Source organism: Caballeronia sp. Lep1P3 (genome assembly GCF_022879595.1).
Classification (GTDB): domain Bacteria; phylum Pseudomonadota; class Gammaproteobacteria; order Burkholderiales; family Burkholderiaceae; genus Caballeronia.
The window spans coordinates 738,382-793,602 of the sequence record NZ_CP084266.1 but is presented as its reverse complement, the minus strand read 5'-3'; the positions used below and the strand labels follow the sequence as shown (position 1 = coordinate 793,602).

Sequence of the window (55,221 nt, the reverse complement as noted above, 5' to 3'; positions counted from 1 at the left end):
ACGGGCGTGCCGCAATTCATGCTCGACGGACCGACCGTGACAGGCCGCCGCACGGCAGCGGTATCGATGCTTGCAATTCGCACGCTCGCTTCGATGCCGCCGCGAGAAGTGCTCGTCATCGGCACCGGCAAGCAGGCTGCATCGCATGTGGAGGCGTTGGCGAGCGTGTATCCGGATGCGCGCGTTTTCGTGCTCGGCTCGCGTGAAGGCAGCGCAAGCGCATTCTGTGCGAAGCACGCCGGTCTCTCGCCTAACATCGCGCCGCTTCATAGCGCATCCATTCCCGAATCGGTCGATGTCGTGATCGCCGCGACGACGAGCAAAACGCCTGTTTATACGCTGCCGGCAAGCGCCGCGCGGCTCGTGATCGGCGTGGGCGCATTCACGGCTGAGGCCGCCGAAATCGCCGCTTCGACTATTCACGCAAGCGAGCTTTATGTCGACGATGCCGCAGGCGCGCGTCACGAAGCAGGCGACTTCATTCTCGCGGGCGTCGACTGGAACGCGGTTCGGCCGCTTGCGGAAGCGCTCGCATCGAGCGAGCGCCCTGGGCGGCCGGTCGTGTTCAAGTCGGTCGGATGCGCGGCGTGGGATCTCGCTGCGTGTCGCGTGGCGAAGGCTTTGTTGTCGGACAAAAAGACAGCTTGATGACAGCGTGGAACGGTCTTTGCTGCATGCTTGTTCAATGACGTTTGCGCGTCGGCGCTCGAGCATTTCAGCGAATGAAGAGACCAATGAATAGTCGAAACGACACTGACCGGGCTGCGTGGGCCCATGTACGCGGCAAGGCCTACGACGGCGGCGCCGGCGACAGGGCGCATGTCGCCCAAGGACGCACTGCACCGCCTGCGGCCTACTTCATCTCCGTTCTGGAACTGGCGACGGGAGAGAAGCTAGGCAACGACGAGCGCGCGCGCGCCGTCGCGATGCTCGAGAGCGAGTTCGGCGCGGGAAGGCCGCGCACGCTCAAGGAAGCGGTGCGAATCTGCGCGGCGGCCATCGATTCTTCAACGTTGCAGCGCATGGCGCGCGGAGCGAAGGCTTAATCGTCTCCTTAAAAAAGTCCTTCGATGAGCGCGTTTTTTCATACGCGTGTAAAAGAAGCGCGCTATTTCACCGTTTGAATCACTTCGAAGCCTTCGAATTCGGGGTGGCCAAGATAAAGCCGACGCGTCTCGCCGCCTGCATTGCGATGCGCGGCGCGAAACGCGTCCGAACGCGTCCAGTCCTCGAACGCCGCCTGATTCGCCCAGACTGTGTGGCTCGAATAGAGGACGTAGTCGTCCTTGACTGGCCCCTTTAGCAAGTGAAACTCGACAAAGCCGGGCACATCCTTGAGATGCGTGTCGCGGCTCGTCCACAAGCGTTCGAATTCCGCTTCCGCACCGGGCACGATTCTGAAACGATTCATGGCGATATACATGTCGCTATTTTCCTTTTGGGCAAGCGCTAAAAAGCCTAGCCGCGCCCGAGTTCGACGATCGTCTCAAAGCCGCCAAAGAACATGCGCCGGGCGTCGAAAGGCGGCTCTTCCTTTTCCATCATGGCCTTCAGACGCGGGTCGTTCATGACCTTTGCGTTGACCGTGTCGCGAGCTTCGCGCGATTCATAACGTATCCACGAAAACGCGACCGTCTCGCCTTCCTGCAATTGCACGCTTTGCGGAAACGATGTGAGCTGGCCGGGCTTGACGTCATCCGCGATGGTTTCCACGAACTGCAGCGCGCCATGTTCCAGCCAGATTTTTCCCGCTTCCTCGGCCATCGCGCGATAGGCATCGATCCTGTCTAAGCGCACCGGTACCACGAAACCGTCCACATAGTGCGTCATGAGCGTCTCCTTTAAGAAAGCTGCAATCGTTCGAGTGCGCGGCGGCCTATGAAGTTTCTTGCACGCGCCAGCCTTCGCGCACTGCGTCATAGTCGAGCGTAATCGATGATAACGGTGCGAAATCCACCGAGCGAATAGACGCGAGTGGTTCGCCGCGCACATGCGCGAGCGCGACCTTGAGCACGATCGCATGCGTCACCACGATGCAACATTCGCACGAAGCCTCGCGCGCAAGACGCGCAAGCGCTTGAGTGACACGTTGCGCCAGCATCGCGATGCTCTCGCCGCCATGCGGCCTTGCATCGACGTTCGAGAGCCACGCAGCGACGCCTTGCGGGTCCGATTCGGCCATGTCGCGTATCGAGTGCCCGCGCCAGCGCCCGTAGTCGATGTCGCCGAAAGCCGGATCGATGTCGAATGAATGCGTGATCCATGAGGCCGTTGCGCGCGCCGCAGCCGCGGGACTGGCAATGACACGTTCATCGCACCGTGCACGAAGATGCGCGAGCGTAGCGCGTTCGTCGCGTGCAACGGCATCGTCGGGAGAAGGAAAGCGCGCGGCTCTCATCGCATGCGTGGCGGCGTGGCACAGCAGAATGAATTTCAAAGCAAACTCGCATAGAGCGATTTCGTTGCTGTACTTTGCCGGCATTCATCATAGAATGGCAAGCTTGCAATGCGAGGAAGCCGGTGCAAACCCGGCACGGTCGCGCCACTGTAAGCGGTTCGTCGTCAATGACACGGCCCGCGAGTCAGACCCCGCTGCAAGCTCTTCGTCTATCGGGACGCGCTTTTCCCCTGGAGAAATTCAATGAACGCTTCTTCTCACGCGCCGGTCTATTCCGCTGCTTCCGCTTCGCCTTCGCTCGATGCGCCGGTTCCCATTCCGGTGCGCGAAGTCTTGCCCTGGGCCGTGTTTATCGGCCTCATTCTGCTGATCGCGATCTATTTCGTCGGCGCGGAACAAGGCGCCACGTCGATCTTCTCGGGTATGTACGTGCACGAGTTCGTCCACGATGGCCGGCATCTGCTCGGCTTTCCCTGCCACTGAGGACGCGCCATGATTCGCAGTTTGCTCATACGCGGCATGATCGCGGGACTCGTCGCGGGCCTGCTCGGATTCGGCTTTGCAAGGACGTTTGGTGAGCCGGCCGTTGCGCGCGCCATTGCGTTCGAGGAAAAGCACGAACACGCGCATGATGATGATAAAAGCGCGGCCAATGCGCACGATCATGATGGCGACGAAGAACTCGTGAGCCGCGATACGCAGGCAGGACTCGGTCTTTTCACCGGCGTCGCGGTATTCGGCACCGCGCTTGGCGGCATCTTCTCACTCGTCTTTGCGTTCGCCTATGGGCGGCTTGGCGCATTGCATGCACGCGGCACATCGGCCTTGCTCGCGACGTTGGGCTTCGTGAGCGTCGCCATCGTGCCCCTCATCAAATATCCGCCTAATCCGCCCGCCATCGGGAACCCCGAGACCATCGGGCCGCGCACCGCATTGTTCTTTGGCATGTTGGCGATTTCGGTCGCGGCGGCGGTCTTCGCCGTATGGCTGCAAAGGCGGTTGCATGCGCGTCACGGCAACTGGAACGCGACGATCATCGCGGGCGCTTCATATGTTGCATTGATAGCGGTTGCGCAGATCGCGTTGCCGCGCGTCGATGAAGTGCCCGCCGATTTCTCCGCGTCTTTGCTGTGGCAATTTCGCGTCGTGGCAGTCGGCATTCAGGTGATCGTATGGACGACGCTCGGGCTTCTGTTCGGCGCACTGGCAGCGCGTGAAGTCGAGCGGCCCGCGCTAGCGCAACGTCGCGGCTTGTCTGCCGGGTAATGCATCGAGCAGCGCGAGCTTCGCGGCATCGTCCATCTGTCGGAACTGCTTGATCTCTTCGCGGCTTCGGAAGCATCCCGCGCACAGGCCGTGCGCGGGATCGAGCTTGCATACGCCGGTGCACGGCGAGCCGATAGGTTGCTGCGCTTTTGCGCGTTCGATGGTGAAGGCGAGGTCGATGATCGTCATAGCGGTTCGCCGCGAAAGAGGGCTGCGGCTGCCGCCGGATTCGACGGCCAGTAAGCGTGCATATAAGTGGCTGTGATCTTGCCTTGCCGATAAAGCGCTTCGCCTTCGGTATGCGTGGTCGCGTGCCTGGCGATGAGCATCGGCTGCATCGTCGTTTCCAGCGTGGAATAGTGGAACGTGTGACCCATGAGCGGGCCGTGCGATGAATCGAGCCGCTGCATCGCGAGACGCGCGAGACGCCGCTGCATCGATGCGTTGCCGGGCAGCATCCCAAGCATGCCATGGCGCACGCCTTCCACATCGATGAGCGAATCGAGGAGATAGAGCATGCCTCCGCATTCCGCCACGACAACGCGTTCGTTCGCGACATGCATGGCAATCGATGCCCGCGTGCGCGCGTTCGATGCGAGCGTCGCCGCGTGCAGTTCCGGATAACCGCCGGGAAGATAGAGCGCGTCGGCGTCGGCGGGAACGGGTTCATCGGCAAGCGGCGAGAAGGTGCTGATGCGTGCGCCCAGCGTTCTCAGCAAATCGACGTTGGCGGGATAGATGAACGAGAACGCGGCATCGCGCGCGATAGCGATATGCAGCCCATTGAGCAGACGCGGCGGCGCTTCGAGCGTCGCGTCTTCGAAGCGAACAGGCGGCGGAAGTTCTGCAAGCGCGGTCTGGGCGATGGCATCGGCCGCGCGATCGAGACGCGCATCGAGCCCCGCGATCTCCTGTGCCTGTGTGATGCCGAGATGCCGCTCCGGCAGCGTCATATCGTCTGCATTCGAAAGATGTCCGCAATAGCGAATGCCTTCGGGAATGGCTTGCGCGAGCATGTCGGCATGACGCGGCGAGGCAACGCGATTAGCGAGCACGCCATGAAACGGAACATCCGCGCGATAACGCGCAAGCCCGAATGCCACTGCGCCGAAGGTTTGCGCCATGCCATGCGCGCCGATCACGGCGAGCACGGGCACGTTGAACGCGGCGGCAAGATCCGCGCTGCTGGGCGTGCCATCGAAAAGGCCCATGACGCCTTCGATCAGGATCCGGTCCGCATCGCGCGCGGCCTTTGCAAGCAACGCGCGGCATGCATCGAGGCCCACCATCGAAAGATGCAGCGAATAGACGGGCGATCCGCATGCGCGTTCGAGAATCATCGGGTCGAGAAAATCCGGCCCGGTCTTGAAGACGCGCACGCGCCGGCCCTGCCGCGTGTGATGGCGAGCGAGCGCGGCCGTTACCGTCGTCTTGCCTTGATGCGACGCGCTCGCGCCGATGAAAAGTGCGGGACAGTCAGGCATCGTGTCAGAACTCGACGCCGCGTTGCGCCTTCACGCCTTGCTCGCGATAGGGATGTTTCACGAGCCGCATCTCGGTGACGAGGTCGGCCAACTCGACGAGCGCATCCGGCGCATGACGGCCCGTAACGACCACATGCAGCATCGCGGGGCGCGCCTTCAGCACATCGAGCACTTCGTCTAGCGGCAGATAGTCGTATTTGAGGACCGTGTTGAGTTCATCAAGCACGACCATCTGATACGCGCCGCTTTCTATCATGCGACGCGCTTCGCTCCAGCCCTTGCGCGCGGTCGCCATGTCGGCTTCGCGGTTCTGCGTATTCCACGTATAGCCGTCGCCCATCGTGACGAAATCGCACTTCGCCATCGCGCTCAGGACATCGCGTTCGGACGTATGCAGCGCGCCCTTGATGAACTGCACGACGCCGAGCTTCATGCCGTGGCCGAGCACGCGCACGGCCATGCCGAACGCGGCTGTGGTCTTGCCCTTGCCGTTGCCCGTATTGACGATCAGCAAGCCCTTCTCGTGATCGGCGGCGGCCTGCTTCTTCTCGTGGCCTTCCTTGCGACGCTGCGTCATGCGCAGATGCGATTCGGTATCGGTTTTCATGGGCTTTTCGTGTCGTTCATGCTTCGTTCACTGCAATGGCGACCGTGACGCCGCCCGCGATCGTCTTGCGCACGGCTAACCGCCCGCCATCGCTTGCGAGCAGCGCGCAAGGCTCGCATACGCCATCGAGCAGAGTGGGGGCGATGTCGTCGGCGCCATAGAAACTCAAGGGCAGGCGATGACGCTCGCAAAACGCGCGCAAGCCCGCTTCATCCTGCTTGATGTCGATGCTCGCGACGCACGCGATATCCGCGAACGCAAGCCCTGAAGATCGAAGCGCGATGTGCACGGCCGTTTCTATCGCTTCGGCGCTCACGCCGCGTTTGCAGCCGATGCCGACTGCAAGTCCAGGCGGCCGCGCGCGATGAGACTCCATTGATTTGCACTGAACGAGAAGCTTGGCGCCGTGCATGCGTCCCTCGCGGATGCGCGGCGTTCGGCGAAACGCATGCGGTGTTGCATGCTTTGCGTTTCGTCCCCTGCGCTGGCCGGTATCCGGGCTTGCGACTTCATCGCGCGGCCTTCCCGCCTGATGACCGGCAGTGGCGTGAAGCACGATGCGCGGCATCGCAACGATGCGTGCCGCCAGTCGCGTACCGTTGCGGGGACAGCACAGGCTGGCGCGCGTTCTTCGCGAACTGAAGAGGCGGCTTCCTGTTTCCCGTTTAACTGCGCGTTGCGTGTGAACGCGCGAGCACCAGACGCGGGCAAAAGATAACACATGCACCTTATATCGGTATCGGCTTTCTTGACGCTCGTTCACGCGCAGCCTAGACTTCCACGCAGTTTTGGTGCTCGCGCGCGATGTCTTTCGCGCGCAGTCAAACGGGAAGCAGGAAGCGTCTCGCGTGTTCATGCGAACGGACGAACGCCAACCTGCGCTGCCCCCGCAACGGTAAGCGACTAGCGGCATTCACGCATCGAATGCCGCGCATTACGCACCGCGCCACTGTCGGTCATACGGCAGGAAGGCCGCGCAATGATGTCGCCAGCCCGGATACCGGCCAAACTACGCAGGGCCCGATGCCGCGGGGAGGCGGCACGGACCACGATCCACTAAGTCGTGCGCAATTCCAGTCCGGTCGTTCGCTTGCGATTCACTCATCGCGCGATGCACGGCGCACGCATACATGAGCCACGGAGCTACGATGCAAACCCGCAAGATTCCCGTCACGGTGGTGACAGGCTTTCTCGGCAGCGGCAAGACAACCCTCATGCGTCATATCCTCGCGAACGCGCAAGGCTTGCGTCTCGCTGTAATCGTCAACGAGTTCGGCGAGCTCGGCATCGATGGCGAAATCCTCAAGGGCTGCGGCATCGGCTGCGACGACGAAGCGGCATCGTCGGACCGCAATCTGTATGAGCTTGCAAACGGGTGCCTGTGCTGCACGGTGCAGGAGGCGTTCTATCCGGTGATGGAGCAGTTGCTCGAACGGCGCGAGCGCATCGATCACGTCCTCATCGAAACGTCGGGCCTTGCCTTGCCCAAGCCGCTCGTGCAGGCGTTCAACTGGCCGTCCATCAAGAATGCGTTCACCGTCGATGCGGTCATCACCGTGGTCGATGGTCCCGCCGCCGCGAGCGGACAGTTCGCCGCGAACCCGCAAGCCGTCGATGCGCAGCGCAGGGCCGATCCGAATCTGGATCACGAATCGCCGCTGCACGAGTTATTCGAGGATCAGCTTGCCTCGGCAGACCTCGTCATCGTCAACAAGATGGACCTGATGAATGAAGACGCGTGGCGATCGGTCGAAGCGCTCGTGCGTCCGGAGATTCCGCCCGAAGTGAAGATCGTCCCCGCGCAAATGGGCAAGCTCGACGTCCATGCGTTGCTCGGCCTGCAATCGGCGTCGGAAGAGACCATTCATTTGCGGCAGGATCATCACGGTTCCGCGGACGATGAAGGCCACGCGGATCATCATCACGACGAGTTCGATTCGGTCGTCGTTGCAGCGCATATCGAATCGCGCGAGCAAGCGATTGCCGCATTGCATACGCTCGTCGAGCACCACACGATCTATCGCGTGAAAGGGTTCGCCGCGCTGCCGGGCGCGGCCATGCGCCTCGTCGTGCAGGGCGTGGGACGGCGCTTCGACAGCTATTTCGACAGGCGTTGGCGCCAAGGCGAGGCAGAAAGCCGCTTCGTGCTGATCGGCGAGGGACTCGATACGCAAACGCTGCAGGCCGCATTCGACGCAGCGCTTGCCAACGCGCTCGCGCAGGCTTAAGCGCAATGCATCTGCTACGCACCACACCGGGCCGTTTCGTCGATGACGCTGCGGGCGTCATACGAATCGATCAGACGCGCGCGCCGATTGTCATACTCAGTTCCGCCGACACCACGCTCGCGCTGCTTGCAAGCGTGTTTCCGCGCCTGGAAGCGGGCTTCCCGGAAGTGCGGCTCGTGAACCAGTCCTTTCTGCGTCAGCCAGCGTCCGTCGACTTCTATATCGACGATGTGCTGCGTCATGCGAAGGTCGTGATCGTCGATCATCTTGGCGGCGAATCGTATTGGCCTTACGGCATCGAACGTCTTGTATCGCTTGCAAGAAGCGAGAATCAATTGCTCGCCATGTTCTCGGGCGATCTCACCGAAGACCCGAATCTCATCAGCAAGAGCACGGTTGATGCCGCGTTTTGCCGCGCACTGTCGCGCTATTTGCGCGAAGGCGGCGCGCGCAATGCGGAAGAGTTCTTGCGCGCGATCGGTCATCGCGCATTCGGCTTCGGACGCGAGCCGCAACCGCCAGGCCCGCTTCCTGCCGTCGCGATCTATCACCCCGAGCGCGAGATCGCAGTCATCGACGACTGGCGCGCGCGTTGGACCGAGGGTGCGCCCGTCGTCGCGGTCCTGTTTTATCGCGCGCATTTGCAGTCCGGTAATACGGCGGTGTTCGACGCGATCATCGAATCACTCGAAAAAGAAGGCCTGAATCCACTGCCCGTCGCGATTTCGTCGCTGAAGGACAGCGTGAGCCGCGAAGTGGTCGAGCGACTGTGCGCCCAGCATCGCGCGTCGCTCGTGCTGAACACGACGGCGTTCGCTGCGGGCGTGATCGGCGAAAGCGAGGCATTCGAAGTCGCGGGCGACGCGCCCGTGCTGCAAGTCATTCTGAGCGGCGGTAATCGCGATGACTGGGAGAAGGACAATCACGGCCTCAATTCGCGCGATGTCGCGATGCATGTCGCGTTGCCCGAAGTCGATGGCCGCATCATCACGCGCGCAGTGAGTTTCAAAGGCCTCGCGTATCGCTGTGTGCATACGCAGGTGGACGTCGTGCGCTATCAGGCCGATGCCGAGCGCGTGAGCTTCGTCGCTCAACTGAGCCGGCGCTGGTGCGCGCTGCGGCATACGCCCAACGCGGACAAGCGCATCGCGCTCGTGCTCGCGAACTATCCGGCAAGCGAAGGGCGCATTGGCAATGGCGTGGGACTCGACACGCCCGCATCGGCGGTCGGCATCTTGTCGATGCTCGCGAGCGAGGGCTATCGGACAGGCGATATTCCGCCGCATGGCGATGCGCTCATCGCCGCGCTCACGCAGGGCGTGACGAACGATCCCGTGGTGCGCGATCTGCGGCCTGCGCTTCAGAGCCTGTCGCTCGACGAATATCTCGACGCGTATCGAACGCTGCCTGCGGACGCGCGCGCCGCGCTCGAAAAAACATGGGGCGCGCCCGAGCAAGACCCAACGGTGAGACGCGGCCGGTTCATGATCGCGGGCTTGCGTTGTGGTCAGGTGTTCGTCGGCATTCAGCCGTCGCGTTCGCGCGAGCGCAACGACTACGCGAGCTATCACGACGCCGAACTCGTGCCGCCGCATTCGTATCTCGCGTTCTACATCTGGCTGCGCAAGCGCTTCAATGCCGATGCGCTCGTGCATGTCGGCAAGCACGGCAACCTCGAATGGCTGCCGGGAAAGAGCGTCGCGCTATCGGCCTCATGCTGGCCCGATCTCATTCTCGGTCCGATGCCGCATCTCTATCCGTTCATCGTCAACGATCCGGGCGAGGGCAGTCAGGCGAAGCGGCGGGCACAGGCGGTCATCATCGATCATCTGATGCCGCCGCTCACGCGCGCGGAGAACTACGGGCCATTGCAGGATCTGGAGCGTCAGGTTGACGAGTACTACGAAGCATTGATGGTCGATCATCGCCGCGCGAAGCTGCTGCGCAAGTCGATCCTCGCGAGCATCGTCGAAAACAGGCTGCACGAAGAACTCGGCTTCGCCGCGCCGCGCGATGCGGCTGGCGAAGACGCGTTGCTCACGCGCGCCGATGCATATCTCTGCGAGCTCAAGGAAGCGCAGATACGCGACGGGCTTCACATATTCGGCGTATCGCCGCAAGGCGCGCAGCGCCGCGATACGCTGCTCGCGCTCGGACGCTTTCCGACAGGCGACGGGCAGGGTGCGAACGCGAGTCTCATCGCGGCGCTTGCGCGTGATCTGGAACTCGGCGATGCCTTCGATCCGCTCGATGCCGACTGGTCCGCAACATGGAACGGCCCGCGCCCGCAAGTACTGGAAGCCGCCATCGACGGGCCGTGGCGTCATCATGGCGACACGCGCGAGCGGCTCGAAGCGCTTGCAGCGCAGATCATAGCGGGCAATGCGGATACGCCCGGCCCGCGTACTGCGCTCGTGCTGCAGCGCTTGCGTAACGATGTTCTTGCGCGCCTCGACGCATGCGGCCCGCAAGAGTCGATGCAGTTGAAGCGCGGACTCGAAGGTCGCTTCGTGCCGCCTGGACCGAGCGGTTCGCCATCGCGCGGCAGGCCCGATGTGTTGCCCACGGGCCGCAATTTCTATTCGGTCGATACGCGCGCCTTGCCGACGCAAGCGGCGTGGTCGCTCGGGCTCAAGTCCGCGAACATGCTCGTGGAACGGCATGTGCAGGATCATGGCGATTATCCGCGCGCAATCGGCCTGTCCGTATGGGGCACGGCGACGATGCGTACCGGCGGCGACGATATCGCGCAGGCGTTCGCGCTCATCGGCGTGCGGCCCAAGTGGGCGGCGGGCAGTCATCGCGTGACGGACTTCGAAATTCTGCCGGTCTCCATCTTCAACCGGCCTCGCATCGATGTGACCTTGCGTGTATCCGGCTTCTTTCGCGATGCGTTCGCGAACCTCATGCATCTCTTCGATGCCGCCGTGCAAGCCGTCGCGGATCTCGACGACGAACCGGAGGACGTGAACCCGATACGCGCGCGCATCTTGCGCGAGCGCGATGAACTGATGGGCCGTGGCGTCGATGCGAAAGAGGCGCGACGTCGCGCGGGCTGGCGTGTTTTTAGCAGCAAGCCCGGTGCATACGGCGCGGGCTTGCAGGAACTCATCGATCAGAAGCAGTGGCACACCGATGCCGACTTGTCCGAGGCGTATCAAAGCACGGGCGGTTATGCGTATTCGCAGAACGGCGATGGCATGGAAGCGCGCGCGAGCTTCGGCGCGCGCCTTTCCACGCTCGATGTCGTGCTGCAGAACCAGGACAATCGTGAGCACGACCTGCTCGATTCGAACGACTATCACCAGTTTCAGGGTGGCATGGTTTCGGCGGTGCGTTACCTTTCGGGGCTTCAGCCGCAGGCGTACAACGCGGATCACAGCAATCCCGCTTCGCCGCGCGTGCGCACGCTCAACGAAGAAATCGCGCGCGTGGTGCGTTCGCGCGTCGTCAATCCGAAATGGATCGACGGCATCAAGCGGCATGGCTACAAGGGCGCATCCGAACTGGCTGCAACGGTGGACTATCTCTTTGGCTACGACGCCACTGCGCGCGTCGTATCCGATCATCAATACGCGCTCGTGACCGATGCTTACGTGAACGACGCCGGCACGCGCGACTTCATCGCGCAACACAATCCTCATGCGCTTCAGTCTATCTGCGAGCGCCTGCTCGAAGCGATGGAGCGAGGCTTGTGGCAAGAGCCGGGCGTTTATCGCGAGGCCGTCACGCGGCATCTGTTCGATGTCGAACAGCAACTCGAAGGCCGACAGACTTGAACGAAACCTCTTTATTTCCAGCGTTTCCTTTCACCGCCCTCGTCGGGCAGGCGCCGCTGCAACAAGCGCTGCTGCTCGCGGCCGTCGATCCGTCGCTCGGTGGCGTGCTCGTCAGCGGGCCGCGCGGCACCGCGAAATCCACGGCGGCGCGCGCGCTTGCCGAACTGCTGCCCGAAGGTACGCTCGTCACTTTGCCGCTTGGCGCAAGCGAAGAGCAGTTGATCGGCACACTCGACATTCAAAGCGCGCTGCGCGACGGCGGCGTGAAGTTCTCGCCGGGCCTGCTCGCGAAAGCGCATCGCGGCGTGCTGTATGTCGACGAAGTGAACTTGCTGCCGAACCCGCTCGTCGATCAATTGCTCGATGTCGCTTCGAGCGGCGTGAACATCATCGAGCGCGACGGCATTTCGCATCGCCATGACGCGCGTTTCGTGCTCATCGGCACGATGAATCCGGAAGAGGGCGAACTGCGTCCGCAATTGCTCGATCGCTTCGGGCTTGCCGTCGAGTTGAGCAATTGCTTCGACGCGAGCGTGCGTCAGCGCATCGTCAAGGCGCGTCTTGCGTTCGATACGGACCCCGAAGTATTTCGAGAGGGTCACGCGGATAACCAGGCCGCGCTCGCGGAACGCATCGACGCCGCGCGCGCTGCACTCGACTCGTTCGATTTCGATGACGACGTGCATGCGCGCGTCAGCGAACTATGCATCGCCGCACAGGTCGATGGCTTGCGCGCCGATCTCGTGATGCTGCGCGCGGCGCGTGCGCTTGCCGCGCTCGAAGGCGCGGAGCATGTCGAGACGAAGCATGTCGAATGTGTCGCGGATGCGGTGTTGCGGCATCGGCGGCGCGAGCAGCAGGCGCCTTCGCGCGAAGCGCCGCGTCATGAAGCAAGGCATGAAGCAGGGGCAGGCGACTCGCAGAACGGCGATTGGGGTTATCTGCCGCCCGAGCCGGCCGGCGCCGCGAAGCTCAAGCGCGTGCGTCCGCTCGCCACAAAAAAAGCCTGAGCCATCGAGGGCTCGACGCCGATGCGCCCGCGCATCGTCTTCGATGGCAGGAAGCGCGGTCGAAGGGGCGCGTCGCTGCGCGTCACGGCGCGCCGTCGCCGTCCATCGACTGGATCGCGACGTTGCGCGTCAAACGCAACACGCCGTTTGCCGCGCATCATGTGCGCTTCCGGCGCGGCGAAGGCGAAGCGCCCGCGCTGCACTGCTTCGTGCTCGATTGTTCCGGTTCCATGCTTGGCGGCGAGCGTCTCGCGCGCGCGAAGGGCTTGCTGATTGCGCTCTTCGATCAGGCGTATCGCGAGCGCGCCGAGGTTGCGCTCGTGTGCTTCGGCGGCGGGCGTGCGGAAGTACGTCGTCAGCCGGGCGCGGCCCACTGGTTCAACGAACGCTGGATTGCGCCGATAGGCGGCGGAGGCGGAACGCCGCTCGCGATGGGCTTGTCGAGCGCGTCGACGGTGCTTGCACGCGCGGCGCGTCGCAGGCCCGCGCAGCGTCGCTGGCTATGGGTGCTGACCGACGGGCGAACCAACGAGCGGCCCGCGGTGCCTGCGAGCGCGGATCGTGTCGTCGTCGTGGACTTCGAAGAGGGCATCGTGCGCACAGGCGGCGCACTGGCGCTTGCATCGCAATGGCGTGCGCTACATGTGCCCGCTCAGTCGCTCGAGTACCAGCGCGGCGTATAGACCCATTCGTCGTTGCCGATCACGCGTGTCGTCGACGAACCGACGATCACCATCGTGCGCATATCGACGAGCCCGCCATTCAATTCGCCGAGCCTGACGATGCGCATGGTCTCGCCGGCGCGGCCTACGTCGCGGCCCAGCACGACGGGCGTGTGCGCATGGCGATGTGCCCGCACGATGTCGATGGCGCGATCGAATTGCCAGGGCCGCGCCTTCGATAGCGGGTTATAGAACGCCATCACGAGATCGGCCTGGCTCGCATGCTCGATGCGCTTTTCGATCACGTTCCACGGCTTCAGGTTATCCGACAGGGACAACACGCAGAAATCATGGCCGAGCGGTGCGCCCGCGCGCGCAGCCGTCGCGAGCGATGCCGATACGCCCGGCACGATCGCGAGCTTCACCGCATTCCATTCGGCATGCGCGTCGCGTCCTTTGTCGAGCGCTTCGAGCACGGCGGCGGCCATCGCGAAGACGCCCGGATCGCCGGACGAAACGACGACGACTCTGCGACCGCCGCTCGCGAGTTCGAACGCGTGGCGCGCGCGTTGCAGTTCCTCGCGGTTGTCCGTCATGTGGACGCGCTGATCGGCACGAAAGGGTCCGGCCATGCGCAAATATGTTTCGTAGCCCAAAACATCTTCAGCGGCGGCGAGGGCCGCCTTTGCCGCGGGTGTCATGAGTTCCGCGCTGCCGGGTCCGAGTCCGATCACCGTCAGCGTGCCGCGTGCCTGTCCGATGGACTGCGCATCGACGGGCGCATCGGCGATGGTGAGTGCAATGCCGTCGCCATGAAGCACATCATGCTCAGGCGATGCATCGCCGAAGCGTAGCGGTACGTTCAACGCTTTGGCGGCATCCGCGAGCGAATCGCACTGCATGTCGCGCGCAGGCGCAACGAGCGCCGCGAGCGCAAGCGGTGAGAGCCGATGCGCGCGTAACGCAAGATGCACCCGCTCCGTAGTCGAACCGCTTGCGTCCTCGATCCACGCGACGACGCAGCGTGGATGAATCACGAGACTGTGTTCATCGCGCGCGTCATGCGGCGTCACGCGCACGGCGAGACGTGCATCGTTCCCGCGCGGCAAATCGGCTTGGTCGAGCCACGGCGCATGGCCTTCTATGCGCGTTGCTTCGCCTGCCAGCAAGTCGGACACGAAGCGCTTGCCGCGTTCGATGTCCGCGACCGCATAGCCCGGCGGCGGCGCGAGCAGGCATGTGCCGAAACGCAATTCGCCGCTCGTCGTGATGGCGGGCGTAGTATCGAGCGCCGCGCCGATCTCGCGAGCGAGCACGTTCACGCCGCTCATGCCGCCGAGAAGCGGCACGACCGCGCTGCCGTCCTGCGCGACGGCAAGCACGGGAGGCTCCGCGCGTTTGTCGGCAAGACACGGCGCGAGCGCACGGATGACGATACCCGCCGAACACAGCGCGACGACAGGCGTGTTCGCCACGTAAAGCGCGCGTATGTGCGCGCCGAAGTCGTCGTAGGGGACGTCCGCATGGACGCGGCTCGCGAGTCCATGCACGAGCGACCCCGCGTAACGCGCCTGAATGCGTCGCGCGGTGTGCATGGAGCCTTCGCCGAGCGCGACGATGGCCATTGCAGAAACATCGCTCATGCCCGCCATCTTTCCCCCGGCACGACGAGTAGCGAGAAATAGGGCGAAGCCATCGGATCCACTTCATCGAGCGGCACGATGCGTTGATTCGCCATCGTCGCGCGCTCGACATACAACGCGCGCTTGTCGAGGCCGAGTTCGACGAGCACGCGCCGCACCTTCTCGAAGTTGCGCCCGAGTTTCATGACGACCGCCGCATCGCTTGCTTCGAGTTTGTGGCGGAGTTCTTCTTCGGGAAGCACGCCCGACAGCACGCTCAGGCTCTGATTGCGATAGACGAGCGGCGTGCCGAGCACGGATACGCCGCCGAGCATGGAACATACGCCCGGAACCACGAGCGCATCGAAGCGGCCCGCGAGACGATCGTGCAGATACATGTACGAGCCGTAGAAGAACGGATCGCCTTCGCAAATCACGGCGACATCGCGTCCGGCTTCGAGATGATGCGCGATGGCGAGCGCGGCTTCATCGTAGAACCCGCTGATGATCGTCTCGTAGCAAAGCGGCGGTTCGAGCGCTTCGGTCGTGACGGGATAGACGAGCGGCAGGCGCGTTTGCGCGTCCTCCAGATGCGACTCGATGATGCCGAACGCATTGCCTTTCTTGCCCTTCGCGACGAAGTACGCGACGACGGGCACTGCCTTGAGAAGCCGCAGCGCCTTCACGGTGATGAGTTCGGGGTCGCCCGGACCGACGCCGAGACCGTAGAGCCGGCCGCTCATCATTCGGTCTCCGAAGCAAGTGCGTTCACCGCGGCGGCGGCCATTGCGCTGCCGCCACGCCGGCCTAGCAGCGCGACATAAGGCACGCCGCGGCTATCCGCGGCAAGCATCGCTTTGGATTCCGCCGCGCCGATGAACCCGACAGGAAAGCCGAGAATCAGCGCGGGCCGGGGCGCGCCGGCATCGAGCATGTCGAGCAGATGAAAGAGCGCGGTAGGCGCGTTGCCGATCGCGACGATCGCGCCTTCGAGATGCGGCCGCCACAGTTCGAGCGCGGCGGCCGAGCGCGTGTTGCCCATCGCGCGGGCACGTTCGGGCACGGACGGATCGGCGAGCGTGCAGATCACGCGGTTGTCGGCGGGCAGGCGCGCGCGCGTGATGCCTTCCGCGACCATGCGGGCATCGCACAGTATCGGCGCGCCGGCCGCGAGCGCGTTGCGGCCGACATCGCCTGCGCCGGCAGAGAAGCGCAGATCGTCGACGATATCGACCATGCCGCATGCATGGATCAGTCGTACGGCGAGCTTTTCGAGGTCGCCTGGAATGGCGCGCAAGTCGGCTTCGGTGCGGATCGTCGCGAACGATTCACGATAGATCTGCGCGCCGTCGCGTAGGTAGTCAAGCATCGGCATGGCTCCGGGCGAGCCATTCGGCCGCCTCTTCGATGGATAAATTGCGTGCGGCGATGCGCGCGTCCACATGCAGGTCATAGCGCGCATGCGACACCGCCATCATCGTGACGGGGACCGGATGCGCCGCCGCGCACGAGCGTTCGCACCCGCTCAGGTGCACGTCGACGGGAGCGCGCAGCAGCGTGGCGAGGCGGTGTGCATCGGCTTTGGTATCGGCATGGCTTCTTGCGCAGCCAGTCGAGCCGCTGCACGCGATCATGCGCGCAAGCGGCGCGTTCGCATCGGTGACGAGACCGAGCGCATCGAGACGCTCGATCACATACCGCGTGCGGCTTTCCGCGACATCCGGCAGCAGCACGCCTTGCCACGGCGTCATCACGAGACGGCCTTGCGCGTGCGCGGAGGCGAGATCGGCGAGGGCGTCGAGCGTGGCGGCGTCGAGGCGTCCCAATGGCGGTTGCGCGCCCACATACCATGCGGCGCGGTCGGGCATCGGATGCGCGCCGAAGCGCAACGAGGCATCGGCGGGGGCGCGTCGCCAGTCGCTGCGGACTGCGTCGAATGATAAGGAATCCACAATAAGAGGCAAGCCGATGCGCGCGATCAGCGCCCGCATCCTGTGCTCTTCATTCGATGCGCGAGCAAGAAACGCATGCAGCGCGGACAGCACGAACGCGACCACATCATCGCGCGCGACGCTGCCGAGCGCCGGCGCATCGCCGATGCGATGCGGCACCGTTCCTCCCAGACCGAACGCATAGCGCGATCCGTCGTCCGTTGCGCTCAGCCACACGTCGTGAGGATGATCGAGCATCGCGAGCCGTTCGCCGCCGTCGAGCTGCAGCGCGAATTTGGGCGACAGCGCGTGCAACGCGGGATCCCGCTGCATCGCGCCGACGATGGCGTCGCAAAGCGCGCGCGTAGCGTCGCTTGCGAGCGGACTCAGCATCACGTTGCGCAGATCGTCGCCGCCTTGCGCTTGCGGGCCGAGCCCGGCGTCGAGCGCGATGCCGACGAGCCGCGCGTGCGCGTCGTCGTGGATGCCGCGCAATTGCAGGTTCGCGCGATTCGTAATGTCGATGATGCCGCTGCCGCAGCACATGGCCGCGTGCGCAAGCGCATGCGCCGCGTCCGCGCGAAGCTCGCCGCCCGCGAGACGCAGGCGCGCGAGCCCGCCGTCGCGCGCCTGCACGACGCGCATGAGGCCGGGACAAGCCGATGGCCGCGATGTCGGAAAAGAAGCGTTCAAAAGCGTGACCGGTGCGTTTCGCGCGTGCGCCGACCGGTACACCCCGCCCGGTCGGCGTCGCGCGAATAATGCATTGAGACGTGGAGTCGGCAGGTCTCTTGGCTGGCAGGTCGCCGCCCGCGCCGGCCTTCCCGGTATAAACCAGTCGCAGTGGAGCGCGGACTCGCTGCGTACAATTGCGGGGGCAGCCACAGTTTCGCTGTGTTCCCTGTTAGGCCCTGAGGATCGCTCCCTTCGGGCACCGACGGACCGGGTTATTATGCCCGCTTTTATCGACCATCAGACCGCTTCGCGCATGGGGTTTTCGCATCCGGCGCGCGGCGAAACGCAAGGAGGGCACCGCGCATGTCGACCTGGCTGACCGTGGTAGGCATCGGCGAGGACGGCTGGCATGGCTTGAGCCGCGAGGCGCGGCGCGCGCTCATGCGGGCCGCGTCCATTCACGGCGGCGAGCGTCATCTCGCGTTCCTGCCTGCACGCATCGCTGCACGGCGCATCGCGTGGCCAAGCCCGTTTTCGCTCGATGCCGTGCTTGCCGAGCGCACGAGCGGCGCGCAGGCGTGCGTGCTCGCGAGCGGCGACCCGATGTTCTTCGGCGTCGGCGCGACGCTCGCACGCGAGCTTTCTCCCGACGAGATGCGCGTGATTCCGGCGGCATCGTCGCTGTCGCTCGCGGCGGCGCGGCTGCACTGGGCGTTACAGGATGCGCGATGCGTGTCGCTCGTCGGACGTCCGGTCGCCTCGCTGCTCGCGCATGCCTTTCGCGGCGAGCGTCTTCTCGTGCTGAGCGCGGACGGCGCGACGCCCGCCGCCATCGCCGCGCTTTTGACGGCGCACGGCTTCGGCGCGAGCCGCATGACCGTGTTCGAACATCTGGGCGGCGCGAACGAGCGACGCATCGACGAACGCGCCGATGACTGGCGCGAGCCGCTCGTGGCCGCGCTTAATCTCGTCGCCATCGAATGCCGCACGCATGCGGGGCACGCGGGTCCGCCGCTCACGCCGGGCTTGCCCGACGACATGTACCGGCACGACGGCCAGCTCACCAAGCGCGATGTGCGCGCCATCACGCTCGCGCGCCTTGCGCCGCAGCCCGGCGAACTGCTTTGGGACGTGGGCGCGGGGTGCGGCTCGATCGGCATCGAATGGATGCGCGCGCATCCGTCTTGCCGCGCGATTGCGATCGAAGCGAACGAAACGCGGCAGCGTCTCATCGAACATAATCGCGATGCGCTCGGCGTGCCCGCGCTCAGGCTCGTGAAGGGCGAAGCGCCGGGCGCGCTCGACGGCCTTGCCGCGCCCGATGCCGTGTTCGTCGGCGGCGGCGTGACGGCGGCGGGCGTGCTCGACGCATGCTGGACGCGGCTGCGTCAGGGCGGCCGGCTGATCGCCAATGCCGTCACGCTGCAGGGCGAGGCCGTGCTCGTCGACTGGCACGCACGGCACGGCGGCGAACTGACGCGCATCGCCCTCGCGCATGCGGAGCCGCTCGGCAGCTTCGATACGTGGCGGCAAGCGTTGCCGATCACGCTGCTCGTATCGAGGAAGGGCTGATCGCCCGAATGCTGCGCGCCATGCGTGACGAGACTCCCGAACAATCCGCGCCGCTCAGAAGCGGCTACACCACCGGAAGCTGCGCGACCGCGACGAGCCTCGCCGCCGCGCGCCTGCTGCTGACCGGCGAGGCGAGCGAGCGCGCCGAGATCGCGCTGCCGAAGGGCCAGCGCGTCACGATGAAGCTCGAGTATTGCCGCGTCGTTTCAAGCGCGGGCGACGAAGCCGAAGCCGGCGTCATCAAGGATGCCGGCGACGATCCCGACGTCACGCACGGCGCGCTCGTTTTCGCGCGCGTGCGTTTGTCCGCCGCTGTTGGCGTGCGCTTTCATGCTGGGCCGGGCGTCGGCACGGTCACACGCGCGGGCCTCGCGCTCGCCATCGGCGAGCCGGCCATCAACCCCGTCCCGCGCCAGATGATGACCGCGCATCTCGATGCGCTCGCGGCCAGCGCCGGCTACGCGGGCGGCTTCGACGTGAGTATCGGCGTCGTCAACGGCGCGGCGCTTGCGCAGAAGACGATGAACCCGCGCCTCGGCATCGTCGGCGGCTTGTCGATTCTGGGGACGACGGGCATCGTCAGGCCGTTTTCGTGCTCGGCGTATATCGCGTCGATTCATCAGGGCATCGATGTCGCGCGCGCGAACGGTGTGCGCCATATCGCGGCGTGCACCGGCAATCAGAGCGAAGACGCGATGCGCGCGCGTTACGGGCTGCCGGACATGGCGCTGATCGAAATGGGCGATTTCGCCGGCGCCGTGCTCAAGCATCTGCGGCGCGCGCCCGTCGAAAAGCTGAGTCTGTGCGGCGGGTTCGGCAAGCTCAGCAAGCTCGCGGCGGGGCATATGGATCTGCATAGCCGCACGTCGAGCATCGATTTGCCGCTGCTTGCGCAATGGGCGGCGGAGTCGGGCGCGACGAGCGCGCTTCAGTCGGCGATACGCGCGTCCAACACGAGTCAGGAAGCGCTCAAGCTCGCGCGCGCCGAAGGCATCGCGCTCGGCGATGTCGTCTGCGAACGCGCGCGCCACGTCGCGCTCGACGTCGTGCCGCGCGGCGTCGAAGTCGAAACCTTTGCCATCGACCGGCAAGGCGTGATCGTCGGGAGCGCGGCGTGATGGTCGCCATGAAGCGCGCGCTGCTTCTCGGCGGAACCGGCGATGCGCTCTTCATCGCGCGACGCCTGAAAGCGCCGCACGTCTACAGCATTGCGGGACTCGGCCGCGTGCCGGACGATCTCGCCTGCGCGGTGCGCGTCGGCGGATTCGGCGGCGTGGCGGGGCTTGTCGCTTATTTGCGTGAGCAGGAGATCGCGCTCGTCGTCGATGCGACGCATCCTTATGCCGCGCAAATGAGCCGCCATGCGCGCGATGCCTGCACGCTCGCCGATGTGCCGCTCTGGGCCGTGCGGCGCCGCGCCTGGAATCCGCAGCCGGGCGACGACTGGCGCGAGGCGGCGGATTGGCGCGGCATCGTCGAATGCATTGCGCCGTTTCGCCGGCCGATGTTCACGCTGGGGCGCGAGCCGCTGTCGCATCTGCACGAGATTCCCGCGTTGCAGCACTGGACGATCCGCTGTCTCGACGCGCACGAAGGCAACGCGCGGGCGAGCATCGTCGATGCGCGCGGACCGTTCGACATCGCAGGCGAGCGCGCGTTGTTCGACGCGGCGCGCATCGATGTCGTCGTGAGCAAGAACAGCGGCGGCCGCGCAACGGAGGCGAAGCTCGCGGTCGCGCGCGAACGCGGCTTGCCCGTGGTGATGCTCGCGCGCCCGCCGTTGCCCGCCGCCGACCGCGAATTCAACGACCCCGCGAGCGCGCTCGACGCGTTGCTCGCTTTGAACGAGAGCCGTACTGCAACTTAAATGACTGTCTACTTCATCGGCGCGGGGCCGGGAGACCCCGAACTCATCACCGTCAAAGGGCAAAGGCTGATCCGCTCGTGCCCTGTGATTCTCTATGCCGGATCGCTCGTGCCGGAAGGCGTGCTCGCGGGGCATTGCGCGACGCAGGTCGTCAATACGGCGGAGCTGGACCTCGATGCCATCGTCGAACTGTTGCGCGAAGCGCATGCGAGAGGCGACGACGTGGCGCGCGTGCATTCGGGCGATCCCTCGCTTTACGGCGCGATAGGCGAGCAAATCCGGCGCATCGAGACGCTAGGGATTCCTTACGAAGTGGTGCCGGGCGTGACGGCGGCGGCGGCATCGGCGGCGGCGCTCGGGCGCGAACTCACGCTGCCCGGCGTCTCGCAGACCGTGATACTCACGCGCTATGCCGCGAAGACGTCGATGCCGCCCGGCGAAGCGCTCGCGGACCTCGCACGCCATCGGGCGACGCTCGCGATTCATCTCGGCGTGCGTCATATCGAGCGGATCGTCGCGGATTTGCTGCCGCACTACGGCGCCGACTGTCCGGTTGCAGTGGTGTTTCGCGCAAGCTGGCCGGACGAAGCGCGCGTCGAAGGCACGCTGGCCGACATCGCGCAGAAAGTGCGCGCGGCGGGGCTCACGCGCACCGCATTGATTCTCGTTGGCCGCGTGCTCGACGCCGAAGGTTTCGCCGATTCGACGCTCTACGCGAAGGACTAGCCGTTCATGCGCGATCTCGACGCCGTCTTCGATGCGCTCGCCAAATCCGCCTTCCGGCGGCGCTTCGCGCTCGGCGCGCGGGAAGCGCGCTATATGCGCGAGCGCGGCGTGGAGACGGTGATCGCGCAGGCGCACGAACTGATCGCGCGGCGGCTCGCGCCGCAGGCGCCGCTCAACGACGGCAAGCAGACGCCGTTTCGCGGGCATCCGGTGTTCATCGCGCAGCACGCGACGGCGACGTGCTGCCGGAGTTGTCTCGCGAAGTGGCACGGCATCGCGGCAGGCAGGGCGCTCGATGGAGCAGAGCGGCAGCATGTCGTCGATGCCATCGAACGGTGGCTGCGCGCGCAGCCTTTGCCGCCCGCCGGCGCACAGAACGACCCGCACGACGATCCGCAGCAAAAGCTCCCATTTTGACGCTCAGTGCGGGTTTCGTTGCGCGCTTTGCTGCACGCGGCGCTTGCTGTTCGCGCGCCGCGCCAGCATGTTGAGGCCTTCGACGAGCGCGGAGAAGGCCATTGCCGCATAAATGTAGCCTTTGGGTACGTGAGAGCCGAAGCCTTCCGCGATCAGCGTCATGCCGATCACGAGCAGGAAGCCGAGCGCGAGCATCACGATAGTCGGATTGCGCTCGATGAAGCGCGAGAGCGGCCCCGCCGCGAACAGCATCACCGTGACCGCCGCGATCACCGCGACGAACATGATCGGGATGTGCTCGGTCATGCCGACGGCCGTCACGATGCTGTCGATGGAAAACACCAGATCGAGCAGCAGAATCTGGCCGATGGCCGAGAGCGGCGTGAGATTCCCGCCGCGCGCCGGGCCGCCGTGGTCTTCGGCGCCGTGCGTGACGTGATGGCGAATCTCGGTCGTCGCCTTCCACACGAGAAAGACGCCGCCCGCGACGAGAATCAGGTCGCGCCACGAAAAGCCGTGTCCGAACGCCTCGAAGATCGGCGTGGTGAGCCTCACGATCAGCGCGACCGTGCCGAGCAGCGCGAGCCGCATCACGAGCGCGAGCCCGATGCCGATGCGCTGCGTGCGCGCGCGACGCTCGGCCGGCAGCTTGTTGGTGAGGATGGAAATGAAGATGAGATTGTCGATGCCGAGCACGACTTCCATCACGACGAGCGTCGCGAGGGCGGCCCAGGCAGCGGGATCGGTGACGAGGGCGGCGATGTAGTTCATGCGGCGACGGGTTTCGGGTGATTGAGCGTGGACGCGATATTAGCGTCGATCGCGGCCGAATGAAAGCATAATGAAATGTTTCGAGGCGGGCGCCGCCGGAGAGTCGCCACGGTTGATCTCGACGCGGTAATTTCGGCGGCGGAATCGCGCAAATGCGCGAATTAAAACGAAAATCTTCCCTTTTTCCGATGATGCGCCGCCGCATTTACGGGTAAACTCTCATGCTTCGATGCCGTATGAAAAGCGGCCCCTGTCAATCCCTGCGCAGCGCAGGACAACACCGTTAGGCCGTATGTCCGGAAAATCGCAACGCCTCGTCGAGCTGGACTTTTTTCGGGGGCTGGTTCTGCTCATCATCGTCGTCGATCATATCGGCGGCAGCATGGTGTCGCGCTTCACGCTGCACGCGTTCGCGCTCAACGACGCCGCCGAAGTCTTCGTATTTCTCGGCGGCTTCGCGACCGCGACGGCTTACGCGTCGCTCGCCGAACGCCGCTCGGAAAACGCCGCGCGTCTGCGCTTCGTCAAGCGCGCGTTCGAGATCTATCGCGCGTTTCTCGTCACCGCCGCGCTGATGCTCGTCACGACTTTCGTGCTGCGGCCGCTCTTCGGCCACGCGCCGAATCTCGTGCTGCACGATCTCGACAGCCTCGTGACCGCGCCGGCGGCATCCATCGCGCAAATCCTGACGTTCGAGCGCCAGCCGTATCTGGCCGCCGTCCTGCCTATGTACGCGCTTTTCGCGCTCGCCGTGCCGCTCGCGCTGCCGCTCGCGCGCAGCAAGCCGTGGCTGCTTCTGGCGGCGAGTCTCGCGCTGTGGGCGCTCGCGCCGCAGATCGGCGAATACATGCCTTCGGTCGATGACAATCTTTGGGACTTCAATCCGGCCGCCTGGCAACTGATGTTCATGCTCGGCGTGCTCGCGCGCTGCCAGCCGGTATATCAGCGCGTCGCGTCGCACCGTTTCGGCTGGACCGTGAGCGCAATGGCGCTCGCGCTGATCGTCGGCATGGCGTATTACAAGCTGCTCGTGCTGCCGCCCGTGCTCGACAGCGCGTTCAAGCGCGACCTCGCGGGCGCGCGCGTCGTCAATTTCCTTGCGATTGCGTGGGTGGCGGCGAATCTCGCGCGCTACGGCGTGGTTAAGGCCGTCGCGCAACGGTTGCCGTGGGTCGGCGCGGTAGGGCGCGACGGCATGGTCAGCTTCATCGCGGGCGCGGTCATTTCGCTCGTCGTCGATTCGATCTTGTTCACGTTGACCGACGGCCTCATCAACGTGCCGGCGGGACTCGCCGCCGATGCGATCGCGATATCCGCGCTGCTTGCGGTGCCGCGCCTGCGACAGCCCGTCGCCGCGTGGCTCAGTGCGCGCCAGCGCGTACCGGCGGCTGTTCCTGCCACCGACACTGGCGCACGCTGACCGCCTCGGCCTGAACGCACCGCTTTTTAGCGGTGCTTTTTTTCGCAGGGAAGCAACTAACCGTCGATCGCGCCGACGACCGCGAACGAAGCACGGCATCGACGCGGCACGAACTTTGCAATCAGGGCCGCATCGATAACCAACAAAAGGCTCGCCATGCTCAAACTCGCCATTCTCTTCGCGATTATTTCCGTCATCGCCGGCTTCTTCGGCTTTGGACGCGTGTCGTCAGGCGCGGCAGGCATCGCGAAGATCTGCTTCTTTATCTTCCTCGTCCTGTTCGTCATCTTCCTCGTCGTCGCGATTTCGGCTGGGTCGCTCGTGCTCTGACGCCGCGGGTCGATCGCCGCGTTTAGGCGCTTCCTTCGATCGCACCCGCGTCCGATGCGCCCGATGCCCCCGATGGCAGCGCGCCGCTCTGATCCTTGAGGCCGACGCCCGTCAGCTTCAGGCGCCGCGCTTCGTTCAGCAGCCAATGCAGTTTGAACGCGGCGGCATCGTAGCCGAGTCCCTCGGGCCGCACGTTCGAGATGCAGTTGCGCTCCGCGTCGCTGCGGCCCGCGCGCGGCGCATAGGTGACATAGAGGCCGAGGCTGTCCGGTGAACTGAGACCCGGCCGCTCGCCGATCATCACGACGACGATCCGCGCCCGTAAAAGCTCACCGATGCAGTCGCCGAGCGCGACGCGCGCCTGCGTGGCGACGACGACTGGGCCGATCGTCCAGCCGTCGAGCATCGCGCGCAGTTCTGCGAGCAGCGGCGCGACGTGTCGCTGAGGCGCGAACGCCGATAACCCGTCGGCGGCGACGAAGACGACCTCGGGCGCATCGTTCGACGCCGCCACGTGCGCGGCAAGTCGCGCGGCGCTGGCATCGTCGAGCGCGCGGCCGAGATCGGGGCGGCGCAGATAGTGATCGCGATCCGGCGCGGCGCTTGCCGCCTGGAGTGTGTCGAAGCCAGCGGCATGGATGGCATCGATGAGCGCCGCCGTATCGAGCGGCTGGTGCACCGCGTCGCGCGCTTGCGCATGCGCGAGCTGGAACGCGAGCAACGGCGCGGTCGGCAGGCTGCTTCCGGTGCGTCCGAGCGCGATGCGCGCGTTCGTGAAGCGCCTGAGCGCATCCCAGGGATTGGCGTGCGTCATTCGTCGATCCAGTCGAGCAGCGGTTGGCCGGGCGCGCTGGCGTCGCTCGCAGGGGAAAGCAGCGCGCCATGAGTGTCCGTGACGCGCATCCTCGCAAGCCACGCCTCGAATTCGGGCGCGCGCCTGAGATTCAGCACGCGGCGGATATAAAGCGCATCGTGAAACGACGTGCTCTGATAGTTGAGCATCACGTCGTCGGCGCCGGGCACGCCCATGATGAAGTTCACGTTCGCGACGCCGAGCAGTGTCAGAAGCGTGTCCATGTCGTCCTGATCCGCCTGCGCGTGATTGGTGTAGCAGATGTCGCAGCCCATCGGCACGCCGAGCAGCTTGCCGCAAAAGTGATCTTCGAGGCCCGCGCGGATGATCTGCCGGCCATCGTAGAGATATTCCGGACCGATGAAACCGACCACCGTGTTCGTCAGAAGCGGCTCGAAGCGGCGCGCGACCGCGTAGGCGCGCGCCTCGCAAGTCTGCTGATCGACGCCATGATGCGCGTTCGCCGAGAGCGCGCTGCCTTGTCCCGTCTCGAAGTACATCACGTTGTCGCCGACGTTGCCGCGTGCGAGCGCGCGCGCCGCGTCGTGCGCTTCCTGCAACAGCGCAAGCGACACGCCGAAGCTCGCATTCGCGCGCTCGGTGCCCGCGATCGACTGGAAAACGAGGTCCACCGGCGCGCCGTGCTCGATTGCGGCGAGCGTATTCGTGACGTGCGCGAGGACGCACGACTGCATCGGCACGTCGTAGCGCTGGCGGAAGTCGTCGAGCATCGTGAGGAGCGCGGCGATGGCGGCGGGCGAATCCGAAGCCGGATTGATGCCGATCACCGCGTCGCCGCAGCCGTACAGGAGACCGTCGAGGATGGATGCGGCGATGCCCTTGGGATCGTCGGTCGGGTGATTGGGCTGAAGACGCACCGACAGGCGCCCCGGCAAGCCGATGGTCGTGCGAAAGCGCGTGACGACGGGGCGCTTTCGCGCGGCGAGAATCAGGTCCTGATTGCGCATCAGCTTGGAAACGGCGGCGACCATTTCCGGCGTGAGGCCGAAAGTCACGCTTTCGACAGCGGCGGTGTCGGTGGCGTCGGAGAGCAGCCATTCGCGGAACTCGCCGACCGTCAGATGCGCGATCGGCGCGAAGGCTTGCAAATCGTGCGTATCGACGATCAGGCGCGTGACTTCGTCGCTTTCGTAGGGAATGAGCGTTTCGTTCAGGAACGCGCGCAGCGGCACTTGCGCAAGCGCCATCTTCGCCGCGACGCGTTCTTCCTCCGTTGCCGCCGCGACGCCCGCGAGTTCATCGCCGGAGCGCGGCGGACTCGCGCGCGCGAGCAGCGTCTTCAAGTCGTCGAAGCGGTAGCGGCGTGCGCCGATCGTTTCGTGATAGCTCATCGCGTTTCCTCGCGGCCCGATGCCGTCACTTTAAACGCATTGCGAGCGGGCAATGGGCAGTCGAAATCCGCGCTCGGAAGCCAAATCGCCGCCATGAGATAATCCCGGCCTTCGCCGCCGGCTTCAAATGTCCCACATCGTCGTCCATCGCCCGTGAAAAACCTGCTCGTTCCCATCGATCGTCTCGCCGATTTCGATGAAATCGTCGACGTCCGCACTCCGCTGGAATTCGCCGAGGACCATATTCCCGGCGCCATCAACGCACCCGTGCTCGAAAACGAAGAGCGCGTGATCGTCGGCACGATGTACAAGCAGGTCTCGCCGTTCGAGGCCACGCGCGTGGGCGCGGCGATGGTCGCGCGCAATATCGCGCGTCATCTGGATACGCTTTTCGCGGACCGTCCGCGCAACTGGCGTCCGCTCATCTATTGCTGGCGCGGCGGCAAGCGCTCCGGCTCCATGACGACGTGGCTCAACATGATCGGCTGGCAGGCGCGGCAGCTCGACGGCGGCTACAAGAGCTACCGGCGCGACGTGGTCGGCAAGCTGACGGAACTGCCGGGGCGCTTTCGCTATGTCGTGCTGATCGGGCACACGGGCAGCGGCAAGACGCGGCTCTTGCAGGCGCTCGCACAGGCGGGCGCGCAAGCGCTCGATCTGGAAGGGCTCGCGGCGCATCGCGGGTCGCTGCTCGGCGCGCTGCCGGGGCAGGCGCAGCCGTCGCAGAAAGCGTTCGATTCCGCGCTCATCGCGACCTTGCGCGGCTTCGACCCCGCGAAGCCGGTTTTCATCGAGGCGGAAGGGCGGCGCATCGGCGCGGTCACGCTGCCCGACGCGATGCTCGACAGCTTGCACGCCGCCGCGTGCGTGGAAGTGGAAGCGCGCCGCGAAGACCGCATCGCGTTTCTGCTGCAGGACTACGCGCATCTCTTCGACGATCCCGCGTTTTTCAAGGCGCAGTTGTCGAAGCTCGTCGCGTTGCATAGCCACGAGCGCGTTGGGCATTGGCACCATTTGATCGACGAAGGCGCGCGCGCGGAGCTTTTCGCCGAACTCATCGACCGGCACTACGATCCGGCTTATGGCCGCAGCAGCCGCGCGCTGTACACGCAGTTGCCCCACGCGGCGCATATGCTGTTTCGCCCGAACGACGCCGACAGCCTCGATCAGGCCAAGGCGCTGCTCGCGCAGTTGTCCGAGACGTCCCCCGCGCTCGGCTGATTTTTATCTCAAACAACAAACGATTATGACCACGCTTCGACAACCTCGCGTCGCGCTCGGCTGGATGGTGTTCCTGCTCATCGCCGTCGCGGGCCTCTTCTACGTCAAATGGTTCCCGTACTACAACCGCGCGTTTGTCGCGGCGAGCCAGCATTCGATCGGCAAGTCGATTTTGATGGGCGCCGCCGCGCGCGCGCCCGAGCCGTCCTGGCAAGCCGCGCTCGACTACGCGATGGCCTACGGCAAGGCGATCTGGCAGGCAATGGTCCTTGGCCTTCTGCTCGGCTCGGCGGTGCAGGCGCTCATTCCGCCGCGCTGGGTCGCGCGCTCCCTCGGCGAGCATGGGTTCGGAAGCGTGGTGAACGGCGGGTTGATGTCGCTGCCCGGCATGATGTGCACGTGCTGCGCCGCGCCGGTCGTCGCGGGCTTGCGTGCGCGTCAGGCGGCGCCGGGCGCGGCCATCGCGTTCTGGCTCGGCAATACGGTGCTCAATCCCGCCGCGCTGGTGTTCATGGGCTTCGTGCTCGGCTGGCAATGGACCGGCCTGCGTCTCGTGCTGGGCGCGCTGATGGTCTTCGGGCTCGGCTACGTGGTGAATCGCATGGTGACGCCCGCGCAGGCGGCGGCATCGCGCGAGGCGCTCGCGAAACTCATCGACGAGGACGAGCCGGGCACCGCGTTCTCGCGCTGGATCAAGATTCTCGGCCGCATGACGCTGCGCCTCGTGCCGGAGTACATCGTGCTCGTGCTGCTGCTCGGCGCGGCGCGCGCGTGGCTCTTTCCGCACATCGGGCCGGATATCGACAATGGCGTGCTGTGGATTATCGCGTTCGCGGTGGCCGGCATGCTTTTCGTGATTCCGACGGCCGGCGAAGTGCCGATCATCCAGGCGATGCTTTCGCTCGGCATGGCGGCCGGTCCGGCGGGCGCGCTTCTGATGACGCTGCCGCCCGTCAGCGTGCCGTCGCTCGCGATGCTCGCACGGTCGTTCCCGGCGAAGGTGCTGACGTTCGTCGCGCTGGCGGTCGTGGTGTTCGGGATACTCGGCGGCGCGATTGCGGCCGCGTTCTTCTGACGTCGTCGAAAAGCGCGGCGCGCTGCGGTCAATGAATCGCAGTGCCGAGGCGGATCAACAGCTTGAACGGCAGCGCGAGCAGCATCGCGCCGCCGACGCCCGCCATCCACAGCGCGACGAACCAGAACAGCTTCTTCGCGCGCGACATTGCCGGCGAGCCGCTTCGCTCAGTGATAGTGATGTTCGCCATGACGCACCTTTCCTCTGAAAATCCAATAGCCGAGCGTCGTGTACGCGACGATCACCGGCAGAATCACGGCCGCGCCGACGATCGTGAATAGCTGGCTCGAGCGCGGCGCGGCGGCATCCCAGATCGAAACGCCGGGGAAAATGTCGTGCGGCGAAATGCTCGCGACCAGTCCCGCATAGCCGAGCAGCACGAAGCCGAGCGCCATCGCGAACGGGCGCTTCTCGTGGCGCGACGCGATCGAGCGGCGCATCGCCCAGGCGCACGCGGCGACGAGCGCCGGCACGGGCAGCATCCGATAAAACAGCGGCGAATCGAACCAGCGCGAGGCGATGCCCGCAACGCCAAGCGGCGTCCACACGCTGACGACGGCAATCGTCGCGAGTTGCAGAAGCGTGAGCGGCCACACGACGCGATACATGCGCCGCTGCAGGTCGCCTTCCGTTTTCGCGATCAACCAGCACGCGCCGAGCAGCGCATACGTGACGACGAGCGCGCCCCCCGTGAACATCGAAAATGGCGTGAACCAGCCGAAGGCGTCGCCGGAGAAGCGGCCGTCCGCGACCGGAATGCCGTCGAGAAACGCGCCGAGCGCGACGCCCTGGAAGAAGGTCGCGCCCGCCGATCCGCCGATGAACGCGAGATCCCATAGATGCTTCGTGCGCTGCGCCTTCGCGCGAATCTCGAACGAGACGCCGCGAAAAATCAGGCAGACGAGCATCAGCACGAGCGGCAGATAAAGCGCCGAAAGCACGGTGGAATAGACCATCGGAAAGGCGGCGAAAAGTCCCGCGCCGCCGAGCACGAGCCACGTTTCGTTGCCGTCCCAGACAGGCGCGACGGTGTTCATCATCACGTCGCGGTCATGCTGATCGGGAAAGAACGGAAAGAGAATGCCGATGCCGAGGTCGAAGCCGTCCAGCACGACGTACATGAGCAGGCCCAACGCAATGTTCGCGGCCCAGGCGAGTGTGAGGTCCATGTTCTTACGCTCCTTCGATGGACTGGTGCGGCAGGCTCATCGGCCGGCGCGCGGTGCCGTCAGCCGATGTTGGCGCGTGCGTATGCGTATGCGTGGGCGTTCCCGGCAGCGCCGGCCCTTCGCGCAATAGCTTGAGCATGTAGTAGATGCCCGTTCCGAAAACGATGGTGTAGACGATGACGAACGCAAGCAGCGACACGCCCACTTGCTGCGCGGTCACGGGCGATACGGCATCGGCGGTGCGCATCACGCCATAGACCACCCACGGCTGGCGGCCCGCTTCGGTCGTCACCCAACCGGCGAGCAGCGTGACGAAGCCGCTCGGACCCATCGCGAGTGCGAAGCGATGAAACCAGCGCGCTTCGAAAAGCCTGCGCTTGCGATGCAGCAGCCACGCCGCCATCGACATCAGAATCATCAGCACGCCCAGGCCCGCCATCACGCGAAAGCTCCAGAACACGAGCGTCGAATTCGGGCGCTCGTCCTTCGGGAACGACTTGAGGCCGCGAATCTCGCCGTTCCAGCTATGCGTGAGGATCAGGCTGCCGAGATGCGGAATCTGCACCGCGTACTTCGTCGTTTCGGCCTGCATGTCCGGAATGCCGAAGAGGTTGAGCGCGGTCCCGCCTTTCTCGGTGTCCCAGATGCCTTCGATCGCCGCGATCTTCGCCGGCTGATGCTCGCGCGTGTTGAGGCCGTGCGCGTCGCCGACGATCGCCTGAATCGGCGCGAGCGCGAGCAGCAGCCAGAGCGCCATCGAGAAGGTCTTTTTGATCGCGGGATCGCGCCGGCCTTTCAGCAGATGCCACGCGCCCGTCGCGGCCACGACGAGCGCCGCGACGATGAATGCGGCAATCGCCATGTGCGCGAGGCGGTACGGGAACGACGGATTGAAGATGATCGCAAACCAGTCGACGGGAACGACGTGATCGCCTTCGATGCGAAAGCCTTGCGGCGTCTGCATCCAGCTATTCGACGCGAGAATCCAGAAGGTCGAGATGAGCGTGCCGATGGCGACCATCAGCGTCGCGCCGAAATGCGCCTTCGGGCCGACCTTGTTCCAGCCGAAGAGCATGATGCCGAGAAAACCCGCCTCGAGGAAAAACGCGGTCATCACTTCGTAGGTCAGAAGCGGGCCAGTGACCGGGCCGGCGAAGCTGGAGAAGCCGCCCCAGTTCGTCCCGAACTCGTAGGCCATGACGACGCCGGAGACGACGCCCATCCCGAAGGCGACGGCAAATACCTTCGACCAGAAAAGACACAACTCCTTGTAGACCGGCTTGCCGGTTTTGAGCCATGCGCCTTCGAGCACGGCGATGAAGCTCGCGAGGCCGATGGAAAGCGCCGGAAAGATGATGTGAAACGAGACGGTGAACGCGAACTGAATCCGCGCTAGATCGAGTGCTTCGGGAGTCGAATGCATGATGACTGTGTCTGTGTCGACGAGGCCGGGCCGGTCCTCGGATGATGAAAGTCGAATGGAGTCGGATAACGGGGCGCAGCTTAGCGCCGATTCTTGCGATGTGTTGCGCTGCGTCAGCGAACACGCGTTGTGCGCAAATGCCGCAGTTCTGCGGTTTGCGCGTGCGTTAACCCCTTGTTCCACCGAATCTTTTGGGACGCTGAGCCGGCGCGACGATAGAAAGCCGCAGCGTCTTTTTCGCGACAATCGACCGCACTGCACTACCCGCGGGAGCGCAAACGAACTTTGACCGATGCCTACCGGCGAGACCGGCGCGGACGCGGGTACGATAATCGCTTTTCAGTGCAGCGCATGACGCGCGGACAGAACGGAGAACCAATATGCGCCTCGATGATGAAGCGGAAAGTCAAAACGTCGAAGACCGGCGTGGCTCGGGCGGAATTAGCATCGGTGGGGGATCGATCGGGATCGGCACCATCGTCGTTGCGCTCGCGGCATCGTACTTTTTCGGCATCAATCCGATGACGATCATCAACGGCGCGCAAGTGCTGCACGGCAATGCGCCGCAGCAGCAAGCCGCGCCCAGCAACGCGCCGCCGGCCAACGATTCCGGCGCGGTCTTCGTGCGGCGCGTGCTCGGCAACACCGAGCGGACGTGGGAGCACATCTTCCGCACCCAGTTCAACCAGGATTACCCGGCGCCGAAGCTCGTGCTCTTCTCGGGCGGCACGCAAACGGGCTGCGGCATGGGCGAATCGGCGATGGGACCGTTCTACTGTCCCGCCGATCGCAAGGTGTACATCGATCTCTCGTTCTATCGCGAACTGCGCGACCGCTTCGGCGCGGGCGGCGACTTCGCGCAGGCGTATGTGATCGCGCATGAAGTCGGGCATCACGTCCAGAACGTGCTCGGCATCTCCGACAAGGTGGATCGCGCGCGCTCGCGGATGGCGCCCGCGCAGGCGAACGCCCTTTCGGTGCGCGTCGAGTTGCAGGCCGACTGTTTTGCCGGCGTGTGGGCGGCAGTCGCCCAGCGCGACAACGCGAAGCTGATCGAGCCCGGCGACTTCGAACAAGGGTTGAATGCGGCAGGCGCTATAGGTGACGACCGCTTACAGCAACAGACGCAAGGGCGTGTGGTGCCCGAAGCGTTCACGCACGGAACGAGCGCGCAGCGTCAGCGCTGGCTGCGGCGGGGGTTGTCGAGTGGCGATATTCGTCAGTGCGATACGTTTTCGGCGCAAACGCTGTAGCTTGTCGCGGCTTTTACGCGCACGGGCGAGGCGCAACGCGTGAAACTTTTTGCGCATAACACTTCGCCCAAGTCAAAGCGACCGAACAGCGACATTTCGGGGATGCAAAAACGTAAATGTTTCCGAAAAGGGGCTTGACGCCAGGCCACTGAACACCGACGATTGCACCAAACAGTTAAGAATCGTCTGAACAATGACTGAAGTATCCGTCTCGCTACAGCCGCCGGCCCTCGTTCGTCTTCATTCCGCCGATATTCCTCTCGACACGCCGCTCGACGCGCCGATTCTCGGCGCAGACGGCGCCGTGCTCTTCGACACGGGCATGACCGTCCCGGACGATGCCGTGCGCGATTTCCTCTTTCATCACTTCGAGCCGCATCGGGCGTCGGGGCAGGCCGCCGTGGTCGAGCCGCGTGACGACGCGAGCCCTGACGGACCGCCGTCGCTCGACGACATCGGGCTCGTCATCGGCGGGCGAGTCGGCTTGCGTGGCAGCGGCGGTCTCGGCCCGGTCATGTACGCGAGCCGCGTCATCGGTTTTTCGAATCCGCGCCGCAACGGTGAGCGCTCGCTCTTCGTCACTCAGCCGTTGATGACCGGCTTCGCGCCGCTCGAACTGACGCGCGGCGAACTGCTCGATCTCGTCGCGCTGACGAATCGCGGCGTGTTCCGCTTTGCCTGCACCGTCGATGCCGTATGCCGCGAGCCGTTCAACTATGCGGTGCTGTCCGCGCCGGGCGCAATCCGCCGGCTGCGCGCGCGCAAATTCGCGCGCATGCCGACGCGGCTGCCGGTGCGTTTCGCGGTCGAACGTGACCGTCACGCGCCGCTGCAATTCGGCCGCGTGAGCGATATCAGTCCGTATGGGATGTCGTTGACGGCGCCCCGCCCGACGGCGCTCGCCGGCGACCGCCTGCGGCTGTCGTTTCGCTTCAGCACGGATGGCGTGGACGTGGACATCGACGCGTTCGCCGTCGTGCGTCATGTCGGCGCCGAGGAGCCCGGCGGCGCGGGCATCGCCTATGGACTGGAGTTCGAGACGTTGCGGCCGTCCGAGCGCATCGCGCTGAAGTCGTTCATGGCGGAGCACAGCTAGTACGAGCGCCCGCGCCAGCCGTGGGGCGGAATCAACTGCCCGGAAAGCCGTCCGGAAAGAGCCGTTCGATCGCCGCCTCGAAATGCTGAACCGGCGCCGCGCCACGCAGCGCGATGGGCGGCGGCGGTTCCTTGCCGGGCGCGGCTTCACGCGAAAGCACGGCGAACGGCACGCCGCTCACGCCGAGCTTCTTCGCGAATTCTTCGTCCTCGATGACGAGATCGGTGTACGTGCCGTCATCGAGCGATTCTTCGAGCAGTTCCGGATCGACGCCGCAGGTCGCGGCAATGTCGATGAGCGCGTCCGGATCGCCGATATCGATGCCTTCCTCGAAATACGCCTTGAAGATCGCGCGATGAACGGCGTCGTGGCGGCCCGATTCGCGCGCGAAAAGCGCCGTTTCCAACGCCTTGCGGCTGCGCGGCGCAACCGGCGGCAGGCGCATGAGAAGCCCGCGCTCGTCGGCAAGCGGACGCACCGACTTTTCCCAAGCTTCGGCGATCTGGTCGCTTTTCGGATCGAGCAGCGGCGCAGGTTCGGGGCGCAATTCGAACGCGTGCCAGCGAATCTCGACGGCGTCCCCGTAAGCGTTGCGCAACTGGTCGAGCACCGGCGTTTCGAGATAGCAGAACGGGCACACAAAATCGGACCAGACATCGACAAAAAGAAGGGGCGTGGATGCCATGACAAGCCTCGAAAACAAAGGGTTTCATCGGCTGCGCGCGAGAGGCGTCAGCCGCAAAACCGGTATGTTAGCGCGTGGCGCTTGCGGCTACTTCGAGCGTCAGAATCCGCCGTCGATCTCGATCTTGGTGCCGTCGAAAAAGCGCGAGAGACGAAACGCGTGAGGATCGACGAGCGGCGTATCGTTCGCGACGAGGTCGGCCATCAGCTTGCCCGCACCGGGCCCGATGCCGAAGCCGTGGCCAGAAAATCCCGTTGCGATGAAAAGTCCCGGCACGCGCTCGACGCCGCCGATGACCGGCACGGCGTCGGGCGTTACGTCGATGTAACCGGCCCACGCCTGTTCGACCGTGAGATGGGCGAGCGCGGGAAAGATCGAGCGGAATTCGTCGAGCGCCGTCTGGTTGAACGCTTCGACGGGCGCGGGGTCCAGCGTGCGCACGGTCTCGAAGACGGTCGGCTGGTCGAGCGGCCAGCGGCGCGGGCGGCGCAGTTCCTCGAAGAACCGCGCGTTGAGACTGAGCTTGATGGACCCCAACTGGCTTTTGAGCGCGGGCAGGAACTTGACGAAGAGGCGAAAGCTGTCGGGCGTGATGTCGCTATAACTGCGAAACGCGTTCGCGATCGAATAGCCGCCGTCGAGCCGCTTGCGATAACCCAGCGCGTGGTTGCACGCGCTGACTTCGGGGCCATCCGGAAGCGGCGCGGTGCGCACGACCGACGAGCGCACCATCAATTGCGGCACGTCCACGCCGAGGTTGCCCGCGAAAAGCCGCGTCCATGCGCCGCCCGCGATCACGACGCTGTCGCAGCGAATCCGCCCGTATTCGGTGACGACGCCGCTCACCGCGCCGCCGCTCGTTTCGACGCCGCGCACCGCGCACGGCATCGCGATCTTCACGCCGCGCGCGCGCAACGCCGCCGCCATCGCGGGCACGGCGCGCTGCGGCTCGGCGCGGCCATCGCTCGGCGTGTAGATACCGCCCGCGAAGCGGCGCGCCGCGCCCGGCATCAACGCGGCCGTCTCCTCGGGCGACACGATGCGCGAATCGAGCGCGCCGCGCCCGACTTTCGCGACCGCGCGCGCGAGCCAGGCTTCGTGATCGGCGAGGGCTTGGCTGTCGTCGGCGGCGTAGAGGATGCCGCACTCGCGATAGCCGCTGTCGATGCCCATCTCGGCATCGATGCGCCGCCAGAGCTTGAGGCTTTCGAGGCTCAATTCGAGTTCGCGCAGATCGCGATGCGTCGCGCGGCACCAGCCCCAGTTGCGGCTCGACTGCTCGCCCGCGACGTGCCCTTTCTCGCAGACGGCGACCGTCAGCCCTTTTTCCGCGAGAAAACGCGCCGTGCTGATCCCGATGACGCCGCCGCCCACGACGACCACGTCGACGCGTTCCGGCAAGTCACGGTCTTCCGCGATGCGTTCGGTCGGCGGTCCCATGCTGTGTCGTCCATTGAAGTGAGGAAGGGCCAAGCATGCTAAGGGAATCGGCGGCGGTTGGCCACCTGGACAAAAGTGGCGCTCTGCGCGCTCCCTGCGCCGCCAGCCCCGATCCGCTACGATGAACGCGATGCCTCGCGCGCACTGCCGCGCGATGCGTCCACCGACGCGCGTCATCGAGACCGGCGCGGTGCGCCCGTGCATCGGAATGCGGGCGCGAAACCGGTCAACGCAATTCCACGCATCTACATGGAGAACTCTCGTGCAAAAGACTGCATCGGCAAAATGGAGCGGCGGCATCAAGGATGGCAAGGGTTTCATCTCGACGCAAACCGGCGTGCTCAACGACGCGCCTTATGGTTTCAAGTCGCGTTTCGAGGAAGGTCCGGGCACGAACCCCGAGGAACTGATCGGCGCCGCTCATGCGGGCTGCTTCACGATGGCGCTTTCCCTCCAACTCGAGCAGGCGGGCATGAAGGCCGAAAGCCTCGAAACGAAATCGACGGTCACGCTGGAAAAGGACGGCGAGGGCTTCTCGATCACCGCGTGCCAGCTCGACCTGAAGGCGAAGATTCCCGGCGCGGACCAGGCCGCGTTCGACAAGGCCGCGCAGGCGGCGAAGGAAGGCTGCCCGGTTTCGAAGCTCTTCGCGGGCAACGCGAAGATCACGCTCAACGCGGAACTCGTGTCGTAAGCGTTCGACGATCGCGGCTAAAAACGGACGGTGCATGCCGTCCGTTTTTTTTGCCGCGACAGTCAGCGTGCGTGCGCGCGCAGGTAAGCCATTTCAGCGCGCCGCCGGCGCTATCATCGCGGAAGCCGAATCGCCATGACCCGACGACCCACCGACCCGATCCGCCCGGAGCGCCGATGAAAAACAAGCTGAACTGGACCACCCTGACGCCGATCCTCGCAATCGTCGTGCTGGCGTGCGCCGCGTTGATCCACGGCGCGGTGTTGACGGTGCTCGCCGCGATCGCGCTCGCGTTCGCGGTCTTCGCGGCGGTGCATCACGCGGAAGTCGTGGCGCATCGCGTCGGCGAGCCGTTCGGCACGCTGGTGCTCGCCGTTGCGGTGACGGTGATCGAAGTTGCGCTGATCGTCTCCGTGATGCTGTCGGGCGGTCCGGAGAAGGCGGGCTTGCCGCGCGATACGGTGTTCGCCGCGATCATGATCTGCAGCAGCGGCATCGTCGGGCTGTGTCTTCTGGTGGGCGGCTTGCGGCATCACGTTCAGGACTTCCAGTTGCAGGGCGCGAGCGCCGCGCTTGCCACGCTTTGCGCTCTGTCCGTGCTCACGCTCGTGCTGCCGAATTTCACGAGCACGGTGGTGGGACCGGCGTTGTCGACGTCGCAGCTCGTGTTCGTGGGCGTCGTTTCGCTCGTGCTGTATGTCGTCTTCGTGTTCGTGCAGACGATTCGTCACCGCGATTACTTTCTTGCGCCGACGCCCCGCGCGGTGGCGAACCCGACGCCATCCGACGACGATGCGCACGGCGCGCCGCACGCGCCGCCGCCCAGCAACGGCGAAGCGTGGTTCGCGCTCGCGCTATTGCTGCTGTCGCTCGTCGCGGTGGTCGGGCTGGCGAAGCTGCTTTCGCCGACGGTCGAAGCGGGCGTGGCCGCGGCGGGCGCGCCCGAAGCGGTGGTGGGCGTGGTGATCGCCGCGCTGGTGCTGCTTCCCGAAGGGCTGGCGGCGTTGCGCGCGGCGCGGCTGGATCGGCTCCAGACGAGCCTGAATCTCGCGCTCGGCTCGGCGCTCGCGAGCATCGGGCTGACGATTCCCACCGTCGCGCTCGTGTCGATCGGCATGGCGCAGCCCATCTCGCTCGGCCTCGCGCCCAAGGAAATCACGATGCTCGCGCTCACGCTGCTCGTCTCCGTTATCACGCTCGGCACCGGGCGCTCGACAGTGCTGCAAGGCGTCGTGCATCTCGTCATCTTCGCGACGTTCCTGTTCCTTTCCGTCGTCCCGTAAATCCTGCGCGGTTTGCTAACATCAGGGTTTTCCCTTGCGCGCCGGTCACGCGGTCTCGTTACGCGTGCGCGGCGCGCCTGCAATCACCGCAAGTCACGAAGGATTGGAATGTCGCACAAGAAGTCCGTCAGCAAGTCCGCATCGTTCGCCCTGCGCGCGATGCTCGCCGCACTCGCCGTCACCTCGTTCTCCGCTCACGCGCGAGACATCACGCAAATCCGCTTCGCCGTCGATCCTTCGTATCCGCCGTTCGAATCGAAGCAGGCGGACGGCAAGCTCGTCGGTTTCGACATCGATCTCGGCAATGCGCTCTGCGCGCAGATGAAGGCCAAGTGCGTGTGGGTCGAGAATAGCTTCGACGGCATGATTCCCGGCCTGAAGGCCCGCAAATTCGACGCCGTGCTTTCCGACATGGGCATCACCGAAGAGCGCCTGAAGCAGATCGACTTCACGAAGCCGCTCTATAACACGCACGCGCAGCTCGTCGCGCGCGCGGACTCCCATCTCTTGCCGACGCCGCAGGCGCTCAAGGGCAAGCGCGTCGGCGTGGAGCAGGGCACGGTGCAGGAACGCTATGCCAAGGCGAAGTGGGAGCCGCAGGGCGTAACCATCGTGGCTTACGGCGACGAGGAACAGGTCGAGGGTGATCTGGTCGCGGGCCGCATCGACGCCATGTTCACCGACGCCGCGCAAGCCGCCATCGGCTTTCTGAAAAAGCCGCAGGGCAAGCCGTTCGCGCTCGTGGGGCCGATCGTCGAGGACAAGGCGATCATCGGTCCGGGCACGGCGATCGGCTTGCGCAAGGGCGACGCCGATCTGCAGAAGGGCCTGGATCAGGCGTTCGACGCGATCCAGAAGGACGGCACATTCAAGCGCATCATGGCGAAGTACTTCGAGACGGACGTTTCCATCCGGTAAGCCGCCGCGCAACCGTCCTGTTTCGTCGAAAGGCACCGCTCGCGGTGCCTTTTTTAATCAGGGCGAGCAAGCGCATCGCGCCAGCGTCGAAATCGGAAAAAACGACAGCGAGCGTGTCGCAGAAATGTTGCATCTTTTTAAGATTTGGTTGCAATGCAGCATGAAAAGCGTATAGTAGGGTTATCCCCTAGCTAGTTACCCTGAGAGACACTCATGAAGACCACCACTCAACAATCTGTTCTCGTTTCGTTCGGTTCGTGGGTGCGCGCAGCGAAGGCTGTCGTGCGTCGCGAGTGGAATCGCGCGCTGCAACTGCATCTGCAAAACTGCGAGATCATGGTTGAAGCGTATCGCCGTAAGTAAGACGGATTCAGCCAGACGCCCGGTCAAAGCGCATTCGCATTGAGACAAAGCCCCCGGAAGCAACAGCTTCCGGGGGCTTTGTCGTCTGGACGTCGCGCAAGCGCGTTTTCAGCGATCGAACCGCGTCAGATCGCCCAGCCGCCGAGATAGAACACCGCCAGCACGACCGCGATCGCCACCGTGCCCACGTTCAGCTTGCGGATCTCGCCCGCGACGATCCGGCCGATCACCAGCGTGCAGAACCCCAGCATGATGCCCGTCACGATGTTCGCCGTCAGCACGATGAACACCGCGCAGACGAGGCCGGACATCGTGTCGACGGTGTCGTCCATATGCAATTTGCTGACGTTGCCGAGCATCAGCAGGCCGACGTACATGAGCGCCGGCGCGGTCGCGTAGGAGGGCACGAGGCCCGCGAGCGGCGACAGGAACATCACGGCGAGAAACAGCGCGCCGACGACGCTCGCCGCGAGACCGGTCTTCGCGCCCGCCGCGACGCCCACCGACGATTCGATGTAAGCCGCCGCCGGCGCGCCGCCAAAGCACGCCGAGAAAATGGAACTGAGCGAATCGGCCGTCAGCGCGCGGCCGCCGTTGACGATGCGCCCGTTCGCGTCGATCTGGCCCGCCTGCCCCGCGACGGCGCGGATCGTGCCGGTGGCGTCGAACACGGCGGTCATCACGAGCGCCAGCACGCTCGGCAGCACCGCCATCGACAGCGCGCCCTTGATGTCCATTGCGCCGATCAGCGACGCGTGGCCCGGCGCGGACAACGCCGGCCACGCGAAGACGCCGTGATAGCGCACGGACGGATCGAAGACGAGCCCGATCGCCGACAGTCCGATCACCACGAGCAAGATGCCGCCCGGCACGCGCCGGCGCTCCAGTCCGAAGATGGCAGCGAGACCGAGCACGGACATCAGCACCGGAAACGCCGTGATGTGCCCGAGCGAAACCGGCATGCCGGGCGCGGGATTCTTGACGATCAGCCCGACATCGTTCGATGCGATCAGCAGCAGAAACAGCCCGATGCCGATGCCCGTGCCGTGCGCCACGCCCGTCGGCAGATTACGCAGAATCCACGAGCGCACGCCGGTCACGGAGATCGCCGTGAAAACCACGCCCATGAGAAACACCGCGCCGAGCGCGATGGCGGGCGACAGCCCCTTGCCCAGCACGAGTCCGAACGCGGTGAACGCCGTGAGCGAAATCGCGCAGCCGATGGCGATCGGCAGGCGCGCCCACACGCCCATCAGGAGCGAGCCGAACGCCGTCGTGAGACACACGGCGACGAACACCGCGCTCGTGTCGAACCCCGCCTTGCCGAGCATGCCCGGCACGACGAAGACGGAATAGACCATCGCGAGGAAGGTCGTCACGCCCGCGACGACTTCGCGTTTCTGCGTACTGCCGGCTCTGGAAATGCCGAAATAGCGATCGAGAAAGCCGCCGCCGGCGCGCTCGACGCGCACCTCGGATTCGGCGGAAGGGATATCGCCAAGCTGCTGCGCGGGGGATTCCAACATGAGCTGCTCCTTTATCAGCACGCTGAAACGGACAGCCGTGCGCGCGTCGATGCGTGCTGCGGGTCCGTCGTCAGGGTCGTCTCGTATATATGTTCTGGATGGCGCCGGGTGCGTCGCGCGATTCGGGAAGAAGCTGCACTCGGTCAGGACAGAGACTAGGGGAAGGAAACGCGGGGTCCAATCCCGCGAAAAACATGCCGCTCATGCCAACATTCTTATATTTCTGAGAATCCACGCGGCGCGGGCTTAGGAGCGGACGCTGCGAAAGCCGGACTAGGGCAAACGCCTAGTCCGGCAGCGAGCAGTCATCCGGCGCGCGGGCGCTTCACTGAATGACGCGCGATACGCCGCGTCCGCGCGGATCGGACATCGGCTCGGGCGTTTCGCCGTTGATGCGGATCGCCTGGATGTCGCCGTTGAAGCCCTGCATCGTGAACGTGTAGCCCTTCGCTTCGAGCGCCTTCACGACATCCGGATCGAGCTGGTGATACGGCTCCTGGTAGATCGTGTTCGGCGGCAGCAACTGATGATGAAAGCGCGTTGCGCCGACGGCTTCCGGCAGCGGCATCTCGAAGTCGTACACGTTCGAGAGCACCTGGAAGATCGACGTGAAGATGCGCGAGCCGCCCGGCGTGCCGATCACCATCGCGACCTGGTCGTCCTTCGTGAGGATGGTCGGCGTCATCGACGAGAGCGGGCGCTTCTTCGGCGCGATGGCGTTCGCATCGCTGCCGACCACGCCGAACATGTTCGCGACGCCCGGCTTCGCGGAGAAGTCGTCCATTTCGTCGTTCAACACGATGCCCGTGCCTTCAGCGACCACGCCCGAGCCGAAATAGCCGTTGATCGTGTACGTGTTCGACACTGCGTTGCCCCACTTGTCGACGACCGAAAAGTGCGTGGTTTCGGCCTTCTCCGGCATCGACGTGCCGAGGCCCGGCTGCACGCTCTTCGTGTCGGACGGCACATCGGGATTCACTTCCTGCGCGCGCTTGAGGATGTAGTCGTCGTCGATCAGTTGCGCGACGGGCACCTTGTAGAAGTCCGGATCGCCGAGATACTGCGCGCGGTCGGCGAACACGCGTTTTTCGATTTCCGCGACGAGGTGAATGTACTGCGCGGAGTCGAGCGGCACGCCGTCGAACTTGTCCTTGAGATCGGCTTTCATCTTCAGCAACTGGACGAGGCCGACGCCGCCCGAACTCGGCGGCGGCGCGGTGATCACGCGATAGCCGTTCCAGCTCGCGACGACCGGCTGACGCCATACCGCCTTGTAGTCCGCGAGATCGCGCGCGGTGATGAGGCCGTGGCCGGTCATCGACGTCGCGATCAGTTCGGCGGTCTTGCCTTCGTAGAAGCCTTTCGCGCCCTTGTCGGCGATGCGCTGCAGCGTCTGCGCGAGATCCGGCTGCTTGAAGACCTCGCCCGCCTTCATGCTGCCGAAGTAGAGATCGAAGTTCGTCTTGCCGGCGAAGTCCTTCGATGCGCGGTCGCGCCGCTGGATGAGCTGATCGTCGACGACGAAACCGTCCTGCGCGTACTTGATCGCGGGCGCGAGCACCTGTTTCCACTTCAGCTTGCCGAAGCGCTTCTGCGCTTCCCACATGCCTTCGACGGTGCCCGGCACGCCCACCGCGCGATGCCCGTAAAGGCTCATGCCCTTGATGACTTCGCCCTTGTCGTCGAGATACATGTTGCGCGTCGCGGACATCGGCGCGCGTTCGCGATAGTCGAGGAAGTACGGCCGATGGTCCACGTAGAGCGTCATGAATCCGCCGCCGCCGATGTTGCCGGCTTCCGGATACGTGACCGCGAGCGTGAACGCGATGGCGACGGCGGCATCGACCGCGTTGCCGCCTTGCCTGAAGATCTGCGCGGCGGTGTCGGCGGCGAACTTGTCGGCGACGGCAACCGCCGAGGCAGTCAGAACCTGGGGCTGCGTGCCCGAAGTCTTTGCATACGCGGGCGACGTTTCGACGAAGCCCGCCACGCTGAACGCGGCGGCGGCAACGGCCGCGAGCGCGAGGGATCGAAAGCGATGTTGCTGGTTCAACGGCATCTCCTGCGTTCTCCTTTCTTCGACGGGAAGTCCTGGCTTATACCACGCTCAGGGCATCAACTGGCCGCCATTGACGTCGATGATCTGCCCGGTCACGTAACGCGACATCGCCTCGGACGCGAGGTACAGAAACGCGCCGCTGCAATCGTCCGGCTCGCCGACGAAGCCCATCGGAATGGCCTTGCGAAACGCGTCGAGTTGCTCCGGCGTCGTGAAGCGGTCGTGAAACGGCGTTTCGATGACGCCCGGCGCGACAGCGTTCACGCGGATGCGGTCCGCGACGAACTCCTTCGCCATGCCTTTCGTGATGGTGCTGACGAATCCCTTCGATGCGGCATACAGCAGCGCGCCCGGCCCGCCGCCGTTGCGCGCCGCCACCGAGGTCACGTTGATGATCGAGCCGCCGCCGCCCGAGCGCAGCGACGGCAGCGCGGCGCGCGTGAACGCGACGACCGAACGCGCGTTGATATGCATGATCTCGTCGAAGAGTTCGTCGCTCGCGGATTCGAGCGGCTCGCGTTTCACGAGACTGCCCGCGTTGTTGATGAGCACGTCGATCTTCCCGAACGCATCGACGGTCTGCGCGACGGCGGCGGCGATCGCGTTCGAATCGCGCACGTCCGCGTGTACGGTGATCGCCGAGACGCCGAGCGCGCGCACGTCCTTCGCAACGTCCTCCGCCTTGTCCTTCGAGTTGTTGTAGTGCACGGCGACGTTCGCGCCGTAACGCCCGAACGCGCGCGCCGCCGCCGCGCCGATGCCGGTGCTCGCGCCGGTGATCAGGACCGACTTGCCTTTGAGGTCGTGCATGAGTGCTCCGTTTCGTTCAGGGGAATGATCGAGAGTATGAAGCGATTGGTGAAATTATGTTCTTCGACGCGGCGTGCGCCGGTCAGCGCTTTACGGCGCACGGCCGGAAACGGCACCATGACGGTTGCGCCTTTTCGCAGCGCAGGCGCTCGCTAACCTTGCCTAATTCAGGAGGCAGTCATGAATGCACACGTCGATCCGATCCCCGAAGGCCGTCATGGCGTGATCCCGTATATCGCGGTGGCGGGCGGCGTCACGGCCATCGATTTCTACAAGAAGGCTTTCGGCGCGACCGAAGTCTTCAGCATGCAGGAACCGGGCGGGCGCATCGGGCATGCGGAATTGCTGATCGGCGGCAATCCGTTCTATCTGAGCGACGAGTTTCCCGAAATGGACGTGAAGGGGCCGCTCGCGGTCGGCGGCACGCCGGTCATGCTCCATCTATACGTGGAAGACGTCGATGCAGTCGTGCAACGCGCGGTAGACGAGGGCGCGACCATCCTGCGCGCGGTCGCGGACCAGTTCTACGGCGATCGCGGCGGCAAGCTGCGCGATCCGTTCGGCCATGTTTGGTGGATCGCAACTCACAAGGAGGACGTGCCGCCCGACGAGTTGCGCGCCCGCGCCGAACGGCTTTTCGGCGGCGGCGCCTGATTCTTTTCCGCTTTCTTCTCGTTTCTTCCCGCCTGTCGGCGCAGCGTCGCGGATTTCTCGCGAGACGCTGCGCTGGTCTGTTGTTCTCTTCGCCGCTTCGCGCGGTCATTCGAAAAATTTCGTCATCGGGCGAATAAGTGGTGGCGTCTGCCGTGTCCATGGGAAATACTCGCCGGCAGCCGGACGCGCACTGAATACCGCTCGTGGATGCTTGCGGCGTTCCGGCGCGCTTCGCCGCATTTCCTTAGTCGCACTAAGGACCGGCCTCCGGGACGATGCATTCACGACAAGACCAAACGAGACAGGAAAGAGGAATTCGATGAAGTCATTCGCTGCTTTTGCCACGACGGCGCTCGCGCTCGCCGCACTGTCCCATACCGCGGCGGCCGCCGTCGTGCCGCCGGGCGTCACGCTCGCCGCGAAGCAGGAACTGGTGCGCAACAACGGTTCCGAGGTCGAGACGCTCGATCCGGCGCTCGTCGAGAGCGTCGGCGCGGCGAATCTCGCGCGCGATCTTTTCGAGGGCCTGACTGCCACCAATGGCGACGGCGCGGTCGTGCCGGGCGTCGCGGAAAAGTGGGAGCAAAAAGACGCGACGACGTGGATCTTCCATCTGCGCAACAACGCGCGCTGGTCCAATGGCGAGAGCGTCACCGCGAACGACTTCGTCTACGGATGCCAGCGCTTCATCGCCCCGAAAACGGCGTCGCCGTATGCCAGCGTATTCGGGCCGTTCCTGCTGAACGGCGCGGACATCGTCGCGGGCAAGAAGCCGGTGAGCGCGCTCGGCGTGCGCGCCATTGACGCGAACACGCTCGAAGTCAAGACCGCGAGTCCCGTGCCGTTCTTGCCCGAACTGATGTCGAACGCGAACTTCGCGCCGGTGCATCGCGCGAGCGTCGAGAAGTTCGGCAAGGACTGGACCAAGCCCGGCAAGCTCGTCAGCAATGGTCCGTTCCAGTTGAAAGACTGGCAGGTCAACAGCAAGCTCGTGATCGCGAAGAACGCGACTTACTGGGACAAGGATCACGTCCAGTTGACGCAGGTGACTTATCTGCCGATCGAAGACGAAAACACCGACGTCAAGCTCTTCCAGTCCGGCGAGAACGACATGACGTATCAGTTGCCGACCGGCACCTACGCGAAATATCGCCAGCAGTTTCCGAACGACATCCGCAACTCGCTGATTCTCGGCACGCGCTACTACAGTTTCAACAACCGCGACCCGCTTTTGAAAGACGTTCGCGTGCGCAAGGCGCTTTCGATGGTGATCGACCGCGAACTGCTCGCGCAGCGCGTCACAGCCGACGGCCAGACGCCGAGCTACGGCCTGATGCCGCAGGGCGTGAGCGGCGCGGATGTGTCCAGCTACGAGTGGGCCGCCTGGCCGATGGACAAGCGCGTCGCCGAAGCGAAGAAGCTCCTGGAGCAGGCGGGCGTGAAGCCCGGCACGAAATTGCGCTTCGCGATGAACACGAGCGACTACAACAAGAAGATGGCGATCTTCATGGCGTCCGAATGGAAGACGAAGCTCGGCCTCGCGATGGACATCGAATCGATGGAGTTCAAGGTGCTGCTAAAGAAGCGCCATGACGGCGACTATCAGATCGCGCGCAACGGCTGGGTGGCGGATTACAACGACGCAACGACCTTTCTGACGCTCGTGCAGTGCAAGTCCGAACAGAACGACAACTTCAACTGCAATCCGAAAGCCGAGGCGCTCATCAAGGAAGCGGGCGAGAGCACCGATCTCGTCAAGCGCAGGCGCCTGATGACGGAAGCGGCGAAGACCGTGATGGACGACTATCCGATGCTGCCGCTGCTCCAGTACGGCTTGCCGCGCCTCGTCGGGAGCTATGTCGGCGGTTATTCCGTGAAGAATCCGATGGATCACTACGGCAGCAAGGACCTCTACATCGTCAAGCATTGACGGCAAGGAAGCTCTCATGTGGTCTTATACGTTGCGGCGCGTGCTGCTTACGCTGCCGACGCTGCTGATCGTGGTCACGGTCTGCTATCTGCTTCTGCACGCGACGCCCGGCGGCCCGTTCGACAGCGAGCGCAAGGTGTCCGCCGAAGTGCTTGCGAACCTGCAGGCCAAGTATCGCCTCGGCGAGCCGTTGTGGAAGCAGTACCTGCTCTATCTCGACGGCCTCTTGCACGGCGACCTCGGCGCTTCTTTCCGCTATGCGGACTGGAGCGTGAACGATCTCGTGTTGCGCGCGCTGCCGGTGTCGCTGGCAATCGGCGGCGTGTCGATGGCGCTCGCCATCGTCACCGGCGTGCTGCTCGGCATGGCGGCGGCGCTGCGGCGCAACAGCATCGCGGATTACGCGGTGATGCTCGTCAGCAATGCGGGCAACGCGTTTCCGTCGTTCGTCATCGGCCCGGTGCTGATTCTCGTGTTCGCCATCGGTCTCAAGTGGCTGCCCGCCGGCGGCTGGAACGGCTTCGACGTGCGCTACATGGTGCTGCCGGTCGCGCTGCTCGTCATGATCAACGTCGCGACGGTCGGCCGTGTCACGCGCGCGAGCCTGATCGAAGTGATGAACGCGCCGTACATTCGCACCGCGCGCGCAAAGGGTCTGCCGCTGCGCGCCATCGTGCTGCGCCACGCGCTCAAGCCCACGCTCATTCCTGTGGTGTCCGTCATCGGGCCGCTGGCGATCTCGTCGATCACGGCGGCGGTCGTCACCGAATCCGTGTTCTCGCTGCCGGGCATCGGCAAGCTGATCGTGAACGGCGCCGCCAATCGCGACTACACGCTCGTGCTGGGTCTCGTCGTGCTGGTCACCGTCGTCGCCGTGCTGCTCAATCTGCTGGTCGATCTCGCGTATGCGTGGCTCGACCCGAAAATTCGCTACTGAAAGGCGTGCGATGAAATCTGCTTCTCTGGCGCCCATGTTGGAAAAGGCCGTCGCGGGCCGCAGTCCGTGGCAGGACGCTCGCGCGCGATTCGTGCGCAACCGGGCGGCGGTGGCGAGCCTCGCGCTTCTCGTCGCGATCACGCTCGCATGCATCGCCGGGCCGTGGTTCTTGCCGAATCAGTTCGATTCCGCCGACTGGAACGCGATGAGCGTGCCGCCCACTTTCACCAACTGGCACCTCTTCGGCACCGACGAAACCGGCCGCGATCTGCTTGTGCGCTGTCTCGTGGGCGGGCGCGTGTCGCTGATGATCGGCGCGCTCGCCACGCTGAGTTCGGTCACGCTCGGCATCGTGTGGGGCGCGATTGCGGGCTTCGTCGGCGGGCGCGTGGATAACGCGATGATGCGCGTCGTCGACATGATGTACGCCATTCCGTATCTGCTCATCGCGATTTTGATGGTGACGTTGCTCGGACGCGAGTTCTACCTGGTTGTGCTGACCATCACCGTGTTCTCGTGGATGGACATGGCGCGCGTGGTGCGCGGCCAGACGCTCGCGATCCGTTCGAAGGAATACGTCGAGGCCGCGCGCGCCATCGGCGTGCCGACGCGGCGCATCATCGCGCGGCATGTCGTGCCTAATCTGCTCGGCATCGTCGCGATTTATACGACCGTCACCGTGCCGGGCGTGATTCTCACGGAGTCCGTCCTGTCGTTTCTCGGCCTTGGCGTTCAGGAGCCGATGACAAGCTGGGGCGTGCTGATTCAGAACGGCGTCGGCGTGATGGAAGCCTCGCCGTGGATTCTGCTGTTCCCGGCCGCGCTGCTGTCGGTCACGCTTTATTGCATCAATTTTGTCGGCGACGGGCTGCGCGATGCGCTCGATCCCAAGGACCGGTGAGTCATGCCGCTACTCGAAGTCAAGGACCTGCAGGTCGAATTCGCCACGCACGACGCCACGGTGCGCGCCGTCAACGGCGTGAGTTTCACGCTCAAGGAAGGCGAGACGCTCGGCATCGTCGGCGAATCCGGCTCGGGCAAAAGCCAGACGGTGCTCGCCATGCTCGGGCTGCTCGCATCGAACGGGCGCGCGAGTGGGCGCGCGATGTATCGCGGAGACAATCTGCTCGGCTTGCCGGCGAAGGCGCTCAATCGCGTTCGCGGCAATCGTCTCTCGATGATCTTTCAGGACCCGATGAGTTCGCTCAATCCGTACCTGAGCATCGAGCGGCAAATGACGGAAGTGCTGGAACTGCACAAGAAGCTGACGCGCCGCGAAGCGAAGAACCGCGCCATCGCCATGCTCGAAGCCGTGCGCATTCCCGAGGCGGCGCATCGCATCGGGCAGTATCCGCACGAGTTGTCGGGCGGCATGCGCCAGCGCGTGATGATTGCCATGGCGCTTCTGTGCGAACCCGAAGTCCTGTTTGCCGACGAGCCGACCACCGCGCTCGACGTCACCGTGCAGGCGCAAGTGCTGCAACTGCTGCGCGATTTGCAGCGCGACTTCGGCACGTCCATCGTGCTGATTACGCACGATCTGGGCGTCGTCGCCGGACTTTGCGAGAAAGTAATGGTGATGTACGGCGGCCGCGTGATGGAGCAGTGCGATGCCGCGACGCTGTTCGCGAAGCCTTCGCATCCGTACACGATCGGCCTGTTGCGCGCGTTGCCGCGGCTGGACCAGCAAGGCGGCGAACTGACGGGCATTCCCGGCAATCCGCCGAACATGGCGCATCCGCCTGCCGGCTGTCCCTTCCACGAACGGTGTGCCGACGCGAACGCCGAGTGCGCCGAGCGCGCGCCCGCGCTGACGGCCGTGGACGGAACGCATCGGCTGCGCGCGTGTCACCGGCCCGTCGATGCCTTGACCCGATATCAGGACTGCAGCCATGTCTGACGCAACGATTCTCTCCGTGCGCGACATGCGCGTGCATTTCAAGGTGAAGGCGAAGAGCCGCTTGCCGTGGGCGGCGGGGCGCACCCTGAAAGCCGTCGACGGCGTGAGCTTCGACTTGCGCGCGGGCGAAACGCTCGGCGTCGTCGGCGAATCGGGCTGCGGCAAGTCCACGCTGTCGCGCGCAATCCTGAACCTCATTCCCGCGACGGGCGGCGAGATCGTGTGGATGGGCGCGGATCTCACGCGCGCGTCGCAGCGCGAGTGGCACGCGGTGCGCGCCGACGTGCAGATGATCTTTCAGGACCCGCTGGCATCGCTCGATCCGCGCATGACGATCGGGCAGATCATCGCCGAACCGTTGACGGAGCATCGGCCGGGCATCGGCAAAAGGGAAAGCGACGCCCGCGTCCGCGCGATGATGGCGAAGGTCGGCCTGGGAGAGCAAATGATCAACCGATATCCGCACGAGTTTTCTGGCGGGCAGTGTCAGCGCATCGGGATTGCGCGCGCGCTGATCGTCGAGCCGAAGCTCGTCATCTGCGACGAGCCCGTCTCCGCGCTCGATGTCTCCATTCAGGCGCAGATCGTCAATCTGCTCAAGTCGCTTCAGGCGGAGATGAAGCTGTCGCTGATCTTCATCGCGCACGATCTGGCGGTGGTGCGCCACATTTCGGATCGCGTGATGGTGATGTATCTCGGCCGCGTGATGGAACTCGCGGACAAGCACGCGCTTTACGACACGCCGCGCCATCCGTACACGCGCGCGCTGCTGTCCGCTGTGCCGTCGCCCGATCCGGCCGTCGAGCGCGCGAAGGTCGTGCAGATTCTTTCGGGCGACATTCCGAGCCCCATCGATCCGCCCGCTGGCTGCGTGTTCCATACGCGCTGCCCGATGGCGCAAGCACGGTGTTCGCAGGAAGTGCCCGAGTTGCGGACGTTGGCCGCTGATGCATCGGCGGCGTGTTTCTTCGCTTGAAGCAGGCGGCGCGCGTCGTCCGCGCGACGTAGAACCAATCATTACGGACTGCCGATAAGCGCACACGTCGCGCCGTCCGTAGAAGCAACGAAATGGCGCATCGCCCCGATTTCTGAGTCGACGGGCGCGGCTCGTTGCAGCCATTCGATTCGGTTGTTTTGTTGTTGCTGTTCAGCAGGTTGAGCCAGAAGTTGGAGATACTTTTCATGAAAAAACAAAAACTGTCAGTCGCGCTTTCTATTTTGCTTTTCAGCGGTTGCATGGCGGCGCACGTCGCCGCATTCGGTCAGGAAGCCGATACCGAGCCGCCCTCGCGCCATACCGAAGCCGTGCCGAGTTCGCCGCCCAATACCGAAGCGGACGCGCCGGTGAGCAGTCAGGCGAAGTCGAAGGGCTTCATCGAGGATTCGCATTTGAATCTGCTGGGCCGGTCCTTCACCGAGCATGACGAATTCAAGGGCGCGGGCAAGAAAGACGCGTGGGTGCTCGGCGCACAAGCCGTGTTCGAATCCGGTTACACGAAAGGATTGATCGGAGTAGGCGCGGACGTTTCGCTCTTCGGCGCGTTCAAGCTGAACGGCGGCAACGGCGCGACGAATCGCGTGCACGTCGGTACGGACGGCGGCGGCTCGAATCAGCTCGCGTGGGCGTATCCGGGCGTATGGGACGTGAAGGCGCGCGCATCGAATACGGTGCTCAAGTACGGCCAGCAACTCTTCGACAACCCGTTCCTCATCGCCCACGACAACCGCGCGCTGCCGCCGACGTTTCGCGGCTTCTCGCTCGTGAGCGACGAGATCAGGAACCTGACGCTGAAAGCCGGCACCGTGGACGCCGCGATGGCGCGCGGCATGACGACCGTCACCGGCCTGAAGACGGAATACGGTGGCAAGCACGTTTCGCAGTTCACGTATGTCGGCGGCGACTGGACGCACGGAGACGACACGGCGGTATCGCTCTACGGCAGCGTTGCGACCAACGTGTATCAGCAGTACTACCTCACCGCGACGCAGAGCATCGGCGACGCGAAGGCGGTGCGCTGGACCGGCTCGCTGAACTACTACTACACGGGCGCAATCGGCGACAAACGCCAAGGTCCGATCGACAACAACGCATACAGCCTCGCGCTCGCCGGAACGCACGGCGCGCGAGCCTGTCAGATTTTCTGTGTGCCGAGGTCATGAGACGATAAGGGAAATAACGTCCTATGACCGAAGCAATCGTGACAAAGAAGAGTAAGAACCCGAAGGCACCGAAGCTGTTTCCCGATGAGCTGATCGACCAGTTGCTGGCCCAGGTGCAAGGCAAGGATGCTGAGGCGGTCCTGGGCGAATCAGGTTTGGCCGGCCAACTTAAGAAACAGCTGGCCGAGCGCATGCTTGCAGCCGAGTTGAGTCACCATCTGGAAGCCGAGACCGAGCAAGGCCAGTCCGGTAACCACCGCAACGGCACCAGCCCCAAGACGGTGCTCACGCCCAATGGCGAATTGATGCTGGATATTCCGCGCGACCGGCAAGCGACATTCGAGCCGCAATTGGTGGGCAAGTATCAACGCCGACTGCCGGGCTTCGATGACCACGTCATCAGCATGTATGCGCGCGGCATGAGCGTGCGCGAGATTCAGGGTCATTTGCTGGAGCTGTACGGGCTGCAGGTGTCGCCCGATCTGATTTCCACGGTCACCGACGAGGTGCTGGCCGAGGTCGAGCAGTGGCAGCAACGCCCGCTCGAGGCCATGTATCCGATCGTGTACTTTGACGCGCTGCGTCTGAAGATCCGCGACGAAGGCACGGTCAGGAACAAGGCGGTCTATCTGGCGCTGGGCATCCGCGCCGACGGTCGCAAGGAAGTGCTGGGCTTGTGGATCGAGCAAACCGAGGGCGCCAAGTTCTGGCTGAAGGTTTTCAACGAACTGAAGAACCGCGGCTTGCACGACATTCTGATCGCGGTGGTCGACGGCTTGCGCGGCTTCCCCGAAGCGATCGAGGCAGTCTATCCGGCCGCCCAGATCCAGACGTGCATCGTGCATCTGATCCGCAATTCGCTGAATCTGGCGAGCTGGAAGGACCGCAAGCCGCTGGCTGCCGCGATCAAGCCGATCTACCAGGCCGCCACCGCCGACGCGGCGGCAGCGGCACTCGACGCCTTTGCGGGCAGCGAGTGGGGCCGCAAATTCCCTACCGTCGCGGCGATGTGGCAGCGCCAATGGGAGCAGGTGATCCCCTTTTTCGCCTATCCGCCCGAGGTGCGTCGAATCGTATACACGACGAACGCGATCGAAAGCATGCACATGCAGTTGCGCAAGATCGTCAAGAATCGCGGCCACTTCCCAAGCGACGAAGCCGCCAGCAAACTGCTCTATCTGGCCTTGCGTAACATCGAGAAGGACTGGAAGATGCCGCCTATCACCTGGCGACAAGCAGTGAATCAGTTCGCCATTCTGTTCGGCGAGCGCTTCACCAGCGCCATCAGCTGAGATTCCCAACCGGCCTCAGCACACAAGATTTCTGACACGTCCCGGCGCGCATACGCTGCAGTTCGCCTTCCAGCAGATTCTGGGCGACCAGATGTTCGACTACATCCACGAGTCGGGTGGCGACTATCGCTCGAATTCGCTCGACGTGGACTACAACCAGCCGCACGAGAAGTCCGTCAGCCTGTCGTATTCGATCAACTTCAAGGACTACGGCGTGCCGGGGTTCAAGGTCACGATGTGGGGCGCGTATGGCTGGGGCGCGGACGGCAGCGCGATGGCCAACAGCGGCACCGCGAACGCCGGCAGCTACGTGGTCAACGGCCAGCCCTTGCACGGCTCGCACCACGAATTCGGCGTCATCCCGAGCTACACCGTGCCGGACGGCAAGTTCAAGAACACGTCGATCAAGTTCTACTACATGCATCATCAGGGCAGCGCGTACTACCCGGACGGCACGAGCGACGTTTATCGCCTGATGGTCAACGTGCCCTTCAACGTGTTCTGACGCGGCCCGTTGAACGGTGTAAACGTACCCTCCATCTGAAGCGAGCGTGCGTGTCGCGGATCGTGATGTCTCGCCCACGCTCCATCGCCCGGCAGGTCTGTCCTGCCGGGTTTTTCTCGTCCAAGTAGAAGGCAAGACGCAGGGCTTTCGATCGCCTACGAAAGACCGCGTCGTTTCTTTGAGAACGCGTCGCCGTGCGGGTGACGCGGGAATGGAGACGGGCTACTCGGGGGCCGTCAATGAGTGACGATGCCAGCGCAATCGACGCCCGCCCGCTCGTTCATCGCAGCGAGCGGGTTTGTCGCGAAAGGATCAGCCCGGCTTGCCGTCCGCGCGTGGCCTCGCGAGCCTCGGCGCATACGCCGTCACGTAGATCGCGAAGGCGAGCGTCCAGCACGATCCCGCGCCGACGATCCATATCGAGTAGCCGGACGGCGCGGCCATCGGCCCGAAGACGCGCAGCGCGCCCGCGATCATCACGAGCGCATAGCACGCCATGTCACGCCGATCCGCCGCGAGCCGCAATCCGGTATGGCCGCGCGCGGTGCGCGTAATCATCGCGATGACCGCGCCGCCGATGACGCCCGCCGTGAACGCGTGCATCGCCACGGTATGCGGCACGCGCGGCGCGCTGAGCGCCGACAGCGCCAGGAGCGCGAAACCGAGCGGCAGCCATGCATATGCCACATGAAGAATGGCAAGGATGGGCCGCCCGCGCACCGCGTAAGAGCGCCAGCCGATGATCCGCGCCAAATGCACCGCGCACGCGAGCGACGCCACCGCCGCGACGAGTACGCCTGCGGGCGTCACCGCGTCCGCGACGAACGGCGCCAGCGTAACCGGCGCGGCAGCGAGTTCTATCACGCGCCATCGCCGCGCGACGAAGCCGGGGATCGCGTTCGCGGTGAACATCGGGATCACGCGCCCGCCGATCACGCTCACCAGCGTCACGACGATGCCCGCCGCGACTTCGATGCAGCGGATCGCGAGATCGGGCCTGTCAGCGATGCTAAAGCCGTGGAACGCGGCATTCAGCGCGCCGAATGCAAGCAGCAAGGGCACGACGAAGTAATTGCGCCGGTTGCTGGCACGGACGAGCACGCGCAACAGCGCAAGCGCGACGAGCGGCAGGAACGCGCTATCGACGATGGCGGCGGGCAGGGCCGGTCCGCTCCACACGAGCACGCGTGCCGCGAGCCAGGTTCCGACGAGCGCGGCGAGCGGCAAGCCGCGAGCGGTGTTCTGTCCGGTCCACGCGCGCACCGCCGTCAGCAGAAAGCCCGCGACGATGGCCGCCGCGAAGCCGAACACCATTTCGTGAGCGTGCCAGCCGACCGGATCGGCGCGCAGCAGATAGCCGCCGACGACCGGCACGCCGTTCAGAACCAGCAGCCAGACGGCCAATGCGAGCGCGCCGAAAGCCGCGCCGCCGAGATACAGCGGCCGGAAGCCGAGCGCGAAGAGGGCGGAGACGGCGAATTTCGGCAGACCACCCGGGTCGCGTTTCTCTGGCGCGGCAACATAAACTGGTTCTGCACGCTTCATGACGATGCCCTCTGTTTTCGTCGCTAGTTGGCCGGAATCGGCAGCTTGACCGGCTCGCCTTCGCCGACGATCGCGAACACCAGCAGCTTCGCCGGCTCGGTGCTGCTCGCATTCTTCGACACGATGTGATGCGCGCCCGGCGGCTCATACCACGACTCGCCGGGGCCATACGTCCTCGCCGCCGATCCTTCGAGCTGCGAAACGACGTGTCCTTGCAGCACATACGCGAAGATCGACCCCGGATGCCGATGCGGTTCCGACGCCTGCCCCGGCCGATAAGCGACGGTTGCGATCAGCACGTTCTTGCCGGCGG

At 64.8% G+C, this 55,221-nt stretch carries 56 protein-coding genes and 4 riboswitches (2 of these 60 cut by a window edge); of the genes, 32 read left to right on the top strand and 24 right to left on the bottom strand.

Annotated elements, in window-relative coordinates; all coding sequences use genetic code 11:
* Positions 1-648: the 3' portion of a bifunctional Delta(1)-pyrroline-2-carboxylate/Delta(1)-piperideine-2-carboxylate reductase gene (gene lhpI, locus LDZ27_RS18200; RefSeq protein WP_244816278.1), read on the top strand. The gene continues 291 nt to the left of window position 1, outside the view; the window shows 648 of its 939 coding nt (coding positions 292-939); the start codon falls outside the window, past its left edge; it ends in the stop codon at positions 646-648.
* 86 nt (positions 649-734) lie between these two features.
* Entirely contained in the window at positions 735-1,046 is a 312-nt protein-coding gene (locus tag LDZ27_RS18195) for a hypothetical protein (RefSeq protein WP_244816277.1), read from the top strand.
* A 62-nt stretch (positions 1,047-1,108) separates the two neighbouring features.
* Here LDZ27_RS18195 and LDZ27_RS18190 read toward each other — a convergent pair whose 3' ends face one another.
* Genes LDZ27_RS18190 through LDZ27_RS18180 form a run of 3 tightly spaced genes read right to left on the bottom strand, consistent with a single transcriptional unit; the run spans position 1,109 to position 2,437 of the window.
* A complete protein-coding gene (locus LDZ27_RS18190; RefSeq protein ID WP_244816276.1) occupies positions 1,109-1,423 on the bottom strand; it encodes an antibiotic biosynthesis monooxygenase in 315 nt (104 codons plus the stop codon).
* A gap of 35 nt (positions 1,424-1,458) precedes the next feature.
* Positions 1,459-1,830, bottom strand: a complete 372-nt coding sequence (locus LDZ27_RS18185) for a DUF1428 domain-containing protein (protein ID WP_244816275.1) — start codon at positions 1,828-1,830, stop codon at positions 1,459-1,461.
* Positions 1,831-1,876: 46 nt separating this feature from the next.
* Positions 1,877-2,437, bottom strand: a complete 561-nt coding sequence (locus LDZ27_RS18180) for a histidine phosphatase family protein (RefSeq protein WP_244816274.1) — start codon at positions 2,435-2,437, stop codon at positions 1,877-1,879.
* Between the two features lie 11 nt (positions 2,438-2,448).
* A riboswitch (cobalamin riboswitch) is annotated at positions 2,449-2,612 on the top strand.
* Positions 2,613-2,641: 29 nt separating this feature from the next.
* Between LDZ27_RS18180 and LDZ27_RS18175 the strand changes: the two genes are divergently transcribed.
* Complete coding sequence (locus tag LDZ27_RS18175) at positions 2,642-2,881, top strand: CbtB-domain containing protein (protein WP_244816273.1); 240 nt, start codon at positions 2,642-2,644, stop codon at positions 2,879-2,881.
* Positions 2,882-2,890: 9 nt separating this feature from the next.
* Positions 2,891-3,664, top strand: a complete 774-nt coding sequence (locus LDZ27_RS18170; RefSeq protein WP_244816272.1) for a CbtA family protein — start codon at positions 2,891-2,893, stop codon at positions 3,662-3,664.
* Here the strand turns inward: LDZ27_RS18170 and LDZ27_RS18165 are convergent.
* Genes LDZ27_RS18165 through LDZ27_RS18150 form a run of 4 tightly spaced genes read right to left on the bottom strand, consistent with a single transcriptional unit; the run spans position 3,632 to position 6,131 of the window.
* Complete coding sequence (locus tag LDZ27_RS18165; RefSeq protein WP_244816271.1) at positions 3,632-3,853, bottom strand: DUF1289 domain-containing protein; 222 nt, start codon at positions 3,851-3,853, stop codon at positions 3,632-3,634. The genes LDZ27_RS18170 and LDZ27_RS18165 overlap by 33 nt on opposite strands.
* A complete protein-coding gene (locus tag LDZ27_RS18160) occupies positions 3,850-5,148 on the bottom strand; it encodes a cobyrinate a,c-diamide synthase (RefSeq protein WP_244816270.1) in 1,299 nt (432 codons plus the stop codon). The genes LDZ27_RS18165 and LDZ27_RS18160 overlap by 4 nt, the downstream gene beginning before the upstream one ends.
* A gap of 4 nt (positions 5,149-5,152) precedes the next feature.
* The gene (gene cobO, locus LDZ27_RS18155) at positions 5,153-5,755 is read right to left on the bottom strand and encodes a cob(I)yrinic acid a,c-diamide adenosyltransferase (protein ID WP_244816269.1); all 603 of its coding nucleotides are present in this window, start codon (positions 5,753-5,755) and stop codon (positions 5,153-5,155) included.
* A gap of 16 nt (positions 5,756-5,771) precedes the next feature.
* Positions 5,772-6,131, bottom strand: a complete 360-nt coding sequence (locus LDZ27_RS18150; protein ID WP_244816268.1) for a cobalamin biosynthesis protein — start codon at positions 6,129-6,131, stop codon at positions 5,772-5,774.
* A gap of 92 nt (positions 6,132-6,223) precedes the next feature.
* A riboswitch (cobalamin riboswitch) is annotated at positions 6,224-6,472 on the bottom strand.
* Positions 6,473-6,527: 55 nt separating this feature from the next.
* Positions 6,528-6,779: riboswitch (cobalamin riboswitch) on the top strand.
* 124 nt (positions 6,780-6,903) lie between these two features.
* Between LDZ27_RS18150 and cobW the strand changes: the two genes are divergently transcribed.
* The 4 genes from cobW to LDZ27_RS18130 all read left to right on the top strand — a co-directional run bounded on the left by cobW (position 6,904) and on the right by LDZ27_RS18130 (position 13,455).
* Positions 6,904-7,983, top strand: coding sequence for a cobalamin biosynthesis protein CobW (gene cobW, locus LDZ27_RS18145; RefSeq protein WP_244816267.1), 1,080 nt, complete (start codon positions 6,904-6,906; stop codon positions 7,981-7,983).
* A 5-nt stretch (positions 7,984-7,988) separates the two neighbouring features.
* A complete protein-coding gene (gene cobN / locus LDZ27_RS18140) occupies positions 7,989-11,762 on the top strand; it encodes a cobaltochelatase subunit CobN (RefSeq protein WP_244816266.1) in 3,774 nt (1,257 codons plus the stop codon).
* A complete protein-coding gene (locus tag LDZ27_RS18135) occupies positions 11,759-12,772 on the top strand; it encodes an ATP-binding protein (RefSeq protein ID WP_244816265.1) in 1,014 nt (337 codons plus the stop codon). The genes cobN and LDZ27_RS18135 overlap by 4 nt, the downstream gene beginning before the upstream one ends.
* Positions 12,773-12,885: 113 nt before the next feature.
* The gene (locus LDZ27_RS18130) at positions 12,886-13,455 is read left to right on the top strand and encodes a VWA domain-containing protein (protein WP_244817251.1); all 570 of its coding nucleotides are present in this window, start codon (positions 12,886-12,888) and stop codon (positions 13,453-13,455) included.
* Here LDZ27_RS18130 and cobJ read toward each other — a convergent pair.
* Genes cobJ through cobG form a run of 4 tightly spaced genes read right to left on the bottom strand, consistent with a single transcriptional unit; the run spans position 13,425 to position 17,680 of the window.
* Positions 13,425-15,077 (bottom strand): precorrin-3B C(17)-methyltransferase, encoded by a 1,653-nt coding sequence (gene cobJ / locus LDZ27_RS18125; protein WP_244816264.1) that lies wholly within the window; start codon positions 15,075-15,077, stop codon positions 13,425-13,427. The two genes, LDZ27_RS18130 and cobJ, sit on opposite strands and share 31 nt — an antisense overlap.
* Entirely contained in the window at positions 15,074-15,802 is a 729-nt protein-coding gene (locus tag LDZ27_RS18120; protein WP_244816263.1) for a precorrin-2 C(20)-methyltransferase, read from the bottom strand. Before LDZ27_RS18120 ends, cobJ begins: the two co-directional genes overlap by 4 nt.
* On the bottom strand, positions 15,799-16,425 hold the full coding sequence (locus LDZ27_RS18115; RefSeq protein ID WP_244816262.1) for a precorrin-8X methylmutase: 627 nt from the start codon (positions 16,423-16,425) through the stop codon (positions 15,799-15,801). Before LDZ27_RS18115 ends, LDZ27_RS18120 begins: the two co-directional genes overlap by 4 nt.
* The gene (gene cobG / locus LDZ27_RS18110; protein WP_304657594.1) at positions 16,418-17,680 is read right to left on the bottom strand and encodes a precorrin-3B synthase; all 1,263 of its coding nucleotides are present in this window, start codon (positions 17,678-17,680) and stop codon (positions 16,418-16,420) included. The genes LDZ27_RS18115 and cobG overlap by 8 nt, the downstream gene beginning before the upstream one ends.
* A 70-nt stretch (positions 17,681-17,750) precedes the next feature.
* A riboswitch (cobalamin riboswitch) is annotated at positions 17,751-17,941 on the bottom strand.
* A gap of 84 nt (positions 17,942-18,025) precedes the next feature.
* On the opposite strand from cobG, the gene cbiE reads away from it, so the two are divergent.
* Genes cbiE through LDZ27_RS18085 form a run of 5 tightly spaced genes read left to right on the top strand, consistent with a single transcriptional unit; the run spans position 18,026 to position 22,244 of the window.
* Positions 18,026-19,234: a precorrin-6y C5,15-methyltransferase (decarboxylating) subunit CbiE gene (gene cbiE / locus LDZ27_RS18105; protein ID WP_244816261.1), complete on the top strand. Its 1,209-nt coding sequence runs from the start codon at positions 18,026-18,028 to the stop codon at positions 19,232-19,234.
* A 20-nt stretch (positions 19,235-19,254) separates the two neighbouring features.
* Positions 19,255-20,352, top strand: a complete 1,098-nt coding sequence (locus tag LDZ27_RS18100) for a cobalt-precorrin-5B (C(1))-methyltransferase (protein ID WP_244816260.1) — start codon at positions 19,255-19,257, stop codon at positions 20,350-20,352.
* A gap of 8 nt (positions 20,353-20,360) precedes the next feature.
* Complete coding sequence (locus LDZ27_RS18095) at positions 20,361-21,101, top strand: cobalt-precorrin-6A reductase (RefSeq protein WP_244817323.1); 741 nt, start codon at positions 20,361-20,363, stop codon at positions 21,099-21,101.
* Positions 21,102-21,827, top strand: a complete 726-nt coding sequence (gene cobM / locus LDZ27_RS18090; protein WP_244816259.1) for a precorrin-4 C(11)-methyltransferase — start codon at positions 21,102-21,104, stop codon at positions 21,825-21,827. It begins immediately after the preceding gene.
* A gap of 6 nt (positions 21,828-21,833) precedes the next feature.
* Entirely contained in the window at positions 21,834-22,244 is a 411-nt protein-coding gene (locus tag LDZ27_RS18085; protein WP_244816258.1) for a DUF4186 domain-containing protein, read from the top strand.
* 3 nt (positions 22,245-22,247) lie between these two features.
* On the opposite strand, the gene LDZ27_RS18080 is transcribed toward LDZ27_RS18085, so the two are convergent.
* Positions 22,248-23,015, bottom strand: a complete 768-nt coding sequence (locus LDZ27_RS18080; protein WP_244816257.1) for a TerC family protein — start codon at positions 23,013-23,015, stop codon at positions 22,248-22,250.
* A 292-nt stretch (positions 23,016-23,307) separates the two neighbouring features.
* Between LDZ27_RS18080 and LDZ27_RS18075 the strand changes: the two genes are divergently transcribed.
* Together LDZ27_RS18075 and LDZ27_RS18070 are read left to right on the top strand one after the other, a co-directional pair.
* Positions 23,308-24,435 carry an OpgC domain-containing protein gene (locus LDZ27_RS18075; RefSeq protein ID WP_244816256.1) on the top strand — a complete coding sequence of 376 codons (1,128 nt, stop codon included), beginning with the start codon at positions 23,308-23,310 and terminating at the stop codon, positions 24,433-24,435.
* A gap of 156 nt (positions 24,436-24,591) precedes the next feature.
* Positions 24,592-24,765, top strand: coding sequence for a DUF1328 domain-containing protein (locus LDZ27_RS18070; RefSeq protein WP_244816255.1), 174 nt, complete (start codon positions 24,592-24,594; stop codon positions 24,763-24,765).
* A 22-nt stretch (positions 24,766-24,787) separates the two neighbouring features.
* Here the strand turns inward: LDZ27_RS18070 and eutC are convergent, their stop codons facing one another.
* Positions 24,788-25,579 carry an ethanolamine ammonia-lyase subunit EutC gene (gene eutC, locus LDZ27_RS18065; RefSeq protein ID WP_244816254.1) on the bottom strand — a complete coding sequence of 264 codons (792 nt, stop codon included), beginning with the start codon at positions 25,577-25,579 and terminating at the stop codon, positions 24,788-24,790.
* Positions 25,576-26,970 (bottom strand): ethanolamine ammonia-lyase subunit EutB, encoded by a 1,395-nt coding sequence (locus LDZ27_RS18060; RefSeq protein ID WP_244816253.1) that lies wholly within the window; start codon positions 26,968-26,970, stop codon positions 25,576-25,578. Before LDZ27_RS18060 ends, eutC begins: the two co-directional genes overlap by 4 nt.
* A gap of 153 nt (positions 26,971-27,123) precedes the next feature.
* Between LDZ27_RS18060 and mnmH the strand changes: the two genes are divergently transcribed.
* Both mnmH and LDZ27_RS18050 read left to right on the top strand, forming a co-directional pair.
* Entirely contained in the window at positions 27,124-28,191 is a 1,068-nt protein-coding gene (mnmH, locus tag LDZ27_RS18055) for a tRNA 2-selenouridine(34) synthase MnmH (RefSeq protein WP_244816252.1), read from the top strand.
* Between the two features lie 22 nt (positions 28,192-28,213).
* On the top strand, positions 28,214-29,266 hold the full coding sequence (locus LDZ27_RS18050) for a permease (RefSeq protein ID WP_244817322.1): 1,053 nt from the start codon (positions 28,214-28,216) through the stop codon (positions 29,264-29,266).
* A gap of 28 nt (positions 29,267-29,294) precedes the next feature.
* Here the strand turns inward: LDZ27_RS18050 and LDZ27_RS18045 are convergent, their stop codons facing one another.
* From LDZ27_RS18045 to LDZ27_RS18035, 3 genes are read right to left on the bottom strand one after another with little or no spacing between them, the layout of a single operon-like run.
* The gene (locus LDZ27_RS18045; protein ID WP_244816251.1) at positions 29,295-29,456 is read right to left on the bottom strand and encodes a hypothetical protein; all 162 of its coding nucleotides are present in this window, start codon (positions 29,454-29,456) and stop codon (positions 29,295-29,297) included.
* Positions 29,434-30,435: a cytochrome d ubiquinol oxidase subunit II gene (gene cydB / locus LDZ27_RS18040; RefSeq protein ID WP_244816250.1), complete on the bottom strand. Its 1,002-nt coding sequence runs from the start codon at positions 30,433-30,435 to the stop codon at positions 29,434-29,436. The genes LDZ27_RS18045 and cydB overlap by 23 nt, the downstream gene beginning before the upstream one ends.
* A 4-nt stretch (positions 30,436-30,439) precedes the next feature.
* Positions 30,440-31,858, bottom strand: coding sequence for a cytochrome ubiquinol oxidase subunit I (locus LDZ27_RS18035; protein WP_244816249.1), 1,419 nt, complete (start codon positions 31,856-31,858; stop codon positions 30,440-30,442).
* Positions 31,859-32,238: 380 nt separating this feature from the next.
* Here LDZ27_RS18035 and LDZ27_RS18030 point away from each other — a divergent pair, with 380 nt between their 5' ends.
* Positions 32,239-33,111: a neutral zinc metallopeptidase gene (locus LDZ27_RS18030; RefSeq protein WP_244816248.1), complete on the top strand. Its 873-nt coding sequence runs from the start codon at positions 32,239-32,241 to the stop codon at positions 33,109-33,111.
* A gap of 193 nt (positions 33,112-33,304) precedes the next feature.
* Positions 33,305-34,207 carry a flagellar brake protein gene (locus LDZ27_RS18025; protein WP_244816247.1) on the top strand — a complete coding sequence of 301 codons (903 nt, stop codon included), beginning with the start codon at positions 33,305-33,307 and terminating at the stop codon, positions 34,205-34,207.
* Between the two features lie 31 nt (positions 34,208-34,238).
* On the opposite strand, the gene LDZ27_RS18020 is transcribed toward LDZ27_RS18025, so the two are convergent.
* Both LDZ27_RS18020 and LDZ27_RS18015 read right to left on the bottom strand, forming a co-directional pair.
* Entirely contained in the window at positions 34,239-34,892 is a 654-nt protein-coding gene (locus LDZ27_RS18020; RefSeq protein ID WP_244816246.1) for a DsbA family protein, read from the bottom strand.
* Positions 34,893-34,991: 99 nt separating this feature from the next.
* Positions 34,992-36,332 carry an FAD-binding oxidoreductase gene (locus tag LDZ27_RS18015; protein ID WP_244816245.1) on the bottom strand — a complete coding sequence of 447 codons (1,341 nt, stop codon included), beginning with the start codon at positions 36,330-36,332 and terminating at the stop codon, positions 34,992-34,994.
* 262 nt (positions 36,333-36,594) lie between these two features.
* Between LDZ27_RS18015 and LDZ27_RS18010 the strand changes: the two genes are divergently transcribed.
* The 4 genes from LDZ27_RS18010 to LDZ27_RS17995 all read left to right on the top strand — a co-directional run bounded on the left by LDZ27_RS18010 (position 36,595) and on the right by LDZ27_RS17995 (position 39,590).
* Positions 36,595-37,026, top strand: coding sequence for an OsmC family protein (locus LDZ27_RS18010; protein ID WP_244816244.1), 432 nt, complete (start codon positions 36,595-36,597; stop codon positions 37,024-37,026).
* A 176-nt stretch (positions 37,027-37,202) separates the two neighbouring features.
* A complete protein-coding gene (locus tag LDZ27_RS18005; RefSeq protein ID WP_244816243.1) occupies positions 37,203-38,309 on the top strand; it encodes a calcium:proton antiporter in 1,107 nt (368 codons plus the stop codon).
* A 108-nt stretch (positions 38,310-38,417) separates the two neighbouring features.
* Positions 38,418-39,227, top strand: a complete 810-nt coding sequence (locus LDZ27_RS18000) for an ABC transporter substrate-binding protein (RefSeq protein WP_370653409.1) — start codon at positions 38,418-38,420, stop codon at positions 39,225-39,227.
* 213 nt (positions 39,228-39,440) lie between these two features.
* On the top strand, positions 39,441-39,590 hold the full coding sequence (locus LDZ27_RS17995; RefSeq protein ID WP_244816242.1) for a hypothetical protein: 150 nt from the start codon (positions 39,441-39,443) through the stop codon (positions 39,588-39,590).
* A 125-nt stretch (positions 39,591-39,715) separates the two neighbouring features.
* On the opposite strand, the gene LDZ27_RS17990 is transcribed toward LDZ27_RS17995, so the two are convergent.
* The 3 genes from LDZ27_RS17990 to LDZ27_RS17980 all read right to left on the bottom strand — a co-directional run bounded on the left by LDZ27_RS17990 (position 39,716) and on the right by LDZ27_RS17980 (position 43,985).
* The gene (locus LDZ27_RS17990; RefSeq protein ID WP_244816241.1) at positions 39,716-41,116 is read right to left on the bottom strand and encodes an NCS2 family permease; all 1,401 of its coding nucleotides are present in this window, start codon (positions 41,114-41,116) and stop codon (positions 39,716-39,718) included.
* Positions 41,117-41,441: 325 nt separating this feature from the next.
* A complete protein-coding gene (gene ggt, locus LDZ27_RS17985; protein WP_370653408.1) occupies positions 41,442-43,169 on the bottom strand; it encodes a gamma-glutamyltransferase in 1,728 nt (575 codons plus the stop codon).
* A gap of 54 nt (positions 43,170-43,223) precedes the next feature.
* Entirely contained in the window at positions 43,224-43,985 is a 762-nt protein-coding gene (locus LDZ27_RS17980; protein ID WP_244816239.1) for an SDR family NAD(P)-dependent oxidoreductase, read from the bottom strand.
* A 180-nt stretch (positions 43,986-44,165) separates the two neighbouring features.
* Between LDZ27_RS17980 and LDZ27_RS17975 the strand changes: the two genes are divergently transcribed.
* From LDZ27_RS17975 to LDZ27_RS17935, 9 genes are all read left to right on the top strand, one after another.
* Complete coding sequence (locus LDZ27_RS17975; protein ID WP_244816238.1) at positions 44,166-44,639, top strand: VOC family protein; 474 nt, start codon at positions 44,166-44,168, stop codon at positions 44,637-44,639.
* A 319-nt stretch (positions 44,640-44,958) separates the two neighbouring features.
* Complete coding sequence (locus LDZ27_RS17970; RefSeq protein WP_244816237.1) at positions 44,959-46,569, top strand: peptide ABC transporter substrate-binding protein; 1,611 nt, start codon at positions 44,959-44,961, stop codon at positions 46,567-46,569.
* A gap of 16 nt (positions 46,570-46,585) precedes the next feature.
* Positions 46,586-47,506, top strand: a complete 921-nt coding sequence (locus LDZ27_RS17965; protein WP_244816236.1) for an ABC transporter permease subunit — start codon at positions 46,586-46,588, stop codon at positions 47,504-47,506.
* A 10-nt stretch (positions 47,507-47,516) separates the two neighbouring features.
* Entirely contained in the window at positions 47,517-48,407 is an 891-nt protein-coding gene (locus tag LDZ27_RS17960; protein ID WP_244816235.1) for an ABC transporter permease subunit, read from the top strand.
* A gap of 3 nt (positions 48,408-48,410) precedes the next feature.
* Positions 48,411-49,406: an ABC transporter ATP-binding protein gene (locus tag LDZ27_RS17955; protein WP_244816234.1), complete on the top strand. Its 996-nt coding sequence runs from the start codon at positions 48,411-48,413 to the stop codon at positions 49,404-49,406.
* On the top strand, positions 49,399-50,382 hold the full coding sequence (gene oppF, locus LDZ27_RS17950; protein WP_244816233.1) for a murein tripeptide/oligopeptide ABC transporter ATP binding protein OppF: 984 nt from the start codon (positions 49,399-49,401) through the stop codon (positions 50,380-50,382). Before LDZ27_RS17955 ends, oppF begins: the two co-directional genes overlap by 8 nt.
* A 206-nt stretch (positions 50,383-50,588) precedes the next feature.
* Positions 50,589-51,566: an OprD family outer membrane porin gene (locus LDZ27_RS17945; protein ID WP_244816232.1), complete on the top strand. Its 978-nt coding sequence runs from the start codon at positions 50,589-50,591 to the stop codon at positions 51,564-51,566.
* Positions 51,567-51,589: 23 nt separating this feature from the next.
* Positions 51,590-52,858: an IS256 family transposase gene (locus LDZ27_RS17940; RefSeq protein ID WP_244813746.1), complete on the top strand. Its 1,269-nt coding sequence runs from the start codon at positions 51,590-51,592 to the stop codon at positions 52,856-52,858.
* Positions 52,809-53,363, top strand: a complete 555-nt coding sequence (locus LDZ27_RS17935) for an OprD family outer membrane porin (RefSeq protein WP_370653458.1) — start codon at positions 52,809-52,811, stop codon at positions 53,361-53,363. The genes LDZ27_RS17940 and LDZ27_RS17935 overlap by 50 nt, the downstream gene beginning before the upstream one ends.
* A gap of 312 nt (positions 53,364-53,675) precedes the next feature.
* On the opposite strand, the gene LDZ27_RS17930 is transcribed toward LDZ27_RS17935, so the two are convergent.
* Both LDZ27_RS17930 and LDZ27_RS17925 read right to left on the bottom strand, forming a co-directional pair.
* On the bottom strand, positions 53,676-54,908 hold the full coding sequence (locus tag LDZ27_RS17930; protein WP_244816231.1) for an NnrS family protein: 1,233 nt from the start codon (positions 54,906-54,908) through the stop codon (positions 53,676-53,678).
* A gap of 23 nt (positions 54,909-54,931) precedes the next feature.
* Positions 54,932-55,221: the 3' portion of a cupin domain-containing protein gene (locus tag LDZ27_RS17925; protein WP_244816230.1), read on the bottom strand. The gene runs 121 nt beyond the window's last position; only the last 290 of its 411 coding nucleotides appear in the window; the start codon falls outside the window, past its right edge; the stop codon is at positions 54,932-54,934.

Bases quoted from the DNA above. Each gene is read 5' to 3' on its own strand.
- LDZ27_RS18175 (WP_244816273.1), top strand. From the start codon at position 2,642: ATGAACGCTTCTTCTCACGCGCCGGTCTATTCCGCTGCTTCCGCTTCG.
- cobN (WP_244816266.1), top strand. From the start codon at position 7,989: ATGCATCTGCTACGCACCACACCGGGCCGTTTCGTCGATGACGCTGCG.
- LDZ27_RS17965 (WP_244816236.1), top strand. From the start codon at position 46,586: ATGTGGTCTTATACGTTGCGGCGCGTGCTGCTTACGCTGCCGACGCTG.
- LDZ27_RS17970 (WP_244816237.1), top strand. From the start codon at position 44,959: ATGAAGTCATTCGCTGCTTTTGCCACGACGGCGCTCGCGCTCGCCGCA.
- LDZ27_RS18190 (WP_244816276.1), bottom strand. From the start codon at position 1,423: ATGTATATCGCCATGAATCGTTTCAGAATCGTGCCCGGTGCGGAAGCG.
- cobO (WP_244816269.1), bottom strand. From the start codon at position 5,755: ATGAAAACCGATACCGAATCGCATCTGCGCATGACGCAGCGTCGCAAG.
- LDZ27_RS17975 (WP_244816238.1), top strand. From the start codon at position 44,166: ATGAATGCACACGTCGATCCGATCCCCGAAGGCCGTCATGGCGTGATC.
- LDZ27_RS18195 (WP_244816277.1), top strand. From the start codon at position 735: ATGAATAGTCGAAACGACACTGACCGGGCTGCGTGGGCCCATGTACGC.
- LDZ27_RS18185 (WP_244816275.1), bottom strand. From the start codon at position 1,830: ATGACGCACTATGTGGACGGTTTCGTGGTACCGGTGCGCTTAGACAGG.
- LDZ27_RS18150 (WP_244816268.1), bottom strand. From the start codon at position 6,131: ATGGAGTCTCATCGCGCGCGGCCGCCTGGACTTGCAGTCGGCATCGGC.
- LDZ27_RS17940 (WP_244813746.1), top strand. From the start codon at position 51,590: ATGACCGAAGCAATCGTGACAAAGAAGAGTAAGAACCCGAAGGCACCG.
- oppF (WP_244816233.1), top strand. From the start codon at position 49,399: ATGTCTGACGCAACGATTCTCTCCGTGCGCGACATGCGCGTGCATTTC.
- LDZ27_RS18025 (WP_244816247.1), top strand. From the start codon at position 33,305: ATGACTGAAGTATCCGTCTCGCTACAGCCGCCGGCCCTCGTTCGTCTT.
- LDZ27_RS17930 (WP_244816231.1), bottom strand. From the start codon at position 54,908: ATGAAGCGTGCAGAACCAGTTTATGTTGCCGCGCCAGAGAAACGCGAC.
- LDZ27_RS17995 (WP_244816242.1), top strand. From the start codon at position 39,441: ATGAAGACCACCACTCAACAATCTGTTCTCGTTTCGTTCGGTTCGTGG.
- LDZ27_RS18000 (WP_370653409.1), top strand. From the start codon at position 38,418: ATGTCGCACAAGAAGTCCGTCAGCAAGTCCGCATCGTTCGCCCTGCGC.
- LDZ27_RS18170 (WP_244816272.1), top strand. From the start codon at position 2,891: ATGATTCGCAGTTTGCTCATACGCGGCATGATCGCGGGACTCGTCGCG.
- cobM (WP_244816259.1), top strand. From the start codon at position 21,102: ATGACTGTCTACTTCATCGGCGCGGGGCCGGGAGACCCCGAACTCATC.
- cobJ (WP_244816264.1), bottom strand. From the start codon at position 15,077: ATGAGCGATGTTTCTGCAATGGCCATCGTCGCGCTCGGCGAAGGCTCC.
- LDZ27_RS18045 (WP_244816251.1), bottom strand. From the start codon at position 29,456: ATGGCGAACATCACTATCACTGAGCGAAGCGGCTCGCCGGCAATGTCG.
- LDZ27_RS18005 (WP_244816243.1), top strand. From the start codon at position 37,203: ATGAAAAACAAGCTGAACTGGACCACCCTGACGCCGATCCTCGCAATC.
- LDZ27_RS17980 (WP_244816239.1), bottom strand. From the start codon at position 43,985: ATGCACGACCTCAAAGGCAAGTCGGTCCTGATCACCGGCGCGAGCACC.
- LDZ27_RS18030 (WP_244816248.1), top strand. From the start codon at position 32,239: ATGCGCCTCGATGATGAAGCGGAAAGTCAAAACGTCGAAGACCGGCGT.
- LDZ27_RS18165 (WP_244816271.1), bottom strand. From the start codon at position 3,853: ATGACGATCATCGACCTCGCCTTCACCATCGAACGCGCAAAAGCGCAG.
- LDZ27_RS17955 (WP_244816234.1), top strand. From the start codon at position 48,411: ATGCCGCTACTCGAAGTCAAGGACCTGCAGGTCGAATTCGCCACGCAC.
- cydB (WP_244816250.1), bottom strand. From the start codon at position 30,435: ATGGACCTCACACTCGCCTGGGCCGCGAACATTGCGTTGGGCCTGCTC.
- LDZ27_RS18070 (WP_244816255.1), top strand. From the start codon at position 24,592: ATGCTCAAACTCGCCATTCTCTTCGCGATTATTTCCGTCATCGCCGGC.
- cbiE (WP_244816261.1), top strand. From the start codon at position 18,026: ATGTCGACCTGGCTGACCGTGGTAGGCATCGGCGAGGACGGCTGGCAT.
- eutC (WP_244816254.1), bottom strand. From the start codon at position 25,579: ATGACGCACGCCAATCCCTGGGATGCGCTCAGGCGCTTCACGAACGCG.
- LDZ27_RS18115 (WP_244816262.1), bottom strand. From the start codon at position 16,425: ATGCTTGACTACCTACGCGACGGCGCGCAGATCTATCGTGAATCGTTC.
- LDZ27_RS18160 (WP_244816270.1), bottom strand. From the start codon at position 5,148: ATGCCTGACTGTCCCGCACTTTTCATCGGCGCGAGCGCGTCGCATCAA.
- LDZ27_RS18060 (WP_244816253.1), bottom strand. From the start codon at position 26,970: ATGAGCTATCACGAAACGATCGGCGCACGCCGCTACCGCTTCGACGAC.
- LDZ27_RS17990 (WP_244816241.1), bottom strand. From the start codon at position 41,116: ATGTTGGAATCCCCCGCGCAGCAGCTTGGCGATATCCCTTCCGCCGAA.
- LDZ27_RS18120 (WP_244816263.1), bottom strand. From the start codon at position 15,802: ATGATGAGCGGCCGGCTCTACGGTCTCGGCGTCGGTCCGGGCGACCCC.
- LDZ27_RS18080 (WP_244816257.1), bottom strand. From the start codon at position 23,015: ATGAACTACATCGCCGCCCTCGTCACCGATCCCGCTGCCTGGGCCGCC.
- LDZ27_RS18020 (WP_244816246.1), bottom strand. From the start codon at position 34,892: ATGGCATCCACGCCCCTTCTTTTTGTCGATGTCTGGTCCGATTTTGTG.
- LDZ27_RS17960 (WP_244816235.1), top strand. From the start codon at position 47,517: ATGAAATCTGCTTCTCTGGCGCCCATGTTGGAAAAGGCCGTCGCGGGC.
- LDZ27_RS18075 (WP_244816256.1), top strand. From the start codon at position 23,308: ATGTCCGGAAAATCGCAACGCCTCGTCGAGCTGGACTTTTTTCGGGGG.
- LDZ27_RS18035 (WP_244816249.1), bottom strand. From the start codon at position 31,858: ATGCATTCGACTCCCGAAGCACTCGATCTAGCGCGGATTCAGTTCGCG.
- LDZ27_RS18015 (WP_244816245.1), bottom strand. From the start codon at position 36,332: ATGGGACCGCCGACCGAACGCATCGCGGAAGACCGTGACTTGCCGGAA.
- LDZ27_RS18100 (WP_244816260.1), top strand. From the start codon at position 19,255: ATGCGTGACGAGACTCCCGAACAATCCGCGCCGCTCAGAAGCGGCTAC.
- LDZ27_RS18095 (WP_244817323.1), top strand. From the start codon at position 20,361: ATGAAGCGCGCGCTGCTTCTCGGCGGAACCGGCGATGCGCTCTTCATC.
- LDZ27_RS18085 (WP_244816258.1), top strand. From the start codon at position 21,834: ATGCGCGATCTCGACGCCGTCTTCGATGCGCTCGCCAAATCCGCCTTC.
- cobW (WP_244816267.1), top strand. From the start codon at position 6,904: ATGCAAACCCGCAAGATTCCCGTCACGGTGGTGACAGGCTTTCTCGGC.
- LDZ27_RS17945 (WP_244816232.1), top strand. From the start codon at position 50,589: ATGAAAAAACAAAAACTGTCAGTCGCGCTTTCTATTTTGCTTTTCAGC.